Genomic DNA, 57,671 nt, shown 5'->3' with positions numbered 1-57,671 from the left:
TCCAGCCAGACGCGCGCTTGCAGGTGCCAGCCGAGCCGCCGCAGCCCGTACAGGCCGAGGACGACGCCAAAGCCGGCCACCATTAGCGTCAAGAAGCTGTGTGCGGTATTCAGCCAGGTCCAGATCGCCGCGATTGGATGAAAACCGGCGGATGGCATCGGTTTGATGCGGCTAGCCTGAATGTCGCCGGTGCGAATCAACTGATCCAACCGCTGCGTCACCAGCTGCACCCCGGCATCGTAATCACCGCGGCGGTAGTCATTTTTTACCTGCGCATCCGTCACCACGTCGGTCATGGCGTCTGGCACCTGATCTTCCATGCCATAGCCCACTTCCAGCCGGGCCTGGTGTTCGGCCTTGGCGATGAGGTAAACCACCCCGCTATCGGCAGCGGCATCCCCGACGCCGAGCTTGGTCGCCTGCGCGATGGTGAATTGCTCAATCGAGGTGTTGGCGGGCAAATGGTCCACCGTAATCACCATCAGCTGGGGCTTTTTCGGCAGCGTTTTGTAGCGCTGATTCAGCCGGTGAATGGCGGTTTTGGTGCTTGGACTGAGCAAATGCGCGTTGTCCGAGACAAAAATGTTCGCCGGGTCAACTTTGACGGTACTACTGCCGCGCGGAATGGCGGTCCAGATCATCATCAGTGCTAGCACGGCCAGCACGACTAGGGGCAGCCGTTTCAGGGCAGCGCCGAGGCGAGGATAAAGCTGACGCTGCCAAGGGGCTAAGGGCAGCGGTGCGGATTCAGGTTTGGTTGGCGAGGCGGCTTTAGGCATCGTGGTCAGTCCTTCTGTCTATGTATTGTTATGTTTCAATTAGCTTAACATAAGGATACTCAGCAAGAAAGCCAAGGTTAAAGCCGGTTGCACCGGGAGAAGCCAAACAAAGGCCCCCTCGAAGTGTTATTCGAGGGGGCCAATTTTAGCTAAAAATCGTGGTCAGCATGTTATTCTACCAGGCATAAGCCTCTGGTGCGGCGCCAACGGGTGGGAAAATATCATCCAGTTCGGCCAAAACATCAGCCGACAGATGCACATCCAGCGCGTGCACCGCGTTCTCCAGCTGTTCGATGGTGCGCGGGCCGATAATCGGCGCGGTGACCACTGGGTTGTGCAGCAGCCAAGCCAAGGCCACTGTGGACTGGGTTTCGCCGAGGTTTTGGCATAACTGCTCGAAGCGCTTCAGCTGCTCGCGGCGAGCAGCGCTGAGGTGCTTGCTTTGCTCGGCGCGCCGGCCGGTGAGGTCAGTCGGATGCAAAATGTTTTCTGCCAACTGGCCAGATTCCAGCGGGCTCCAGATAATCAGGCCCATACCCAAGTCTTTCACCGTCGGCAAAAGCTCCAGTTCCGGTAGCCGCGTCAGCAAGTTGTACTTATGCTGCTCGGCCACCAGCCCGAGGAAGTGGCGGTCATGGGCGTGGGCGGCGGCAAAGGCGAGATGCCGGGCGCCAAAGTTGCTAGATCCAGCGTAAACGACTTTCCCTTGCGCAATGGCCGCTTCATAAGCGCCAAAAATCTCATCCCAGTTGATGTGATGGTCGATGTGGTGCATCTGCAGCAAGTCGATGTGGTCGGTTTGCAGCCGGCGCAGTGAATCGTTTAGACTACGCTTGATTTTGTACGCCGAAATTCCGGCTGGGTCGTTCGGGCCATAAGTTGGGTCAGCCATGCGGCCATAGACCTTGGTGGCCAGCACCGTGCTTTCCCGGCGGCCGTCTCCCTGGGCAAACCAGCGGCCAACGATTTCTTCGGTCCAACCGGCGTGGCCTGCCGGGTTGGTCTGGCTGCGGCCATATACATTGGCCGTGTCAAAAAAGTTAATGCCCAGCTCACGCGCCCGATCCATGATGCGATCAGCGTCGGCTTCGCTGGTGCGAGGCCCGAAGTTCATCGTGCCTAACACCAGTCGGCTTACCTTCAGGCCAGTGCGGCCTAGGGTTGTGTATTCCATGTGAATTCCTCCTTCGAATGTACGATGACGAGGTACGCCTTCAGTATAAAACTTTCAATAACGGCCGGTCGTGGTTGGTTTCGGCCACCCAATCGTTGTTGCGTAGGTCTACTTGCTTAAGCCTCGTCGCTTTGCTCAAGATCAATCAGCTTCCGAATATTGGTGCAGTGGTCTAGTGCGGCTTGATATTTTGCTTTGGTGTTAGGATCAACCATGTTGGTTTGCGGTGCAAAGTGAATTGACTCTGTGCCCGCTTCAACAGAAGTCTTGTAATACCACTTTTTGTACCGCAGAAAGTCCAACTGGTGTTGCATGTCATCGATATGGCTCATCAGGGTTTGTTCTTCTTCATCGAGATAATCATATCTGGCCCGCAAAGTACCATCACCTTGCATACACATGTGGACAAAGTGACCAATATCTTTGACCGGGACGCCGCTTTTCTTCAAACAATCAATGACCTCAATGAAGTTAAGATCCTGCTGTTTAAACTTGCGGCGGCCAGCCGAATCCCGTTCAACAAAAGGGAGCAGTCCCTGTTTGTCATAGAAGCGAATCGCACTGGTACTAATACCCATGATTGAAGCAATATCACCGATTGAATACATCAAATCACCCTCTTTCTAAATTCATTGTTGACTTAAACTATACTTTCAGTTGTAGCGTAGAACGTGTCAAAAGACATGATACGAATTGGAGCGTGAACACAATGACGAATAAGACTTGGTTTGTAACGGGTACCTCAACCGGTTTTGGCCGTTCACTGGTCACCTATCTGGCCCAGCAAGCGAACGTTAACGTCGTGGCAACTGCAAGGCAGACCGACCAGCTTAGCTATTTAGATCAGTATAGTCATGGCCAAATTTTGAAGGCGGCCCTTGACGTGACTGATCATGATCAAATTATGGCCGCTGTTCAGCTTGCTCAGGCTAAATTTGGCGGGATCGATGTCCTAGTCAATAATGCCGGCATCGGCTACTTTGGGACATTTGAAGAAAGTAATCTTGATTCTGTGCGGTACATGTTTGAGGTCAACGTCTGGGGACTGGTGAATGTGACCCGCGCAATTCTGCCTGGAATGCGGAAACAAAAGCATGGTACCATCGTGAATTTCTCCTCAATCGGTGGTCTGTATTCATTTCCCACCTTAGCCTTTTACCATGGTTCAAAATATGCGGTAGAAGGCATTAGCGAAACCATCGCAAAAGAAGTCGCTGCTGAAAAGATTAAAATCATGTTGATTGAACCAAGCGGATTCCGAACCGACTGGGCTGGCCGGTCATCTGCCAAAGACCTGCCAGCAATCGATGACTATCAACAATTCACTGACTTCATTCAAAGTAATGCCAATGGTGCGCATCATGAAGCAGGCGATCCCGACAAAGCTGCCCAAATTATTTATGATCAAGTCACCAACCACTTCAACGAATTGCCTTTACGGCTACCATTGGGCAAGTTCGCAGCAGATACGGCAATTTCAAAATATCGTGATCAGCTGACTAAATTTGAAGCGTTACATGATTTATCCGCTTCGGCCGATCGACCTGAATAGGAAAACCCAGACTCTGGCTCAGCACGACAAGGTGCGGTCAGGGTCTTATTTTAATCTTGGATGAGCGAACGAATCGGTTTGGCCGGAACCCCGGCCACCAGTGTATTATCAGGAATGTCTTTGGTCACAACGGCACCAGCTGCGACGACCACATTATTGCCAATGGTGACGCCTGGTAAGACCGTCACGGAGCCGCCGAACCAGACATCATTGCCAATCGTGACCGGCTTAGCTTGGGCCAGATACTGCCGGCGGCCACTTGGTGTCATAGGATGATTGACGGTATAGATGCCGCAGTTTGGCCCAATCATCACATGGTTGCCAATCGTGACGGGCGCCATATCGAGAATGGTTAAGTTGTAGTTGCTGAGGAAATCATGGCCAACATGGATATTCTTCCCATAATCACAGTTGAAGGTTGCTTGGACCGAGAGATTCTCGCCAAAGCTACCGAGAATCTCTTGCATTTTCTTCGTCTGCTTTTCTGGTTCGGTTGCGGATATCGCGTTAAATTCCTGGCAAAGTTTAGCGGCCCGCGCCTTGCGGGCAACGACTGCTTGATCATCAAAGTGGTACCAGTCGCCAGCTTGCAGTTTGTCCAATTCAGATAGCATAAAATCAGTCCTTTCAGAATGAATGTACCACTTAAACTTATCTTTAAGTCAAGCACCCTTGACCATTTTCTCGTCGGACAATGCTATCAACAGAAACTGAAGCTTAGTGGCAGAGAAACCGCAAAAAAACGCCTTTCGCCTCCGGTCTGCGTCAAGCTGGCCGAGGCGAAAAGCGTTCTCTTCAGTTTAGCCTTGCTGCCACCGCAGCACCCGCCGCTCAACGGCATTCAGCACGGCGAACAGCGCAAAGGCCACTGCCGCCAGTACCACAATGCCGGCATACATCAGCGGGTAATCCAGCCGGTTCCACTCATCCATGATGAAATACCCCAGCCCGTAGCTGGTGCCATAGACTTCCGTGAAAAACAGCGTGGCGATTGCGGTGCCTAATGCGAGGCGCAGCGCGGTGAGCACCCCGGCGAGGCTGGCCGGCCAAGTAGCGTCACGGAACAACTCCCAGCGGTTGGCGCCAGCCACGCGCAGCTGTTTGTACACCCCTGCCGGCACCTGGCGCACGGCATCGCGCACCGAAATGATGATCTGAAACACCGTGATCATGGTAATCATGATGATTTTGGCCGAATCCCCGAGCCCAGCCAGCAGCATCACCACTGGGAGCAACGCAATTTTCGGCAGCGGATAGGTCAGGTACACCACGGGATCGACCCAGGCCCCAAACCGCGGCGCCCGCACAATCAAAATCCCCAGTGGAATGCCAATGACCGCTGACCACACCAGACTCCAGCCCAGGCGGTACAGCGAGAAATACAAATGCCAGCCGATTTGATGCGCCAGCAGTTGTGGAAAGGCCGCATACACGGTTAGCGGCGTGGGCAGCACCGGCTTCCCCACCAGCACCGCCGCCAGCCACCACAGCAAATTAAGCGCCAGCAGCGCACCCAGGGTTTTGGTTACTCTTGCCATGATGCTGCCACCTCCTGGCGCAGCGCCGCCACTGCCGGATAGTAGCGCGCATCTTCGCGGCGGGTGGCCAGCGGCACCTGGGCCAACGGATTGGCCTGCACCTCGCCTTGGCCGTGATGCAAAATCAACAGCGCATCCCCGAGCGCCAGCGCCTCTTCCAGATCATGGGTAATCAGCAGCGTCGTCACCGGCCGCGCCTGCCACTGGCTGATAAACAGCTGATAAGCGCGCGCCTTGACCACCGGATCAAGCGCGGAAAAAGCCTCATCCAGCATCAACAAATCTGGCGCCTGGGCAAAAGCCCGCGCCAGCGCCACGCGCTGCTGCTGGCCACCGCTTAAGCGGTTGGGATAGCGCTTGGCCAAGTCAGCGATACCCAGTGCTGCCATGACCTGCGCCACGGCTTGGTGTTGCGCGGCATCCAGCCGATGGTGCTGACTGACTTTCAAGGGCAGCGCGACGTTTTGCGCCACCGTGCGCCAAGGCAGGAGCCCATAATCCTGCGGCACCACCGCCAAATGCTGGCGGCGCGGATCGATGAGTGCGTCGTCTAACCGGCAATCGCCGGTACTCGGCAACTGCTGGGTCAGCGCGTCGATCAAGGTGGTTTTGCCGGTGCCACTGGGCCCTAGCACCGCCAAAATGCCGCGGTCAGGCACAGCAAAGCTGAGGTCAGCCAGCACCGGCCGGTCGCCTCGCACCGCTGTGAGGCCCGCGACCGTTAGTTTCATGGCAGCGCCACACTGGCTGGATCAAGCGTGGTGGTGGTCACACCTTCCGCCTTGGCATAGGCGAACGCCGCCTTCAGCACTGAGGTTTTGACGGCATGCGCCTTGGTGTAGTGCACCAGCTTGACCTTAGGCACCAAGGCCGCCGGATAGCCGATATCTTTAGTCAAAATCGATTCGAAATCGCTGGCCTTACCAGCATTGAGGGTCTTGACCGCCTGGTTGTACGCCGCCAGCAAGCGCTTGGTGACGGCCTTTTGCTTGGCCAGCTTCGACGCCACCGCCAAAATCGTGGTTTGGTACGCCACTGGGTCGCTTTGCGCCACGACATGCGCGCCTTTACTTTTGGCAATCGCCATGAACGGATCCGGGACGATCATCGCGTCGATTTTGCGGTCCAAGGTCAGCTGAATGCGCGCTGGCACCTGGGCGACTTCGGTGATTTTAACGTCTTTTTCACTCATGCCCACCTTGGCCAGCTCTTGATCAAGGTAGAAGGTCGGCGTTTGGTGCGGCATGGTGGCAATCGTTTTGCCGCGCAAATCCGCCACGGTTTTGATGTCTGGCTGATTGGACACAATGCCGAAGGAGCCGTTCAGCCCAGTGGCAATCTTCCAACCCAGCTTGCCGTTTTCATATGCCGCTAGCGTCACCACATCAGACACCGCACCGTCGAGCTGGCCAGACGCCACCGCCGCGTCGCGGTCCTTCGGTGACTTGAAGTTTTGCAAGGTGACATTCAGGTGCTGATCCTCAAAGTAGCCTTTTTCCTTCGCCACATACAGCGGAATGGATTCCGGAGCTGACATCGTGCCAAGGTTCAAAGTCACGTCCTTGCTTGCCTTCGTTGTTTTGCTCGACTTGGCGGCAGATTCCTTCAAGCTGGTTTCCTTGGGCGCGCAAGCCACCAAAAGTGTAGCTGCGAGCAGGGCCGAGAGCCCCAGTAATGTCTTTTTCATCTTAAAAACTCCCCCTAAACTTGTTGCCACAACAACCAGCCGGCCAGCACCAACACCTCCGCGCCGGCGGTGAACAGCAGGTTGTTGACGGCAGTTTTGAACGTCAAACGCCGCACCTGTACTTGCAGGAAGCGGGCGATATTGCGATGAATCAAGGGCCACAGCAGCAGCACCAACAGCGTGACTGGCGGCATCACCCGCAGGAACACCGCGGCGATAATCGCGGCATAAGCCGCCACTGGCACCCAGCGGTAAATCGCCAAGGCCCGGTCATGGCCGAGGTACACCGCCATGGTTGCGCGGTGGTTGGTGATGTCTTCTTGGATGTCGCCGATGTTATTGGCGAACATGATATTCCCATCCAAGATGATGATGGGTGCCGCCACCAGCACCAGCTTGGCCAGCACCGGCACGCTGCCATAGAGGCTGAAGCGCTGCCAGCTCAAAGCCAGTGCCAGCGGCCGGTTGGGCACATTGACGAAGTAGGCAATAAAAAAGGTACCAAAGCCTTCCGTCACCCCAGAGACCACCTCACCAATCGGCAGCCGCGAAATCGGCATCGGCCCAAAAGTATAGAAAATCGCGATGCCAATCGCCGCCCCACCAATCAGAAGCAGCACCAAGTTCGTACGCCAGACCAAGATCAACCCAGCCATCACTGCCACCGCTAGCAGCGCCAGCATCAAGGCCATCACCCGCCGCGGATTGAGATGATCCGTACCGATGATGTTGCCTTTTTGCCGATAGTCCTCGTCCTTGGACTTGTAGTAGTCCTGGACGTTGTTGAAGCCGGTGACGAAGCAGGCAATGCTCAGCTGGCCGACAAAATAAATCAGTGTGTTGACCCCATTGAACCCGCGCTGGTCGTACCACGCGTACAACACCCCTAGCGCAAACGGCATCGCCGAGGCGAGCTTGACTGGCAGGCGAATCAGCTCCAGAAAAAGCCGCCCGGTCAGTTTTTGATATGGTGCCTCTGTCATCTTTTCCCGCCCCCAATATCTTTTCATTCTACGTTAACCCGCCAGCCTTGTACATCTTCGCACAAAAGAATGAGAGCGCTACCCCAGGATTCTTACCGTGATTTAATCCCCACCCGGCTTTTAAAACTAATTGTGGGCAACTTACCATGCAGATATGCAAATCTGCTTTGCCTCACGCCAGCGCCGCGCTAGGCTGGTCTAAGAACGGAAAAATGGGGTCAGCCGTTAAAATTTAGGCTTCCGGACCAAGGCTTAAAGGCCCGGTCGCCAAGGAGCGAGTCAAACATGAATAAACGGGGTATCACGCTAACGCTGGTCAGCCTAGCAGTTTTGCTGGGTGGTTGCGGCATCGGCAATGTCGACATGTCTAGCCACCAAGCACCAGCCAAAAAATCGAGCAGCACCGCCAGTCAGCGCGCCAGCGCCAAAAAACAAAGCACAGCCCAGGCGAAAAAAGAGCGCCAGCAACTGCTCGGCGCCAAGGCCAAATACGGCCTGCCGCAAGGCCCAAGCTGGCTCGAAGTCTACGAAAATGGCAAGGCCACCGGCGCCTATCTCTCACCGACCAAGCAAAACGTGGTCACGATGCATGAACGGAGTAGTTTCACCCTGGCCGGTCAGCTGCCTTGGCTGGGCACAATCAAGAGCCACGCTTTCGATGTCGCGCATGAAGCCCAGGATGCCACCATGGATCAATCCGAATCCTTCAAGTACAATCTTTCGCCGGACTTATTCGCCACGACCCAAGGCTTTTACAACCTGGGTAAGGTAGATGCCAAAGTGCTCGCAAAGCACGCTTTCCAAGATCTGAAGCAATTCTACCAAGCGGTGGATGATCGCAACGCCGCCGAGTTGCCCGGTCACTCCGATTACCTGAAGTCGCTGTGGGGCAGCACCGGCACCGTGGCCGACAGCGGTGACCTCAAGACCCGCTACACCGTGGAGGAGCAGTATTTCAATCGCGATTCCATCAACGTCGATCCCGACAGCAACGGCGCCGACGACGCCACCTACGTCGAAATCGCCCTTGACCATGACGACAACCTAGACCGGATTTATCCCACGCGCCTGCATATCCAGACCTACGTCAAAATGAAGGAAACCGAAGCGGCTAAGCGCCTGGAAGGTGGCATGACGAACCAGAATTACGGCAAGTCGACCACTTCCATCATCGAATACAACGTGATTTATCAACTGACCGACCAAGGCCAGTGGGAACTGCGGGAAGTCGAAGAAGGTAGCTCCTCGCAGTACGCCTTGGACAAGTCGCAAGGCGACTGGATTACCGAGAAGGACTAAGGGGGAAACATCATGAAATTCTGTTCTAATTGCGGCGCCAAGCTCGACCCGGGCGCTAGCTACTGCCCAAAGTGTGGGCACAAGGTCGAAGCGGGCGATACCGCTAAGCAAATCGCCAGTGAAACTGCCGCCAAAGCCAAAAGTGCCGCCACGGCAGCTGCCACCACTGCCGCAGCCCGCGCCAAGCAAGGCTTGAAGCAACTGCAAGGCGCCGCCAAAAGCCCAGCGCGCAAGCGGTACCTGCGTTGGGCAGCCGCCGCATTGGCCGTGCTACTCGCCGTCTTTTTTGCCTACCGCCTGCTCTACCTGCCAGGCGTGGTGAGAAATGCGGTCGACGCCAACGTGCTCAACCAAGGCGGCTACACTGCCAAGGCCAATACGCTGACCAAAAAAGTCGTCATCACCACCGACGACCTCAAGCTGGAGCGCCTAATTGACGCCATTAAGGCCAACGACTATGACCAAACCCGCATCGGCGCCGAAATGCAGCTGGCCAGTCTGGCCAAAGCCTTGCCTGGCAATTGGACCGTGGAAATTCAGCAGCATCAGATGAAAGGCTCGCAAACCGTGCTATGGCGCTACCAAGGCGACAAAGAAACTATCCGCTATCAGAATTCAGATGAGTGCAAACGCGCGCACAAAATGGTCATGGCCGCCAAAGCCAAGCAGCAATCCACTGACGACGCCGTTACGCGCGGGGTCACCGGCGGCATTGTCGGCGGGTTGATTGGAGCGTTTCTCGCCCGCTGATTTGGCAGGCGCCGGCAAGCGTTATACAATACAGGCAGCACCGGGAAGGAGTACGCCGGGGTCATCGGGCAGGCCACTGGCGACACACAATGAAAAGCAAAAAGCATCTGTTGTCAACGTTGATTGCATTAGGCGCGGCCCTGGGCCTCGCGGGGTTAGCCGGCTGCGGTACGCCCGCTAAATCGAGCCATAGCACCACCAAGTCCAGCAAAGTGACGAAAGCTAAAAAGAAGAAGACCACGGCCAAGAAAACGACCGCATCCTCCTCTTCACAGAAGCAAGCCTTATGGAACACAACCAAGGAGCAACAACTGAGGGATTTTATTGCGCAATGGGCGCCGACCATGGGCCAAAGCTACACTGAGTACAACGGCAAAACGCCGCTCAAAACCTCAGTGGGCACCACGTATCCTGACGCGCTGAAAGGCATCAAGATTGAGCAAACCACGCCGGGCACCATTGGCTGGGCCCCCACTGGCGAAGGCAAATACGATTACAATGTCGTTGCGATTTACAACTATGACGGCTCAGTGCCGCCACTGCCTAATCACATCACCTATGTGTTTGCCTTTCACGAAGGCAGTCCGATTGCGTTGGTCGATCAAACGCGCGACGGTTGGCCGATTCTGACGCCGACCCGGAACACTGAGGTGAAGAATAGTTTTGCCCAAATCGCCAACGCGAGCGCCAGTGATAACACCGGCACCAGTGACAGTCCCGAGGCAAGCGACAGTACGGGCACCAGCGATAACAACGATAGTGATACCACCGCTAGCGATAGCACCGGTACCAGCGCGGAAACGCAAGCCGCCATCAAAAACCGGCCAATGAGTCCGCAAGCAATTGGGGTCATGATTATGATGCTCCGTGGGGATGACGTGGCTAATGATCCGAATGTCACCTTTGATAACAACACCGCTAGCTATCCTTACCTGGTCAGCAGCGGCACTGCGGTCACGCAGATTCCTTTCCACTACAACCAATTCACAATTACCTATGCCATCCGCAACCCGAATTACGCCGACTCCGACCAGGTCTTCGAGGATCACAATATCAGTACGAGCGACTTGCGCCGGAAGTTTTACCGCACGCCAGCCCAGCAGCAGGCCGTTGAAGCCGTTGTGGCGCGGCTGAAGCACTAGAGGCAGATGATGACGAATAACCACGAAGTCGCCGCACTTGGCCAATTTTTCCATGATATTCGCACTGGGCGCGGGGTGACGCTCAAAGAAGCCGCTGGCGATTGGTCGGCGGCTTCTTTGTCACGCTTTGAACGCGGTCAGCAAGACCTCAGCGCCGATAAGGCCATTACCTTGATGGCCCGCCTCGGCATTGAAAATGAAGATTTCTACTATCTCTATCAGGCCAAACAGCGTTATTTTCCCCTCACGATTCTCAACTACGCTTTGTCGTATCACACGGCTCTCGGCAGTCAGTGGCGCAAGAGCTACCTGACAGCGCATCCCCAGCACAACGCCCTCACGGACTATGCGCGGGTGCTGTTTGACGCAATGGCACATTGGCCAGAGCCAACCTATCACTTCACCGCTGCGCAAAACCAGATTCTTGCCGACCGTCTTGCCGCCATGCGCTATAACCCCGCCATGGTGACGGATGTCTTGAAACTGATTGTCGGCCCTGCCAGCCATGAACTGCTGGGGCTGCTGCGCCAGCGGGTCGAAGCCATTGATGAACAATGGGTCATGCGCGATATGTACCTCATGATTATCTGGCTCGGCGCCTTGATGGATCACGACCTCGCCTTGGCAGACGACCTGCAGCAGCAGCTAGCCCCGACTTTTTCCCAGCCAGAGGCGTCAGTGCTCGTGACCCAGTTCTATTCGAATTGGTACTTCGGTGTCGCTGCGGCGCGTTGGGTGCATCAGCCCACTGCTGCCAACGCCGCGGCAGTGAAGGCCATTATCGACGACCTCTTGGTGATGAACAACCAGGATGACGCCTATTGGTTCCGCAATATGTTCAGGCGCATGCAGCACGCGCAGGTTCAACACCAGCCGCTCATCGATCACCCGCAGGCCATGCTCGTCAGCCATACCCTGCCAGAGCTGATCAAAAATCAGCGCCAATACATGGGCGTTAGCGTCGAGGACGTTGCGGTAGAACTGAGCCCAACGACCCTGCGCCGCTTTGAATCAGGCGAAACGCAGCTCGGGTTTGCGACCCTGACGGCGCTGATGGGCGAGCTCGGGATGTTCCCCTCGCAAGCCTTCACCTTCATTCAAAGCGCGCCAGGCCATCCCAGCGGTGTGCACACCCTGTGGGCCACTTACACGGACCTCCAAGACCAGCCGGCAAAGGCTCAAGAGACCTACCACACTTTCATGACGCAACTCGCCAAACCGGAACAAATTCTGGCCATGCAGCAGTTCATTCTGCAAAGCGCCGCCCCTGGCCTTGCAGAACCGGCGCAAATGCGAGCCACCGCCCAAACCATTTTGCAGGTGCTCTTGAGTGCCAAGGCTTGGTATCGCATGGAACTCTTGGCGGTGCATGCCGTGATGAGCTGGCTGCCAGTCGAGCAGGTGCAAGCGCTCATCAACCACGGCAAGCGCTTGTATGAGAAAAATCCGCCGATGAACGGCTATATCTCTTACTTTTTCGACGCATTAGGCGAAGTGCTGGTGCAGGTCGTGAAAAATGAGGACAAACCAATCCGCCAGAATTTCGTGCAAGGTCAGCGCTGGCTGCTGCAAGTCGCCAAGGAAACGCCTGGCGCCTGGCTCGCCGCCGGGTCGTGGTTGATTGCGGATGCGGTAACCGCGCCAGCAGTAGAGAAAGACGTTGCCGTGCAGCGGTACCTGCGGCGGTCGGCGCGGGTTGGGCATGTGGAAGCCATTGCCGCGCTGAAGCGGGAATGGGCTGGGGTGGTGCCGGAAGGTTACTTTGAGTTGAGCCCAGACCCAAAAGACTAACCAACTTCTTCTTGATATCAATCACCTGCTTCCAAAGTAAGGGTGTGCATAAAAGTAAGCCAAGGCATCACTCGCAGAAAGTTGCTGAGCGATGCCTTTTTTAGCCAATTTATTATGTATGACCAAATCCGACGAGAGGTATGTGTACAGCGGCAGTGTGATAACTTCAACAAACGACTGCGGTGACATGGCCAGAGCGAGCAGACACAAATATGATTTGACAAACAGTTTTCAATTATATATTGCATTTGCAACACATCCGTGTATACTAATCCCAGAAAGCAGGTGACCTTTTTATGGACGCACTCCGCGCCATCGGTGTTGTCGCACGCGCACTAGACAGCATCTCCAACATCGAGTTCCGCGACTTAGATCTGACTCGCGGCCAATACCTCTACCTTGTGCGCATCGTCGAACAGCCTGGCATCATCCAGGAACAGCTGGTCAATCAGCTGAAAGTGGACCGGGCCACAGTGGCGCGCAGCGTCGCCAAGCTGTGCCGGCAGGGACTGGTCGTTAAGCAGCCTGACCCCAATAACGCGAAAGCAAATTTACTTTTCGCCACCGCCGCCGGCAAAAAAGCCTACGCCCCAATTCACCGGGAGAACCAGTATTCACTTAAGCGGGCCCTTGATGGCATGACCGAAGCGGAGGTCGCCACCCTGACCCGTCTGCTCAACCAGATGACGCAGAACATCGATAAAGACTGGCAGCTGGTCAAAAGTGGCGGCAAGCGCCACTACTGAGTTTTAATCATGAAAGGACAGTTAATGAACACTATTCGTCAAATCACTGAGCAAGACATCCCCACCCTCGTTCACATGGCCCGCATCACCTTTGCGGATACCTTCGACGCAAATACCGCCCCAGCTGACATGGCCGAATTTCTGGCCACGGCTTATGCGCCAAGCAAGCTCACGGCAGAATTAAACACCCCAGGCACCACCTTTTGGTTCGCGCTGGTTGATGGCACCCCGGCCGGCTATGCCAAATTCAACGTGGACGCCGCCGTCACCGCGGATGTCAAAGCGACCAACGCCCTCGAGTTGGAACGTATCTACATCCTGCCAACCTACAAGCATCACGGCTTGGGCAGCCTGCTCTATAACCAGGCGTTAAAATTAGCGCAAGCGCAAGGTAAGGACACCATCGCCCTGGGCGTATGGGAACACAATGAACCGGCAAAAGCCTTCTATACAAAGCGCGGGTTCAAAAAAGTCGGCGAGCACGCCTTCGTGGTCGGTGATGATCCGCAGCACGACTGGCTGATGGAAGCCGCCGTTGCACCAGCGCCAAAAGCATAATCATCACCAAACGCCGGACATCATTTTCACCGTACTTTTCGTCATTAGGCGGGCCCTTGTTTCACGTGAAACATAACTGTCTACTATGCGTCAGCGCATCAAAAGAACCGCCTCGCATCAAATGCGAGACGGTTCTTTTGTCGTATTAGACTTCAGATGACACCTTCCACCAGTCCCATAAAAATGGTCAAAATCAGCATATCCGCCGATCCGCCCAGACTTAGGTTCTGCTTCAAAAAGTCTGCATTCATCTGCTCTAGCAGCCGCATCCCCGCTTGGGTGTGCGTGCCGCCAGTGGCCAAAATCGCCTGAGCCTGCTGCTGCGCCACCGGCAAAATAGCGGTGGTGCCAGCGCGATGAATCAGGTTGGTATCGGTGAAATGGCTCAAAATCGCCATCAAGCTATCGAGCAGCCGCTCGTTCAGCGTCCCAGTCGCCTGCCGCAGCATGGGCAAGCCATGGTCGAACACGCTCAGGTACCCAGCTTCGGCTTCCCCGCGCACGCCGGTTAAGCCGTGCTCAAGGTACAGCCGCTCGCCGGCCGTCAGTTCCGCATCGGTTTTCGCCGCGGTGGCGGCAAAGTCGCCAGCGGTCAAGCCCACCAGCATCTGCTGGACCACCTGGCGCACGGTCAGGTCACAGGACTGGTGATAGGCCGTCGCTGCAGTCAGAATTCCTAGCGAGAAAATGGCGCCTTTATGCGTGTTCACCCCGGCGGTTGCGGCGAACATCGCCTGCTCCGCCTTCATTCCTGCTGGCCGCAGCGCCTGAAATAGTGCCGGCAAGTCGCCTTGCCAATCTAGGCCGGTTTGGGCACAAAACAGTAAATACGGCTGCAAGCTCAAGCTGGAGTTAATGAACGTGAACACGGTCATATCAGAATGGGGCCCGCTGCTGACGGGATCCACCAGGCCGGGTTTGGGATTGACGCTGACCTCATAAAGCAAGGCCCGCGTGGCCAGATTGGCCAGTTGTTCTGCCGTAAATGCCGTCATAACGTGTCCTTTCACTTGTTTTGCAACATGAAATGCCGCAGCGTTTGATTGAACGCTTCCGGGACTTCAGCCATCACATCGTGGCCGCAGTTTTGAATCATCACTTCGCGCACCTGGGCATTGCGCCGCATCAGCCACTGGCCGTAGCCATTGTTGAAATACGGCGTTTGCGCGGCCGTGGCGAACAGCACCGGGGCCGTTTCGCTGCTGATCTGCGCGCGCCAGTCCGCTTGAAAATGATCCGTCAGCAGCGCCACGCCTTGCTCACGGTCGAAGGGCTGGCGGCTTTCGGCGCGAATGAACGCATCCATCACCGCCGGCACCATGCCGTGCAAGGTTTCGTGGCCTTGGCGCGGCCGGTGCAACTGCACTGGCGCGGTGCGTGCGGTTAAGCCGCGAAAGCCGAATTGCCACTGATGATCGTTGAGCATTTTCGGCGACTGATCCACCACCAGCACCCCGCTGACTGGCACGTCTGGATGCCGCTGGCGAAACGCCCAAATCACGCTGGCGCCCATCGAATGACCCACCAGCAGCGGCCGCTTCAGCTGCAATTGCGAGACCACCGCGGCCAAATCATCGGCCAATGCCGCTAGCGACGTCGCCACCGCCCCAGTGGATTCGCCCTGCCCGCGGTAATCAAAGCACACAGTTTGCGCGCGGCGACTAAACGCCGCCACTTGGGCGGTCCAGATTTCCTTGTAGCTGCCAAAACCATTGACGAACACGATGGGCCGGCCGCTACCTTCAACAGCCACGGCTAACTGGGCGTCAGGAACCGCAATTTGCATTAGGCTTCACCTTCAAAATGCCACGGATCCGCGGTTAACTGCGGACCGGTGGCGGTTTTCATCATCACCTGGGTAGCACGGTGCTGGGCGTACTCTTCTAGGGAAAAGCCATCCTGGCCATGCACCACTTGGATGTCCGCATGCGCGCCCGCAATGACTTGCAGACGCTGAATCAGCGTTTGTGCTGCCGCCACTGACAAGGCCTTAGCTGGCCTGGTCATGATGACATCGACATCTGAGACTGGCCGCGCCATTTTCAGGCCCGTGACCAGCTCGAATTGCAGGCTGCCGCCCACACCCCAGTCGAAGCCCTGCAGCAAAGGCTGCAGGGCGGCGAGCTTTTGGAATGCCGGCAATTGCGCCCGCGCCGGGTCCAGCTGCGGCAGCAACGCCAAGGCCTGCTGCGGGGTCACGGTCGCCGCCACCTGAGCAGACGCCACGAACGCCGCAAAGCGCTGCGCCTTTTGATAGCCACGAAGGCCGACCGGAATCCGGTCGGCCTGGGGGCCCCGCCGTACGATCACGTATGGCGATTCGGTTAACATGGCCACTGCCCAATCAGGCAGCGGGCTCGCTGCCCTCAAAGCATCAGCTGCTTTGAGCCGCACGAGCGTATGCGGAGTGAAACTTACCATTGCTGATCCATCAAGGCGCGAACTTTGTTGGTGGCTTTGCGGCCGCCGCCTTCGCCGTTCACGGCAATGTCGTTGGTGTAACGGAAGGACAGGTCAGCAGGCGCGTCTGCCAGACTCTTGAACGCGTCGTCCAAGGCGGCCTTCACAGTAGCAACGGCATTGGCATCAGAATCGTAGCCTTTGACGCCTTTGATCAAGTTGTACAAAGAGCCAAGCTTTTGATAGTTTTCAATGTCGTAAGCCATCGCTGGCACATGCTTGGTGGCTTCTTCCAATTCAGCAATCGTCCGCTGGGTAATGCGGGCACTGGAGGCCTTGCTCATCGCCTGAATGGTGATGTCGAGGTCATCCAAGGCGACCAGCCGGTTGGATTGCAAACCTTGAGCGAGGAAGCCACCGGAAACGGCATCCCCAGGAATGAAGGAAACCAGCTTGTGACCGGCCTGGCGCGCCCGCGCATAGGCACTGGCAGCGGAAGCCAGGGACATGTGAATCCCAATCAATTCTTCCTTGTAGCCATACGCCTGACTAGGTACATCGACAACAATCACGATCGGTGTCTTCTCAGCGGCTGGCTTGTCCGCATCAGCGGCAATCAAGTCGTTGATGACACTGGCAACCGTGTAGCCTTCTTGCAGGCCCACTTCACCATGGCGCACCCGCGGGAATCGATTGTCTTCAGCTGGCACAATGGCAACATATTCGCGACCATCGGCTTGGGCATGCAAGACCGTAGGCACATCACTGTGGGCATTCTTGATACCGGTCAACAGTTCAAACCAGTTGCGGCCTCGGGACTTGGTGCCAGGCTGGCTGCCACTGGTGGCTGGGGCTAGGTGATGCGGCTTGGCAACGACTTGCTTGAACAGCTGGTCATAGCCGGCGATATCCAGCGGCTGGCTTGGGTCGAGTTGATCCAGCAAGCTCAGGTAGAAATCGCCGCGCTGATCACGGTGCGAATCCTTGTTTTCATCAATCGCTGCCGTGATGGCCGTGCGGAAGGCGTTGACGTCATCGTCGACGACTTCATCGATGATGCCGGTGGCCTGGCGCTGCTTGGTGCCCAGCGTGTTCCAGATCAAGTTCTTATCGGAAGAATCCCATTCCTTGACGCCGGCTTCCTGCTCGATGACTTCAGGACCGTTCAAGCCGATGCGGGCTTTGTCGGTGCCGATGACATAAGACAGCAAGGCGTTGGTGATGGACATCCCGCCAAAAGAGCCGACACGCCCTGGCACGAGGCCAATAACTGGCACGTACTGTTTCAAGGCAATGACCATGTTGTGGATTTCGGAAATCGACAAGAGGCCGTAGTTGGCTTCCTGCAGGCGCACGCCACCGGTATCCAAGATGATGATCGGATATTCCTTGTGGCCGGCTTTGTTATCGGCTAACACATGCTCCAAGGCGGAGACAATCTTCGCGCCGGAGACTTCTCCAATCCCGCCGCCTTGGAAGGCGCCTTCGATGGCGATGATGACCGTGTCTTTTTGATTCAATTGCCCTTTCATCACCACAATGCCGTCATCGGCTTCAGGCACGATGTTTTGGGGCTCGAGGTGCGGGGAAATCATGTTATCAAAGGGCCCAATCAGTTCACGGGTGCTGCCCTCATCAAGTAAGGCCTCTGCGCGCTGGCGAGCGTGCAATTCAACAAAACTATTGCTCATCTTTCAACGCCTCCATTGCTTGAGTGAGTCGCAGGTTAACGACGCCAGGCGTGGCGCCGAAATCATTGATCTCAAAGTCGGCCAGCAGTGGGTAGCGGTCGAAGAACCGGTTCAGCACGTTTTGCCAAACTTCCTTGAACCCATCACTACCAGTGACAATGTTTAATTCAGATTCTTTTTTATCCGTCGGCTTCATGATCACTTCAAGGTCGCCGGAAGCAACGACGCCAATGTGAACAGGGCGTTCGATTGGCTGGGTTGCCGCATAATTAAAGTGCAATTTTTCCATAATGTTGCGTGCTCCTTTCAGAGGTGACCTTAGCTCCAGCTCCGGAACTTAGCCGGCGGGTTGTACAAGCCTTTCGACCACTTGACCAAATCTTCCATGTTCTGAGCGGCCAGCAAGGACCGGGTGGCCTGGTTGCGGTTAACGCCGAGGTCTTCTGGGAAGGCCACAATGCCGCGGGCCCGCAAGTCTTTGACCACCGCTGGATCAGAACGCAAACCAACTGGGGTGACCCCAGCAATGGCTTCAATTGCCGCTTGGCGTTCGGCCATGGAAGAGGTCTTGTACAGGTAGGCAATCCCTTCTTCAGTCACGATATGGGTCGTGTCTTCGGAGTAAATCATGATCGGCACGTTTTGCAGCTTGGCTTCCTTGCGTACTTCAACGGCGTCGAGGGAGTCCACGAACACTGGGCGCTTGTTGGAGCCAAAGGTTTCAACCATTTGCACGACCAACTTCTGGCCTTTGCCCAGCGGATCGTTATCAGGCCGCAAGCTCTGCCATGCTGGCGTGGAGTGGCGCCGGCCGGTGGGGTTGGAGCCCATGTTTGGCGCGCCGCCGAAACCGGAGAGCCGGCCGTTGGTGACGGTTGAGGAGTTGCCATATTGGTCGATTTGCAGGGTCGAGCCAACGAACATATCCAGCGCATACTGACCCGCCATTTGACCAAAGGCCCGGTTTGAGCGCATCGTGCCGTCCTTGCCGACGAAGAAGACGTCTGGGCGCGCAGCGATGTACTTTTCCATCCCGACTTCACCACCGAAGGAGTGAATCGACTGCACCCAGCCAGATTCAATGGCGGGAATGAGGGTTGGCGTTGGGTTAACTTCCCAGTTTGGCACAATCTTGCCTTTCAGGCCCAGTTGCTCGCCGTATGTTGGCAGCAACAGTTCGATAGCGGCGGTGTTGAATCCGACCCCATGGTTAACAGACTGAACATTGTGCTTCTCATAAATGCCGCGGATGGCCATCATCGCCATCAAAATCTGTAGCTCGGTGATGTTCTGCGGGTCGCGGGTAAACAGCGGTTCAAGCTGATAAGGCTCGTCTGCTGGGATGATGACATCGACCCAGTCAGCTGGGATATCCACGCGCGGTAGTTTGTCGACCACTTCATTGGCCTGCACAATGACAATGCCATCATGGAAGGCCGCAGATTCAACAATCACTGGCGTTTCTTCGGTGTTGTAGCCGGTGTACAGGTTCCCATCGCGGTCAACCTTATCGGCAGCGACCAAGACGACATTCGGAATCAAGTCGATGTACAGGCGGGCATACAGTTCCAGATAAGTGTGAATATCGCCAACCTTCAAGGTGCCATCGGCGATCATTTGTGAAACGCGCGTGCTTTGCGGGCCAGCAAAGGAAAAGTCCATTTTGGAGGCAATCCCGTCTTCAAAAATGTCCAGATGTTCTGGCCGTGAAATACTACTCATAATCATGTGCAAGTCGTGCACCTTGGCTGGATCAACTGAAGCCAATGTCTTCGACAAAAAGGTCGCTTGCTTTTGGTTATCGCCTTCGAGGACCACTTTGTCCCCTGGTGCAATTAACCCTTCCAGAATGGCTTTGGCATCGCTGGTTTTGGCGAACTTGCCATCGATCATACTGCTCATTGCTGAGAGCTTGTTCGCTTTGGCTTCGCGATGCGTTGCCCAATCACGTTCTTCGCTCATTAATAAGTCCCTCTTTCCCATTTGGTTAACAAAAATGCGGCATCCGATACGCTCATCTGATCAAGATTGACTTGATGCAGATCGCCGAACTTCTGCCCCAGCACCTTCCGGAACGGCCGGCCAGGGGAAAAGTTCACGATGCTATCGGGTTCATAATCGTGTGCCACGCCCATCATCGCTTCAAAATACACGGGATGAGCCAAGTTGTTGCTGAGATCCTCGCGCACCGGTGCCACTTGGCGCACGGCACGGCCGGAGTAATTCGTCAGGTAAATGCCGGCTGGTTTTTGCAGGGTCACATCTGCCATGGCGGCGGCCAGCTGAGTGCCGACTTTCGCCATCAACGGTGAATGCGACGGCACCGGCACTTTCAGCCGCCGCGCCAGTACCGCGCCGCTGGCCTTGGCGAGGGTCACGACCTGATCGATCGCAGCCAGCTCGCCGGACAACGCGGTTTGGTCTTCGGCGTTTTGGTTGGACGCATAAACCGGGTGCTCCGGACTGTTGACTTGCGCCACCAAGGCTTCCACCTCAGGCCGGCTCAAACCAACCACCACGCCCATCCCATAACCTTGGGGATAGGCGCCTTGCATCAGCTCCGCGCGGCGTTTGACCACGCGGAACAAATCATCCTGCGCTAAACTGCCGATGGCATACGCCGCGGCGAACACACCGAGGCTATGGCCAGCCACCAAATGCGGCTTCAAACCGGCAGCTTGCATGGCGTTGACTTGCGCCACTTGCAACAATTCGATGCCGACTTGCAGCTGCACCGAGTCTTGGTACGCTTCGTCGGTATCCAGCAACTTCAAACCCAGCAAGTCCTCGACGTGGCTGCGCAAGGCCTGGTCCACGTTTTGGAGCATGCCGGCGTTTTGGCCCCCTTGACCGGGGAAAATCCACAAAGAATTCACGATTGACCTTCTCTCTATCTGATCCGATCGCTCTCACATTGCCACTTTATGCCCTTCAGATAGCGTTGTATAATGATTTTATCTTATATGTATAACTATCAGTTATGAATAGGAGGCAACCCATGAACCTCGCTCAGCTTCAAGGTTTCGTTTACACGGCCCAAACCGGCAGCATCACTCAAGGCGCGCGCCAGGCTTTTATCAGTCAACCGGCGATGACCAAAATGATTCAGGAATTGGAAAAAGAACTCGGGGTGGCGCTGTTCGACCGAGTGGGCCGCGGCATTCAGATCAACGATGCCGGCCGCTTATTTCTCAACTACGTGGAATCCGGCCTCGACCAAATCGAGGAAGGCATTGAAGCCGTCGCCAAACCCTCCACGCATCAGCGCCCAATTCGTCTGCTGGTGGAAGTCGCGTCGGCGCTGATTCCAGACATCATCAAAACGATCCACGCCATTTACCCCAACGCCCCGATTCAGCTGACCCAGCGCATCACCGCCGTCAACGAAACCCGCGAATTCGATTTCACCATTTCCACCCGTCAGCCGCGCCGCGACCGACGTTCAGTGCCGCTGCTGAACGAGGAAATCTTAATTGGCAGTGCCAATGCCGACCTGACCGCTTCCGCTTTTATCACACCGAATGCGTTGGTGGGCCAGCCGATTGTGTCGCTCGGTTACCACACGCCGCTGCGCGATACCTTGGATCAATATTTTGACCAGCGCAACTTGCGCCTGAATTTCCAGTACGAATCCGACGACCCGGCCAGTATCCGCGCGATGTTGGCCTCAGGAATCGGCGTCGGCTTCATCCCCTCGGTTACCTGGGCCGAAACGGGCAAGCAGCTGCATCTGGCCCGAATTACGCCGGATCCGCCTTTTCGCACCATTTATTTGACAGAAGGCCAGCCCAAAGAAGACGTGCGCACCCGCAAAGTGGCGAACGCGTTAGTGGCGCTATTTGTCGCCGCCCGCGCCCAGGCCCTGAAGGTCTAACGGCGCCGCTAGCGAAAAATTAAAGGCTTGCAACTGCGCACGCAACTCGTTACACTGGCTTCGACAACTCCCACCGATCGCCTCTCACAAATCCGAACTAAGGTGGGACAACCAAATGAGTGAGAAGACGCTCGCACCAGCCGCCGATATCGGCGACTACTTAAAGCTAGGCGCCTGCACTGCCGTGATGTCGCAGCCCATTATGAGCTACGCGTTGACGACCAGCCCTAGCATTGGCGCGCAAACTTGGATCGGGATTATGTATAACCTGGTCAAGTACACCGCACCAGCCTTTATTTTTGGCATTCTTTACACCACCACCCGCACGACCATCGACCATCGGGAATTGACTTACGGCCACTATCTCAAAAACATGTGGCACGCCTTGTTCATCCCCACGATTTGGTGGACGTTTATTTACCTGTTGGTTATGCCGCAAATGCAGCAAGTCAACCAGTATCACGACTTAGGCTCGTTTCTCTGGCATTTCGTCAACGGGAACGCCGCGCCGCATTTGTGGTATAACACCATGATGCTGCAGTTCATCATTTTGATGCCGGTCTTCTGGGCGATTGGCCGCTGGTGCGGACAAAACGCCAAGCGCGGCATCATCGCTGCCGGCGCCGCGGTCGTGATTGCGGCGCTGTGGCTGTGGTTCTATGACACCCAGGTCTTTAACGGCCCGCATGCTCAAGATTGGTACCTGTTTGATCGGCTGTTCATCAGCTTCTTCATCTATGGTGTCTTTGGGACGCTGGCTTGGCAGTACCGCGAGCACTTCGATCGCGCCATCATGAAATGGTGGCCGGCCATCGCCGTCGTCTTTTTAGCCACGTTCTGGTGGACCAACCACGAACTGTTCAGCTACGGCTTCCCGATCAACCTTGGCAACGCGCCTTACTACAAGCCGTCGATGACCTTGTATGATCTCGCCGCCATCGGCCTGTTCTCGGCGCTGTGCCTGTATCAGGTCAAAGCCGGCCGGCCATTTACGAAGTTCGTGCATAAATTTGCCAACTTCGCCTACAAAGCCTACCTGTCGAATGTCTTTTGGTCACAATGCCTGTGGCTGCTCTTCGGCAAGACCCTGACCACCGCCAACACCTGGGTCGGGATTTTGGTGTTGTATGTGCTGACCTGGTGCATCTCTTTCGCTTCGGCGTTCGGCATCAATGCCATTTGGTCACGGTTGAAACCGATGATTTTTAAATCAGCCGCCGTCGCTTAGGTGCGCCGCCACGCTAATTGAATACAAGCAATCCCATCATCGTCGCAGACGTTTCATCTGAGCGCGGTGATGGGATTTTTTTGCTCGCCGCCATCTATTATGCAATTGTTATTGAATTCATTACCAAACTGTCATCACCGCTAAAAGCGGCCGAGGGTTTTCACCCACTCTTTCCGGCTTCATCTGGTAAGATATGTGATAGATAACCCAAAGGTGGTGGCTCCCATGGAAAGCAACGCCCGCGTCGCGCATATTTTTGCGGCCTTAATGCAAGGTCAAACCATTGATGCTGAGACCCTGACAGCTGAATACAGCATTAGCCTGCGCACCCTCCAGCGCGACTTAGCCGACATCCGGGCCGCCTTGGCTGACGAGTGCGCCCGGCCGCCAGTGCTCCAGGAAGGACCACCGCGGCACTGGTGCTTAATGACCGATAACCGGCAAGATAGCATCGCCTTGGCGGTCAGCCACATCGTCACCGGCAGTCGCGCTTTTGATCAAGGCGAACTTGCAGCAGCTTTGGCCTACATTGAACAGCCCCTCTCTCCGACCAGTCGCTCTGCCCTGCACGCGGATTTGCGCTTGGCCCGGCATGGTTTTTCGCCGCTCACTGGCGCCAAACCGCTACTGGGCTTGTTGCAGACAGTTAATACCGCCATTGATCAGCGCCTTAAGCTGACGTTCAGCTACCGCAGCAGCCGTTCGAATTTGAAACAAACCAGCGAAATTCACCATGCCCAACCTGTGGCCGTGTTCTTTGAGCGCTTTTACTTTTACGTGGCGATGTTTGCCGACGAGCATCATGGTTACTGGCTCTATCGCCTTGATCGCATCGAGGAGATCTTAGATGAAACCAAGGGTGAAAAACTCGATTACGCGACCCGCTTTTCGCTGCAGGACCACTGGCGGCAAACCTACTTCATCGACTTTGGCGAACCGACTGTCATCCACTTTGAGTACGAAGGTTTTGTGACCACGGCGCTAGACGCTTTTCCCACTTCCAAAGTCGTTGCCACCAACGCGGACGGCAGCGTCGTCATTGAAGCCTACGCCCGCATCGAAGGGGCCCTACTGTGGCTGCTCGGCCAAGGCCCACGGGTCAAGGTGCTCGATCCGCCACTGTTGGTCAAACGGATCAAAACTATGCTGACGGCGATGCAGGCTAAATATCAATAAAATAATTTGGTGAGCGGCCGGATTGTTATTTTTATGTCATATTATGACGCGGTCAATTAGTACACTGGGGAAGAAATTTCTTTATTTGGAGGAGAGATTATGAAGAAAACCCCATTGTTCACTTTGACTGCAGCCGCTACCATTGCCGGCTTGGCGCTAGCGAACCCGCAAAGCACCCATGCCGCGACCAAACCGGCCACCAGCACGGTGCAAAACACCGATAACGATGAAGCAGCGGCGCAAACTGCCGTTGATCAAGCCCAACAAGCGGCCGACACCACGGCCGCGGCCAAAGCTGAGGCCGAAGCTGATCTGAGCGCCGCGCAAACCACGGCAGATCAAACCGCTGCGGACAAGGCGGCCGCAGAAGCCACCAAGGCGGAAGCAACGCCAGAAGCCATTGCTCAGGCCCAGGCAGATGCCGACGCCGCAGCGGCCACCACTGCTGACGCCCAAGCAGCCAGCGACGCCGCGGACCAAACCGTCTCTGAAGCACAAGCTGACGTTGATACGAAAGCAGCAGCAGACGAAGCGGCGCAATCCGCTAAAACTGCAGCCGATGATGCCGTGACTGCCGCACAAGCCGCCCTGACCGGAGAAGACGACCCGACGGTAACGGCCAGCCAACAAGCCGTTGACGAGGCGCAGGTCGCCGCCGACCAAGCCGGCACGGCGGTGGATAACGCCACGGCCGCGCAAACTCAGGCCCAACAGGCGGTGGATGACGCGACTGACGCTGATTCCGAAGTTGGGGGCGTGGTGCTAACGCCCGATTTTCTGCAGGCTTTTCAGGAAGCAGAGGCCTTCGATGGTGATTATTCCACCTTCGATTGGACTAACAACGCCCTCGCCAAGGCCCGTGACGCCACACAGCTCATTGACTATCAACCGACGGCGGCTGATGAGGCGGAAATTGTTCCTGATTTCACTCACTTAACGAATGCTGAAGCCCGCGAACTCTCCGAGTTTGCTGCTTCAATCATTAATGATATCCGCACTCGATTCGGCATCGCACCAATCCACGTTTCCGATGGCTCAGTCCAGGCCGCGCTGCTTCACGTCGGCGGCAACCTATACCGCGGCAACTATGGTGATTCCTCATTCTATGACTGGGACTCAGAAATTTCGGTTGATGCGGCTCAGACGTTAGGTCTCCCCACCGGCACTCAATACGATACAAACCAAGGCGAAGGACCAGCAGAGGTCTTTGGTGCTGGTGACATCTGGGACGGGGTAATGAGTTTCAGTTTCGATCTCAATGATAATGGTGACAATCCAGCACCGATGGCCAACCTCAAACGCGGGGTGCTCGCCGCCATTGCCAGCCTCTTGAGCACAACTGACTATTCAACGACTGAAAGCGATATTTATGTCGCTGGTCCATCACTCACCGGCGAGTGGCGAGGACAGCCAGAATGGTTAACCGACCTTTTGTTATCCCAGGGCTATTACCAGGACTTCGACTATCTGGGCGTGATGATTAACGAGGCCGGAGAACTCAGATTAACCTACACCAACGTCACCGGCGTCGACCACAGCTATCCTTTCTTTAACAACACCACGACCCCGGCGCCGATTGCCCACACCCGGGACACCACAGCCTTAGCCAAGGCGCAACAGGCGCTGGCTGATGCGACAACCGCATTGACAACGGCGCAAGCGACGAAGACCGCTGCCGACACAGCCCTGCAAGCGGCCCAGGCCAAGCTTGCTGCTGATCAACAAACCGCCGCAGCCAATGCCGCGGCTAATCAAGCGACCTTAACCGCTAACCTCGAAGCGGCAGAGGCGCAAGCCACCGCTGCCGCAGCAACCGCAACCGCCACGCACAACGCCCTCACCGCCGCGCAGACCGCACTCACAGCGGCACAAACCGCCGCTGATGAAGCTCACGACGCCCTCACTGCTGCGCAAGCAGCTGAAACCGCAGCCGCTGACCATCGAGATGCTTTGCAACAAGCTGATGCTAACCTAGCCCTGGCCCAGGCAGCCGATGAAGCGGCGCAGGCCGCATTAGCCGACGCCCAAGCGGCCTACGAGGCCACGCTCGCTCCAGCTGCCGCCGCTGCCAGCGCCTTGAAAGCCGCGCAAGCCCACCTGGCAACGGTGCAACACTGGCTAGCGCTACACCAGAAGCACACTGGCGCCAAGCCAGCCGCGACCCTGAAACAGGCCAACTTAGCTAAAGTTAAACCAGTTGCCGCCTCGGCTTTGCCAAGTACCGGCGATGCCCACCAAAGTGTATTAGCCTTGCTGGGCTTGAGCCTTCTGAGCTTGTTGGGTGGTACAGCACTGCAGCGCAAACGCCGCGCTTAATTTCCGCCTCATACTTGTGCAAATAAAGACCGCGCTTCAGCGAAAAATGCTGAAGCGCGGTCTTTTGCTTATTTCGCCGGCGCGGCTTTGCACAGCGAGCCGCACTGACACTGCTCTGGCGTGACCATTTTGCATTGACAGCGGCCATGCGAGCCGGCGCAGCGGCACCCGTCGTGGCAGGTCATGCCTTGATGGCACATTGGATTATCTGAACTAGGGTCCATGTTCTCGCCTCCGTTAAGGTAACGATACTGGTCGGCCATTCGAAATGCAACCGCCCGCGAGTGAATTTGGCTTATTCATCTGGCGCAGTACCCACCCCTGGCCGGGCTTGCCCGCCGGTCGGCACGTGCACCCCTTGCTGGTTCGGATTGGTCAGGATGTACTGCTGAATGTAGCTTTCAATCTGGCGATTTTGCGGCAAATCGGAGTGACTGGCATCATCCCCAGACACAGTGATCTGCGTGTAGTGTTTCACCTGGTTTTGGAAGATGTACTTGCCGCTTTCCACACTGGAGAGTGGCACGGTGCCGTCGCCGCTATACGTCGCCGTCCCCGCCAGCGAGTACACGGTCAGGTTCGTCGGCAGATTCTTTTTGGCCTTAATCAGGTCCACCAGCATTTGCGTGCGGTTGTTGGCGTTACTTTCTTCCAAATTATACGGCGTGCCAATGGTCATCAGATCGCTAATGGTCATTGATGCGCTGGCGTAATACTTTTCCAGAAAGAGGGTCCAAATTAGGCCGCCGTTACTGTGACCGATGCCCTTGAACCGATTGAAATGGTAAGTGGTCATCAGTTTTTTCATGGCGATATTGAACCAGCTGGCCTGCTTTTTGATGTTGTTGTAGCCATCCTTGTTGTTCTCGAAAGCCACCACGATGTACGGTTCGTTATCGCGGGCGGCGATGCTCCCAGTGGAAGTCATGCTGCCATCGGTTTTCACCGTCACCTTCAGTAAACTGTGGCCGCTGGTGCGTTGATTAAGCGTGGTGATCAAGCCGTTAAACCGATTCTGCGTGGCTGAACTACCAGGCACCAGAATCACCGGTGCCATGCGGGAATCGTGAATGACCTGGGTCTGCTTCACTTGGCCGCGCATCCAAATTGTCGCTGGGATGAACAAACCAAGCACAACGGCGATACCGAGGAGGCTAAGCAAAATCGTGCGTACAGTTTTAGACATCTGGCGCCACCTCCTCCAGCATTTTGACAAATGGCCAGTAAATGGCCACAGAGGCAGCCAGGCAAACGAAGGCCACGATCAGCGCCGGCCAGTTGCCATTGGTGGCCAGCCAAGCCAACATCGGCCCTGGCGTCGTGGCTGGGACATGGTAAACGGCAGCGGTCATGAGTTGCAGGTGCAGCGCGACCCAAGCCAGCGCCGTTGCGGCCAGTGGGGCCAAGGTGAACGGAATCAGCAATAACGGATTGAGCAGCAGCGGGTAGCCCACCAGTAGCGGCAAATTGAGGTTAACCAATCCAGGGACCAGGCTCCATTTTGCTAGCTGCCGCTTGGTCCGACGCCGATCCATCAGCAAAATCGCAATGATGAGCCCCAGCGTGCCACCGACCCCGCCAAACAAGGCGAACGGTCGATACAGCGTGCCTACGGTGGTCAGGTATGGGACGGTTTTGTTCGCCAACACAGCAGTGAGATTCGCCGTGGCGGTTGGTCCGGTCAACAGCGGCGACAGCGGATCAATGAGTGGCGTCAGGCCAAACCAAGCCAGCACACTGTTCGCTAGCACGGCGAGCAAGACGCCCGCGCCGCCATGGGGAACGCTGGTAAAACTCGGGCTGATTTCACCCACCGCTAGCGCATTGAGGCCTAGGCGGATGACAACCGCTGCAATGATGATGAGGCTGGCCGTAAACCGCGCCCAAGGCAGATTGAGCAGCCAACCAATGAGCAGGCCGAATAACAGGCCGAGTAGCAAACCACCTAGCCCTAAGCCTGGCCCCAACATCGCCAGCCGCGTGGTGTTGAGGATCAAAAAGCCAATTCCTGCCACCAACATGGCTAACGTCGGGTTGCGGCGTGCCACCGCGCGGGCGGCGAAAATCGCCGTCAAGAGACCAAGCAGCCCGAGCGTGTACGCCGTGAGCATCGACAGGCCTTGACGTATCAGGGCGTACCCTGGTAGCCAACTTTTCAGCGCGAAGACTTCGGTGAAGAACCCGTTCCGCGAAAAGGCCGCGACCAACAGGGCCTGCGCGTAAGTCCCCAAAAGCACAAGCGGCAGTAACGGCTGGAAAGTCGCGGTTAGGATTGCATAAAACCGACTGTGAAAATAGCGATGCAACAACTTTTTCATGACGAGTCCTCCGTTGTCATTATACCAAGAAACGCGCTGCTGTCTGCGAGTTTCACAGTGGCGTTGTTATTTATTTCCCGGGCAATGCATCACGCAAAAAAGCGGCCGTCTCCCCCAGACGGTCGCTTCTGCCATATTTACCGGTTGTTCATTACAGTCAGTTAATTTTGCTTGCGCCGGGAGAACCCAAGGCCCCCGAGTAAGCTGAGTAGTGCAACGCCAAGGGCTGCCAGCGGGGTGGTCGACTCGCCGGTCTTCGGTAGCGTCTTCTTGCCAGCGGCTTTGGTAATCGCCGCTACTTTTTGTTGCTGGGTTGCTTTTTTATCCTGTTTCAACTTAGCACCTTGGTCGCCAGTTGGAGCAGGTTTGGTGCCTTGATCATGCTGGCCGGTTTGCGTACCCTTGCCTGCCGGCTTAAGGGCAGCCAATGCGGCTTGCAAAGCGGTGGTCGCGGCATCGACTTGCGCCGCGGTGGCATTTGGATTAGCCGCTACCGCTTGGGCAGCCGCCAAGGCATCAGCCACGCCGACATAGCTTTGGGCGGTGTAGTGCGCCGCATCCTTAGCCGCTTTTTCGGCCTGGGCAATCGCTGCTTGCAAGGCGGTTTTATCCACCACCACTGGCTTAGCCTTGAGACCAGCCAGCGCGGCAGTCAGCTGAATCGCCGCATCATCAATGGTGTCCTGCGTGGCGGCGTCATCGCCCACCACTGCAGCCGCGTTACTGATGGCAGCGGCCAGCGCCTGCTGAGAGTCCACCGTATAGCCGCTGACGTCAACTCCTTGGGCCAGCTTCAGTGACTCGGCCAAAACGGCTTTGTCGAGATGCGTGGCCGGGGTGAGACCTTTGACGGCATCAATCAGGCTTTGTTGCGCCGTGTCGATCGCCGCTTGGTCAGCTGCGCTGTCGTCAACGACGGTTTGCCCTTGCGTCAGGGCATCGGCAACGGCTTGCCAACTATCGGCCGTGTAGTGCTCCGGATTCAGCGCCTTGGCGGTAGCGATGCTTTGCCGCAAGCCAGCCTTCGCGGGATCCAGATAGGTTAACTCAACGGCGTCCGGTGCTTCTAGGAAGGCTTCCTTGCTGATTTGGTTCACCAGCATTGGATCCGTCAGCGCCAGTTTCAGCGCATCCCCGGACAGTGGCTTCTTCGCGGTTAAGGTGAAGGTCGCCAGGTCCAAGTCGCCGCTTAAGCGGTCGGCTTCACCCTTGTTCGAGAAGATCAGATAGAGATCTTCGCTGCCGTCTGAATGCAGCCGACTCTTGGAGAAGTTGATCATGTTCTTCGTCGCGTCGGTAGCCTGCACGTTGCCAAAGGTCAGTTCCTTGCTGGTGTACGGAATGTGCACAGACAGCGCGTTAACGCCGCTCAGGTCATGCCCTTGCAAGGTCACGGTGATGGTGTCACCTGGCTGGTAACTGGTTTTGTCCGTCTTGAGGGTCAAAGTGCCAGTTGGTACAGCCTCATCCCAAGTCGTGACGGCGGTGCCAAGGTGCGTTTCGACATAATTAATGTCATAGGCATCAATAGTGCCGTTTTGGTTCATGTCACCATTTTCCACATAACCATCAAAGTCGGAATCCTTGCCCTGGGTCAAGCCAGCGTAGTTCCGCAGGGAGGTTTCGTCGTCATCGGTCCAGGTGCCGTCGTTGGTTAAGTCCCCAGGCCAGTGCGGCTTGGTGCCTTCCTTCTTGAACAGCAGGAATTCTTGACCGGAAACGAATTGGCCGACCGACATGCCCTTCGGCACGGTGGATTGAACAAAGTAAGCCTTCAAGCCACTGAGGTCAACAGTCTTTTCTTGGCTGTTGGCGGCCCAGTCGCGAGCCTGAATCGGCGTGCTCCAGTGCACGCCGTCGATGGAAACTGAGATATCCAGCCCCTTGATGGTCCCGTTACCGCCATCCACGCGCGGTACGTAGGTGAAGTGGTCCAATTCGTACACATTGTGCAGTTCAACCAGCATGGTCAATGGCGTGGCATCTTGCTTGGCATCCGGGCCGGTGAACCAATTGGTATGCGCCGTCGAGTTCAAGTCAAGATCGAAAAGCAGTTCTGGGCCCATGTCTTCCTGCCAGATATTGGTGCCAGTGATATTGGACTCCGTGTTCCGAACCGAAATGCCCTTGATGGCGTCTTGGAGTGGATCATCGTCAGTGCTCATGGTCTGCACATCGGTCCACGCCCCAGCGCCATCAGCGGTAATCGCCTGAATCTGCACAGTGTGATCGCTCTTAACGAGCAAACCATCGAGGATAAAGCTGGTGCCTTGCACGTTAGCATGGAGCACCCCGTCAAGCTTCAGGTTATAGCCGGTGGCGTTTGGCGTTGCATCCCAAGTCATGCCGATTTGCCGAGCATCGGTGGTGTCGGCTTGCTGGGTCAGGTTGGTGACTGCTGGCACGGCATTATTTTGGGCCGGCAGCGCATTGACTGGCGCGGCGGTAGTATCAACGCCGTCAACCGTCAGCACAATGCCATTTTGGGTGACATCGGTGGCGCCTAACTTTACGCGCAGGAAGGCTTGCTCAATGCCGGTGCCAATGCCCTTCAGGTAGTCATTGATCAGGTAAGCCTGGTCATAGAAGTACACATTCGTGCCAGCGTTGAAGGCTTCTAAGCTATCCACTGCGGTGAGGGTGACGGTTTTGCCACCAACCGTGGCGGTGACGCTGGTTGGTGCGGTTTTGCTGCGAATATCAAATTCGGTGGTGCGATCGGTGACCATATTGGCGTAGCTGCCGGTCATCGGATCCACGGTGACAGTGAGCTTGGTGCCTTGCAGGTCAGAGGTGATGGTGGTCTTGCTGGACTGACCATTCAGGTACTCCTTAGAAATCCCATCATCTTCGTAGTTCGTCGTGGTGGTCTTGCCGTTAGCGTAAATTTGGAACTGCCGCTGGCTGAGATCCATTTTGTCTGGCGTGTTATGCGCAGGCGTGGTAGCGATGATGGCACCGGCTTTGACGAAAATTGGCAGCTTCCAAATCGGGGCGTCAAAGTTATTGATGACCTGACCGCCCTGGTATTCTTTGCCGGTGTAGTAGTCAATCCAGGTTTGGTTGGCATCTGGCAAGTAAATGCCATTGCGCACGTCATTGCCTTGCGCGTCGGCGTTAGTGTCCTGGTACACGGGCGCGACCAGGAAGTCGTCGCCCCACATGTACTCGTATTTCACCAGATCCGTGTAGGTTTCTGGCAGATTTGGATAGTCGAGGAAGAGCGCGCGCACCATTGGCTTGCCATCGAAGGTCGATTGCGCCGCCGCCGTGTAGATGTAAGGCATCAGCATCGACTTTTGCTTCAGATAAGCACGGTTGATGTTGGTGGTCGCCTCATCAAAGACAAATGGATTCTTCGGGTTGCTGCCCCAGCCATCCATGTTGAGTTCGATTGGGGTGAAGGTCTTCCACTGGAAGTCGCGAATGTTGATGATTGGATTCTTACCGCCGAAAATCCCATCCAAGTCAGAGCCGACATTCGGCTGGCCGGATAAGCCTTCGCCGATGTACGTTGGAATGTGGAAGCGAATGTATTCCCATTCGCCGCCAGTTTGGTCGCCATCCCAGATGCCGGCATAGTGTTGGGTGCCAGCCCAGCCGTTCAAAGTGATGATGAAGGGCCGAATACTGTCGCCGTTCACTTGTTCCATCATATCGGTAGCGGTTTGAATGCCATCAAGCCCGAAGGAGTAGCCAGGACCCACCCAAGCCACGTCGGTCTTCAGCGCCACGACCCCGGCAGCGACTTCAGCGGCGAAATCGCGGTCCTTGTTGGTCGGGTTATCGGGATCAACCGGCTTCAGGTTTTGCTGGGTCCACAGGCCAACTTGAATACCACGCTCGTTGGCGTACTGGATGAATTCCTTCAAGTTTTCGATGTTGCCAGCCAGGGTATCGGTTTGGCCGTAGCCGGCACCATAGCCGTCGTTCGGCAGGAACCAGCCCAATGGCATGTCATGCGCGATGTATTCATCAATCACTTCGCGCGCGGAGAATTGGTAGTTATCCTTTTCCCCATTCAAGGATTCCAGCGTGCCGGTTTGGCCAGCCGGCACCTTGTCCGGTTCGTATTCCTTGTAAGTCTTGCCATCTGGGAACTTGATGCCGCCGTACGTGCCTTCTGGAACTTCGACCCAGATGTCACGGTTATAAGCGTTCAAATGCGCTTCATAAAAGGCGTAATGTGGCATCAAAGCCGGCAGCCCAGTGAGTTCTTGGTAATCGTGAATCAAGGCGTACGCCGTGTCATCGAAGAAGTAAACCGCATCGAAGCGATCTTCCTCATGATTAGCGGTGATTTCGCCATTATTCGCAGTGTCAAAATTGTAGGTCCCTGGCTTGAAGGTGTTGCGCACCACGCCATAACCCGCAGTGGACCAGTAGAACGGATTCGGTGACGCTACCCCGCCATCAACCCAGTCGTTGGTCTTGAGAATCTTGATTTCCTTACCCTTCATGGTGAATTCACCATTTTGGGTGCCACCGCCAAAGTACTGACTGCCAGCGGCGTCCTTCAGATATTGTGTCGACCCCCCGGCCGTCACTTCCAAAGGCTTGCTTTCCGCCAGCACAATCTTGTTGTTGTGCAGCACGGACATCAACCCGGTAGCCTTGGCGAATTGAATTTGAATCGCGTCGGTGCCGATGGTCCAGCCGGCGTCAGTGGTGGTCAAGGTCGAGGCATTGAACGCCGCCTTGTCGTAGTCATCTAAGGCCTGCGGGAAAATCTTGGCGTTCAGTCCTTCCTTGGACTGCGCCGGATCACCGTACTCACCGCTTGGATCAACATAATAGCGGAACATTTTATCGGTGAGCACGCTGACATGCGCCTTTTGCCCGTTTTGATAGGTGACTTCGTAGACGTTGGTTTGCTTCTCGACATTGGTGATTGGATTAGCCACCGTGTCATCGCTGACCGCATCGTCTGCGCTTTGATCATCTACCGCTGATTGATCAGCGGCTTGCTTGGCCGCTTGATCTGCGGTTTGGTCTGCCGTTTGATCAGTGGCGGCATCAGCGGCCGGCTTTGCCTCTTGTTCTACCCCAGGGGCCGGATCCGCCTTGACGTCCGAAGCCGCAGCCGACTCCCCAGCCGGTGCTGCTTCTGGTGTTGCTTGCTCTGCGGCTGGTGCTTCAACCTGCTTACCCGTAGCGGTTGTGGCATCGGTGCTGGCATCAGCGGTTTGATCAGTTTGCGGCTGGTCCGCTTGCGCCTGCAGGCCTTGAACCGCAGCTTCCTCCTTGGCTGCTGGCTCCTGTGTTGCCGCGTGAACATGATACCCACTTAGTCCGGAGACCGTTAAGAACGAAAGGACTGCCGTACTGTAAAGCAGACCTTTGAACTTGAAAGTGGTGGACTTCCCATGTGCCATACTCAGTTTCCTCCTTTTTGGTGCCCAGCTCGAAATTCGCCCATGAGCCGGTTAGCTCAGACATTGATACCCCCACTCCCCAGTAGTGGTACCAACCACCGTGAGTGTATCCGGTTTCAAGGCGCGCCGCAAGCGGATCCCGTTGCTTCTAGCGTGGTTCACTCAAGGCAAAAATTTGTCCCCCTCACTTGCGCCAGGCAACAAATATTTTATTTCTTGGAACGATTTTTTTGCTTTTTGAATATTTGACCGAATTTCCTTGCAATAACCAGTCTTTTAGGGCGGCAAATGCCTGATTGGTAGGTACGATTAACCCGGAAATCTTTTTTAAATCGGGCCACGATACTCATTATTTTCACCTTTTTAACCACGCCATCAGCGTTACTGTACACTTTGAAAAATGAGGACTTTCACCTTCGTTGTCATGGTCTAATGGTTTTCGCCAATTTTCACGAATTGGGTTTTTAAGCCCGAATCCAAGCCTATTAAACAGGCGTTTGTTGCTTCCAACTGCTAACCACTTTTGTACATACCAATAGTGAACGATGCCTGGTCTGCAAACACGCTACCCCTTTGCAGGCACCAAAAAGCACCATTCACCTGCGATTCACAGGGAACGGTGCCGGTTTAACTCACTGTGGTCCTAAACCAATCACGCGCGGTGCTTACGCCAGCTCAGCGCCACTGCAACTAACAACGCAACCCCAAGCACACTTAACGCGGCAAAGGTCACTTCGCCGGTGCTTGGCAGGCTTTGGTGCTTACCGGTTTGCGGCTTGCTGCTTTGATTTGGCTTCCCGGTTGGCTTTGGCGCCGGCGTTGGCTTTGGTGCTGGCGCCGGTTCTGGTGCTGGATTTGGTTCTGGCTCCGGTGCTGGTTCTGGTTCCGGATCTGGCGTTACGGCGACCAGGGCCTTCATCGCAGCGTTCACCTTAGCCGTGGCGGCATCCACTTCTGTTTGGGTGGCTTCGTTGGTCAAGGCTTTGGCCTCAGTGATGGCTGCCTGCAACGCTGCCCAACTGGCTTTGGTGTAAGCTTTTTCGTCATACTTACCCGCTGCCGCCAGCGCTGCTTCCAGCGCAGAAGTATCAGCGACTTTGGCCAAACCTTTGATGGCCTCATTCAGCGCCTTGATGGCGGCATCCACTGCAGCCTGAGTGGCTTCCGGATCAGCTGCAACGGCTTGGGCAGAGACCCGCACTTTCTTCAAGGCTTGCCAGGTGCTTGGCGTGTAGTCGGCTTCCTTGAGCTTGTCGGCCGCTTCCAGGGCATTGGTCAGGGCTTCTTTATCTGCTACTTTGAACAAATCCTTGATGGCGGTGGTCAGGTTCTGAACCGCAGCATCGACATCGGACTGCGCGGCATACTGGTCATCCACCAGCGCTTCCGCTTGATCGAGGGCCGTTTGCACTTTGGCAAAACTGCTTGGCGTGTAATCAGCAGCGACCAGCGCTTTGGCCTGCGCGACCACTTTTTGCAACTCAGTTTTGTCGACTGGGACTGCGAGCTGCACGGTCACAGTTTGACTCGCGCCAGCCAGGCCCGTGGTGTCAAAATGCAACTGGTTGCCTGCTGCCGTGAAGGCGCCGGCAGCCTTGGTCGTGATTGACACCGGATGGTTGAAGGTGAAGTTCACCGTGGCGCCGGTTTGCCGCGGTTCAGCGGCGGTTAATTGGTAACGGTTATGGCCCAGGGATTTGATGACAACGGCGGCGGTGTTATCAATTGATACGAGATCCGCTAGCTGGTCGGCCTTGGTCCAAACATTCGCTAGGATTTCATCCTTGGTTTGAATGGCCTGCAGCTGGTTGCTGTTGGCCAGCACTTTGTAACTTGGCGTTTTCGCCAACGCAGCGATTTTGGCATCGGTAGCGCCAGGAACGGTCACATATTCGTAGCTGCCATTGTCGACGTTTTGGCCGTGCATCGCGGCCAGGGTCAGATAGGTTTTAGAATAAACCGTATCAGATGGGAAGTACCCGTTGATCTCTTTATACGAGCCTTCACGGGTGGCTTGGCTGATGGCGACCTGGTCGTTGTGCGGCGCAATGATGTAGCCGACATTGTTTTTCGGGTCGGCCGCGTTGAGGTTGGCCCACTGGCTAACTGTCTTTTGGCTGGCAAAAGGCTGGCCATCGACGGTGATTTTTGTGGTGGCAGGATCGAATTGCCGCTGGTCCACGATGGTTTCGATGTCGGCTTTCGTGCTGCCGGTGATATTGGCACCGAGGTTAACGATTTGTCCGTCGAGCAGGAACCAAGACTTCATCGCCTTGAGGTTTTGGCCTTCGTTCACTTTGTTCAGTGCCATGCCGATGCTGGCAGTGTGGTGATCCGTGGCGCCACCCACCCAAGCTTGGGGGCTACGCGAAGAGGACTTTTCACCGACTGCCAATTCTGCGGTATCCACTGTGGTCCCAGGCAAGCGATACGGATCGACGGTTGGCCAGTAGCCTTCGCCAAATTGATCCAGGTCGTTGTTGTAGAGATAAACCATGCCATCGGCGCTGTGCCAGGCTTTACCGTTTTCGGTGTTGCCATATTCGAAGTTAGCGATGCGCTTGGAGTACATGGCAATCCCAACAGAATAGTCAGCCGTTTTTTGCAAAACGCGGTCCATCGAGCCATAGACGTTCAGTGACTCCACATCGGCTGGCTGCGCGGTGGCGTTGGCCAGAGCCGTTTTGAGGCCGGTGATGGCAGCATAGTCGCGGGGGTTGTTGAAGTAGTTGTAGCGATTGCCCACTTGCGCCACCCAAGTCGCCACGGCCTGATAGATTTTAGCCTTTAGCGGGGCCGGCGTCGCATCGGCGATTAAGGTCAGATTCGCCAGAGTTTCCTTCCCGGTTTCCAGCTCGGTGGTTTCGGGGTTGGTACCAGGCGCCCGGGAAATACTCCGCCCGGAAACCATTGAAGGCATCCGCCCGTTGACCATCAGCTGCAGATAACCTTTATCCAGCAGGTTGAAGACATTGGTGAATTGATTCTCGGCAATGGTCCAAGGCGTGCCAACCAAAATCGAGGAGACCCGTGCGATGCCTTTGATCATTTCGTTACCGTAGGAGCCATTGTACGGGAAGAAGGTGTGCTGCACGAAGGAACCATCGGCGTAAATGCCATCTTTCGCGGTCACCAACCCCATGGCTTTAGGTAGGTTTTGCTGGACCAGCGCCACGCGGCTGTCATCTTCCAGCAGCAAACCGCTAGCCAATACGGAAATCGAAATGTCTGTCAAGTTCGCGCCGGTGGCAGTGTAGCTTGGCCACTGAATATTAGGGTCCTTGCAGTAGCCCAGTAGCGGCTGGACGAATTTCACAAGGGTGGCATGATCTTTGGCGTTCAAGTCGTTGTACAGCAGCATCAAGGTGTCATCGAGCTGCTGCGCAGAGCCGATTTGCCAATCCCACCAGTTCTTGGCCCAATAAGTACCGTTATATTGCTTCTCGGTGATCATGAAGTTGATGGCGGCAATAATGGCATCGTAAACTGCCTGATCATGGTATTGCTTGCTGAGTGGGTTGTAATAACCCAGTGTCAGGAGCTTGATGTTGGTAAAGGTGGTGGTGTAGTCCGCCGAAATGGTATCCGCTGGCTTCAAGGCCCACAGGCGGTCGCGGTCGGCGCTGCGATCCATTGTCTCCCACAAGGTTTGGCTCTGGTTCGCTAAGCTGGTGAGATAGGCCTTCACATTCGCATCACTTAGATCCGGGTTTTCGGCAATCAAGCGGTCGCGCCAGCGCTGCCGCATTTGCACGTACTCGGCGCGCGCCGCGGCAACCGTGACCTCGGCTTTAGCACTGACATTGGTGTTGGCCACCGTAGCGGTGATGGTGGCTTTACCAGCTTTAAGTCCCGTCACCTGCCCCTTCGCATCAACCGTTGCCACGCTAGGGTCGCTGCTGGTCCAGGTGATGGCATCGGCTTTCGGCGTCATATCGCTTGGGGTCGCGGTGTATTTGAACTGCGTGGTGTTGCCAACGCTCACCGTTCTACTGGCCGCATCCAAGTTGAGGCCAGTCAGCGTTTGCGCCTTGGCGAAAGCCTTGATTTCATTCAAGCTAGTCCCATACGTTCGCCCGTTGGTGTGAAGCCACTGTTTTTCCTGATGGAATTTGATGTATCGGACCTGCTGTTGGGTCAAGGTAATTTTACGATCGGCCTTGACGCCAGTGCTAGCCGGCAGGTCCTTGTTGACGGTATAAACGGATTTGAACTGCTGATCATCCTTCGCCACCAACACTTCATAAGCCGGGGCTTCCGCAAAAAAGTCCAGATCGATTTCACTGACTGGCTTGGCTGCCCCTAGGTCGACGGTCAACCACTGATCATCAGTCTTACCCGCCGACCAGCGGGTGCTTTCATCCCCATCGACGGCTTTTTCCCCGCTGAACTGGGGATAAACCCAGCTACCATCATCTTTTTTATCGCCTTCGATGCCAGAAAAAGTCACTGGCCGGTTCAGGGCGAGGTTCAAGTTGTCATCCGCCTGCACATGCATCGCGCCGGTGGTCACCAGTGCCAACGCTAAGACGCTGGCACTAATCAAATGTCGCTTCTTCATTTTGCTCCTCCTCAGGTTCACCTTTTAGTCAATGCTGAGTGGCTTGCCGTCGCCCACCGACCGCCGTTCAGCTGCTTTACTTAAAATTTTGACCAGCGTGAGCGTACCAAGGTGCGGCTGGAAGCGCAATCATTCGTATCGCGCATTTGCCAGTGGTATACACCACCGGCAGGCGGCGTTCTGGGCTGGAAAATAAAAATGCCCGGATTGGGCTTAAATTTTCCATACCAATAGATGCTCGTTAAATCACAATCGCGTTTTTCCAAGCGGTAATCACTATTTATTAGCGATATTGCAATTTTAAATCGAGATATTTTTGTACATACCAATTTATAATAAACATTAAGCGTCCAGTTTGGCGAACAGCTGATTGCGGATTATAAACACGAAAATCCGTTGACCGGATACTTCTTTTGTCTGCCGCACATGGTTACAATCTCCAACACAAAACGCACCACCTCACGCGCGATGCGAGTGGAGTGGTGCGTTTTGATGACTCATGCCTAATTACGATACAGATTATGCGCGATGTTTCCGCCAAGTTAGCGCCACGCCTGCTAGCAGGCTCAGTCCGAGCACGCTCAACGCTGCAAAAGTGACTTCACCGGTGCTTGGTAAGCTGCGCTTTTTGGCTTCCGCCTTGGCCGCTGCGGGCTGGCTAGCCTTCGCCGGCGTTTGCGGTTTCTGTGCTGGATTCGGCTGTTTGCCTGATGGTTGGCCTGTTTGGCCAGTCGGTTGGGTACTTGGCTTTGTAATTGGCTTTGTAATTGGCTTTGTAATTGGCTTTGTAATTGGCTTTGTAATTGGCTTTGTAATTGGCTTTGTAATTGGCTTTGTAATTGGCTTTGTAATTGGCTTCGGATCAGTTTCATGATCGGTAGTCGCCGTTACCTTAACCAAGCCTTTGATAGCAGCATTAATTTTGGCGGTGGCGGCATCAACTTCCGTTTGGGTGGCTTCGCCAGTCAAGGCTTGCCCGGCCTTGATGGCCGCTTGCAGTGCCTGCCAGGTCGCGTCCGTGTAATTCTTAGCCGCGTACTTACCAGCCACAGTCATAGCCGCTTGCAGGGCAATGGAGTCGGCCACTTTATTCAACGCTTTTACGCTTGCTGTCACTTGGGCAGTGGCATCATTGACGGCATCCTGCGTCGCATCAAGATCGCTCGCGACTTGTTTGGCCGCAGCTAATACTTTTTGCATCGCCTGCCAGCTGCTTGGCGTATAGTTGCTGGCTTTCAGTTTATCGGCAGCCGCAATCGCATTAGTCAACGATTCCTTTTCTGCCACCTCGACCAGATCAGCAACGGCCGCGGTTAAGGCTTTGTCAGCAGCATCGATGTCAGCTTGAGAAGCGTCTTCGTTGCCAACAACTGTTTGGGCGGCGGCCAAGGCAGCTTGAACTTTGGCAAAACTGCTTGGCGTGTAGGCGTCAGCGGCCAAGGTTTGCGCTTTGGCAATCGTCTTGGTCAGGGCCGTTTTATCCGTTGGCACTGCCAGCTGGACGGTGACCGTCTGACTCGCCCCGGCTAAGCCAGCGGTTGCGAAATGCAACTGATTATCCTCAGCAGTGAAGGTTGTCGCGTCCTTGTCAACTAGGCTAACTGGATAGTTAAAAGTGAAGTTGACAGTGGCGCCAGTTTGCCGCGGTTCAGAGGCGGTGATTTGATAACGGTTGTTGCCGAGGTCCTTGATGAGCACGGCAGCGGTGTTATCGATTGAGACCAAGTCGCCCAGCTGATTAGCGCGGGTCCAAACATTTGCCAAGATTTCATCCTTGGTTTGAATGGCCTGCAGCTGATCGGTGTTTGACAGGACCTCATAACTCGGATTTTTCGCCAACGCCGCCACTTGGGCATCTGTGGCGCCAGGCACCGTGACATATTCATAAGTGCCATTGGTCACGGTTTTGCCGTGCATTGCGGCCAAGGTGAGGTAAGTCTTGGTGTAAATGGTATCGTTCGGGAAGGTCTTGTTAATATCCGAGTATGACCCTTTGCGTGTCGCCTGACTGATATCAACCGGATCATTATTTGGCGCAATGATGTAGCCGACGTTGTCCTTCGGATCGGCGGCATTGAGATTTGCCCACTGACTGACGGTTTTCTGATTGGCAAAAGGCTGACCATCCACTGTGACTTTGGCGGTTGCCGGATCAATTTGTCGCTGGTCGACAATCGTTTCGATGTCGGCCGTGGTGCTGCCATTGATATTCGCCCCCAGGTTGACAATCTGACCATCAAGCAGGAACCAGGACTTCATCGCCTTGAGATTTTGCCCTTGGTTGACTTTGTTCAAGGCCATCCCCACCGTGGCAATCTTGTTATCGCTAGCGCCACCTACCCAAGCTTGCGGGCTAAGGGTCGAGGCCCCAGCGCCGTCAGCCAGCGGCGCTGTGTCTACCGTGGTACCTGGTAGCCGGTATGGGTCCACAGTCGGCCAGTAGCCAGTGCCAAACTGGTCGTAGTCGTTGTTGTAGAGATAAAGCATCCCATCGGCAGTATGCCAGCCTCGCACGTTTTCATCGTTGATTGCTTCATAATTTGCAATCCGCTTGGAGTACATGGCAATCCCAACTGAGTAATCGGCGGTCTTTTGCAGCACGCGATCCATGGAGCCATAGATATTCAATGAATCGACATCATTGGCCTGAGCAGTGGTGCTGTCTAAGACCGTCTTCAGCCCGGTCAAGGCGGCGTAATCCCGCGGGTTGCTGTAGAAGTTGTAGCGGCTACCAACTTGGGCGACCCAGGTGGCAATGGCTTGGTAAATCTTGCCTTTGAGCGGCGCCGGCGTGGCATCAGCAATTAAACTCAAGTTAGCAATGGTTTCTTTCCCAGTTTCAAGCTCTGTGGTTTCTGAATTCGTGCCGGGCGTTCGGGAAATACTGCGGCCTGAAAGCATCGATGGCATCCGGCCATTGACCATCCCCTGCAAAAAGCCTTTATCGAGCAGAGTATAGATACTGGAGAACTGATCTTCGCCAATGGCCCAAGGGGTGCCCACCAGCACCGACGAAACCCGGGCAATGCCTTTAATCATTTCATTCCCGTAGCTCCCGGTGTAAGGGATATTGGTGTGTTGCACAAACGAGCCATCAGCATAAATGCCATCACTCACGGTCACTAAGCCCATCGCTTTCGGCAGATTTTCTTGCACTAAGGCGACGCGGCTATCATCCTCGAGTAACAGGCCAGTGGCTAACACCGTAATCGACACATCGGTCAAATTCGCCCCAGTCGCTACCGCATTCGGCCACCGAATATTAGGATCCTTGTCGTAACCCAGCAGCGGCTGGACGAATTTAACCAGCGTAGCATGGTCTTTTTGATTCAAATCGTTGTACAGCAGCATCAACGTATCGTCCAACTGCTGAGCGGCGCCAATTTGCCAGTCCCACCAGTTAACTGCCCAGTACGTGCCGTTGTACTTTTGGTCGGTAATCATGAAATTGATAGCGCTGATAATGGCATCATAAACGCCTTGATCGTGGTACTGCTTGCTTAATGGATTGTAGTAACCCAGCGTCAGCGTTTTAATTTTGGTGAATGCCGTCGTAATATCCGCCGAGTCGCTTTCGCCGGCCACTGCCGGCCAGAGCCGGGTACGGGTGGCGCTACGATCCATCGTATCCCAGACGGTCTGGCTTTGCGCCGCCAGATCCGTCAAATAGGTCTTGACGTTAGGATCGCTGAGGTCCGGATTAGTCGCAATTAACCGGTCGCGCCAGCGCTGACGCATTTGCACGTACTCTTCGCGCTGCGCTGCCACAGTGACTTCGGCGGTGGCAGTGACGTTACTGTCGGCCACTGCCGCGGTGATGGTGGCCTTGCCTGCCTTCACTCCGGTCACTTGCCCTTTGGCATCAACGGTCGCAACACTTGGATCCGAGCTGGTCCAAGTGACCGCCGAGGCAGCAGGCGTGAATTCGGTCGGCTTGCCGGTGTACGTGAAGCTGGTGGTGTTGCCCACGCTCACTGTTTTGCTGGCAGCATCTAGGCTCAAACTCGTCAGCCGCTGTTCATCGGCAAAGACCTTGAGTTCATTGATGCTTGAGCCGTAGTATTGCTGATTTTGGCTGTTAAGAAACTGCTTTTGCTGATGATACTTGATATAACGGACCTGCTGCTGCGTCAGCGTGATTTTACGGTTAACGACAGTGCCTTGCGTACCGTTTTTGACCGTGTACACCGGCTGGTAATTCTGATCGTCTTTGGCCACCAGCACCTCATATTCAGGTGATTCCGCATGGAAATCCAGATCGATTTCGCTGACGGTTTTGGTGGCGCCTAAATCGACGGTCAACCACTGGTCGTCTTGCTTGGCCGCCGACCAGCGGGTGCTTTCATCGCCGTCGACTGCCTTGTCGCCGGTAAATTGTGGATATACCCAAGACCCATCGGCCTTTTTATCGCCTTCCACGCCGGAAAATTGCACCGGCTGGTTCAAGGCCAAGTTGAGGTTATCATCGGCCTGGACATGGGCCGCCCCAGTCGCCAACAGCGCCAGCGTCAACACCCCGGCACTGATCAAATGTCGCTTCTTCATCTTTGCTCCTCCTAGCGTGCGGTTGAATCAACGCCGCGCGATTCACCAGTCCCCACCGGTGAATCGGGTCATTCAGGCGCGTAAATTTTTAACCAGCGTGAGCTTAACAAGAGATGTCTGAAAGCGCAATCAATTAAACCTGTTGGGCCTTGGTGGTATACCCCGCAAAATTACCGAAAAGAGGGAATTTAGGTACAAATTTGGTAAAGTTGGGCTTAAATTTAATCTATACCAGTTTGGGCGAGTAGCACTCTGCAGCGCCATATCATTTACTTTTTGCGATATATCTTGGTATTTTTTATATTTACTTGTGCATACCAATTTTATAAACCGCCAGTTTTCTTTAGCTCGCCGTCGCCGGAATCAAAAAATCGCCGACAAACGGCGATTTTTCCGATTACGCTTGAGTCTGCGGGGCCACCTCAACGTTGGCGCCCATTGAGACCAGGCCATTGAACGTTTCCTCGCAGTCATTCAAGTCAAACCCCTGCTTGGCGGTATTCGGTGTCGGTACTTTAACGGTAGTGAGCGGTGCCACTTCTCGCAGATATTCCAGCGCCGCCGGGGTGTCGGTTTTTAGGCCATCATCCCACCAGAGCGTGACTGGATTCTTGCTGATCATCAGCGTTACTTTGAATTCCATCTGTCTCGCTTCCTTCCTGTGGCTGAAGCGTTCCTTCTCCACCTAGCATACCGCACCCACCACCGGCGAAGCCAAAATGATGCTCAGCTAAAACGCCAGCGTCCGCAAAGTGGAGATACTTTTCCAGTAATCATCATAAGCCTGCTGCGTCGCGTGCTTAAAATCTTCCCAGTCCTGCTGCTGAAGCGTCGTCAATGTTAAGTGCTCCATGCTAATGGCGTCAGCAATGGCACGCCGGAGTGGCAGCACCGCCGTGTAGAGCTTCACCCCTTGGCATTTAGCATCCGCAATAGTCGTAATCAGTGCCTTACTCCGCGTAGCGAGCGATTGCGCCTGCGGTGATTCGGTGGCAAAGCTATGGGATAAACCAATCAATGCAGCTATAATTAATAATTTTTCTTGTTCGCCGGTCATTTAACCCCTCCTCAATTCTAACTTTGCCTCCGCCTTATTATCATTTTGCCACTGATTTGCAATAATCACTACCCCCTTCAGCCCATTTAGCTCATCCAAATCCTCAGGCCGAGAAAAAATGTCGGTTGCCATGCTGAACGTAGAACGCCGATATTTAGGCGCTCATTGATGATTTGTTGATCGTCAAATTCGAATGCGAGGCGCCTGAGTAAAAACAAGATGGTTGCACATTATTGTTCGAGCAAGGTAGAATACTCCCAAAATAATTTGGTAAACGTATTCAATCACATGAAACGTGGACCAACGAAAGGGGTGATTCGGGGCATTCTACTATAGGCACGCCAAAATGGGTAAAAAAGGAGCAAGGGAAAATGAGAATGAACTGGGTTAAAAAAATCGGGGTCGGCCTGTTAGGTATCGGCTTATTAGCCTTGGGCCTGAACCTGATTTCACCAAATATCGCACAGCCAAAAGCAGCTGCCGACGATGCGCTTTTCACTTCAGCTGGTCCGGCAACCAGTGGCACAACTTATTATGTGGACAGCCAAAACGGCAACGATGACGCCAACGGCACCAGCGCTGCCACCGCCTGGCAATCACTGACTCGCGTTAATCGAGTCAATTTTAAGCCTGGCGATCATATTCTGCTGAATGCGGCCAGCACCTGGAATAATCAGTACCTGTGGCCTAAAGGTGATGGGTCAGCCAGTGCCCCCATTGTCATCGACTTGTACCAAGTCGACGCCGCCGGCAAAGTGAGCTACACTGCCGCACGCCGGCCGGTCATCAATGGCAACGGGACCGAAAGCGTAGGCTCCTACAAACGCGCCGTTTCCGGCGCGGTTCAACTACGCAACCAAGAGAATTGGGACATTTCCAATCTCGAAGTCACCAACAGTGAAGACCTCAAGGACCAAAACGCCTACAAAAAACCTGGCACCACCCAACGTGCCGGGATCTTAGTCTATGGCGACACGCAAGATCATACCTTTAACAATATTCGGATTCGCAATAATTACGTTCACGATGTGCAAAGTGAATACTACCTGAACTATTCCGGTGACCGCACCAGCATGCGCTCAAAGAGCGTCGGTGGGATCATCGTTTATGGTGCCTGGTTCGACCAAGATGGCAAGGAAGTCATTCCTGCTGACGAGCATCGAAGCACCACCGGCTTTAACAATGTCTTGATTGAGCATAACGCGGTAGTTCGCACCGGCCTGGAAGGCATTCGCACCAAAGCCGATGCCGATACTTCGCGCGGTAACAGTTTCTTCAAGACTTTTACCAACGTTAAAATCAAAAACAATTATCTACAAGACATCGCCGGCGACGGCATCGTGTTGTCTGAAGTCGCAAAAGGTGGCTTGGTCGAAGGTAACGTAGTGGTTCGGCCATGTAACGCCGATTACGGCACCCAGAACTATGCCGGTTTATGGGCCATGTCAACGGATAATGCCGTTTTCCAGTACAACGAAGTCTACGGCATTCGCTTTGGCTACAACGATGCGGAAGCATTTGACATCGACATGGCCTGCGACGGGGTGATTTATCAATATAACTACTCTCACGACAATGCCGGCGGCTTCATGCTGACGATGGGTGATCAGCAAAACTCCATCATCCGTTACAATGTTTCCGCCAATGACGGCTTCGGCAACAAAGGCACGAATGCCGACAATCCCACCGGCACTGGTGCTCCCTACACTTATAGCCAGCAAAGTCTGATGCACTACTGGCAAAAAGTCGATAATGCCACGATGCCACGTTACTATAACAATAGTTTTTATATCGGCGACGGCATTTCCACCGCTGTATTCGGCGAAGGTAATAGCACCGATAACTCTGGTGTCACGGCCCATTTTGAAAATAACATTCTTAACAAGCAAGGCGCTGGCACCGTGGTGTTCTTGGCTAACTACCCGATTGACGGGAGCCCGGCCAAGGAAAACACGCTCGGTGGTGATTTGACCAAGAATTTCCAACGCAACGTCATTTTCCCGGCCAGCATTGCGACCACCCGGAGCGGCGCGACCCCAACCGTGTTAGCCGCTGGCGGCAACAAATTGGTTGACCCGCAGATGCCAGTCAGCACCAGCGCGGCGTTGCAAGCAGACCTCAAGGCGCAATCTGACACCGAGTTTGACCCAACCGCTGACGATATTACCGCCTTCACCAGCGTGGACAAACTTAAACAGCGTACAGAGATGTTCAAAGTCCCGGCGACCAGCCCAGCTGTTCAGCTAGGTTTGGCTCAAGATGTGACGCAGGACTTCTTCGGCACCAGCTTAACTGATAAGGTGCTTGATGCCGGCTTTGCCCAAGTTTCTGACGTCACCAAAACCACGCACTTCCGCGATGTCGACTTGAAGATTGCCGCGCAAACCGGTTTCTACCCGCAGCTGCCAGCCAGCTTGAACCTGACCTTTGATGATCTGGTGAACGGCGACGTGGTCAGCTCTGGTGAGAAAACCAGCGCCATTCAGTGGGACGTGATTCCGCTTGCGGATGTGCTCAAACCAGGCACCGTGACCGTCAAAGGCCGCGCCACCGACCTCGCTGGTGCCGCCGTGAACATTCAAGCCACTGTCACCTTCACCGGCGAGCTAGGCACCGGCACCAGCCAAATCTCACTGGTGGCCGATCAAGCGGCCTTTGTGCAAAAGAGTGACGGTAACGTCGCGTACTCCGCCGGTGCAGTTGGCTCTGGCACCGTACCTGCCGCAGACGCGTATAAATTCGTGTTCGGCGTAAACTACACCGGCAGTGCCTTAGTCAAAATGAAAAACGCCAGCACTGATCCGTACAACCGGCGAATTTACGTGTCGGTACCAACCGATCAACTGGCCAGTGGTTTTTCCTCGGCCGCGTTGCAGCTGAGCATCATGCGCTATGATGCCTGGAACTCAGCGACAGGCGCGACGGCGCAAGACAAAATGGCCAACACGCAGTTCCACCTGAATGTGTATGCGACTGCTGCCGATTGGAGTAGCAAAACCATCGCTTGGAATAACGCTCCTGGCAATGACACCACGGCGACACCGATTGTCAGCATCGATGTCACCAACAAGGACATCATCGCCAACAAGAACCAACTGAAAATCGATGTCTCGAGTTACCTCAAGCAGCTCGCGGCGCAAGGGACTTTACCAGACAAGGTGAGCTTCATGCTGGCGATTGCCCCATCAACGCTGCCCAACTACAACCCTGACAACAGCGGCTTTGATGCCTTCAGCGTGGGCGGTGCTGCACAGGCTTATGCTGACTACCAAGCTGGAAAACTGACGGTACCGGCTGGTCTCACCATGTCACCAACAGCCTTGGCCCCACAATTGATTGTGGCCAGCAACCTGTACGAAGCCGGCTACGAGCCAATTGAGGTCACCACTGATGCCGGCGTTGCGCCGACTCTGCCAGAACAAGTCACCGTTAACTACTCCGACGGTACCACCAAAAAAGCGCCGGTAACGTGGAATGACATTGATCCAGCTTTGTATGCGGGCGGCGGCAAATTTGCCGTTGTCGGTCAGGCCGCAGGTGTTGCCCTGCCAATCGTCGCCAACGTGACGGTCGGCGAAGCGCGCACCATCACTAGCTTTAAAGCCTTGCCAGTCGCGGACCGCTTCGTCGGTCACGCGCGCAATGACCTCGACCTGCCAACCACCGCTGTCGCCACCCTTAACGATGGCAGTGAAGTCACCTACAAGATTCTGAGCTGGGATGACGATCCGAGCAACTACACTGAAGCTTCCCCTGCTGGCACGTACCGGTTCCCAGCCAGCGTCGAGACGATTCCTGGAATTATCAATCCTAACGGTGAAAAGCCCACGCAAGAAGTGCACACCCACGCGGTGCCAACTGCAATGGGGTTTGCTGAACCAACGGTAGACGTGCAAGTTGGGAAGACGATCCAACCACTTCTGCTTTTCACTGACAAGGATGGTCAACCCATTACTGACGCCTGGAGCACGGCTACCAGCTACAAGCTGACCTCAACCTCACCGCTGAGTGTTTCCGCTGACGGCGTGGTCTCCGTACCAGACACCGTGACGCCTGGCAATTACAAGTTAACTGCCACCAGCACCCAGGTTCCTAGCCTCACCGCCACCGTCACCATTGTCGCCACCGAAGCGCCAGTCGCACCATCAACTGATTCTCTGGAACGCTTAATCGCCCAAACGCAGGAATTCCCTGCCGCTGATTTCACCACAGAAAGTTGGCAGGCTTTGACCGCCGCGTTGAAGCAAGCGCAGGCGGTGGCTGCCGATGACGCAGCGACGCAGGCAGAAATTGATGAAGCGATTGCCAATCTGAAAGGCGCCATCAATAATCTGGAGGTTGCCTCTCCAGATACTACCACTGATGGCGGCGGCACGCCTGGCAAAGAACCGGGTAAGAAGCCCGGCAAAGATCCTGGCAAGAAACCGGGCCAAAAGCCTGGTAAAGGGTCCGACCGTAATCCTGGCAAGAAACCAAGCCAAAACCCTGGTACTGACACCGGCACAAAGCCAAAGAGCGGCAAGCAAACTGTGTCGGCTGGGACAACGCAGAAAAGCAAAAAAGCCCTACCCCAAACCGGCGAAGCACTGACCGGGGCGACCTTAGTCTTCTTCGGCCTCGTACTCCTTGGCGGGTTGCTGTTCGGTCTTCACCGGAAACAACAAGCGTAACTGAATTCAACTAACTTCTCGATGCACCTGACCGCGATGGTTGGGTGCATTTTTGCGTCTACCATTCCCCCTTGTTTCACGTGAAACAGCATTATGGCTAGGTCCAACCACGACCGCATTTTCGCCATCAAAAAAGTGCCACCTGATCGGCTTGATCAAGTGGCACCTCTTTCATTGCTACGGAAACTGAGGAAGGTAGTTCAACAGTGCGGGGAGTTTAGTCTTCTTTGCGCTTACGGAACCCAGCGAGCATCCCTAGCGCGCCTAACACAGACAGCCCGACCAGGGTCGTACTGGTGTCAGCGGTATCGCCTGTCTTCGGCAAGTTCTTCTTGGCCGCTTTCATGGCCTTTTCTGCCTTCGATGGTGACTGGTGGTTGGCCTTAGCAATTTGGCCTTTGTGCTTGCCACGATTGCCCTTGTTGTCCTTGTTACCTTTGTTGTCCTTGTTACCTTTGTTGCCCTTGTTGTCTTTGTTACCCTCATTGCCCTTGCCAGGCTTGCCATTATCGGTAGGCTTGGTGACCTGTTTTTCTGGCAGGGTAAAGGTCGTCGTCAATGGTGCGGAAACCTCACCATCTTCATCAACGGCCCAAAGTACTAGCGTGTACTCACCCGGCTGATAACCTGTCAAGTCAGTTTGATCGGTCAGAACCTGCGCATCATCACCTGGTGTCGTAGGCAAGGTTTCCCCACCCGCGACAACTTGGAAGTAGTAGGTCGGGTTGGTCATGCCAGTAATGGTTGGCCAGTCAGCCACGGTGAACCCAGATGGCGTCAGTGCGCTAGCGGTCAATGCCTCGTTCCAAGCCGGCTTGGCGGCCAGCGCTGCCACCGCAGCCTTAACCGCATCAGCAGCTTGATTCAGGTCATCCACGGTGCTAGCGTCATCGGCCAGAGCCGCTTGGCCAGCCGCCACTGCCTTTTGCAAAGTGGTCCAGGTCGCTGGCTTGTAGTCAGCCTCATTCTTAGTCGCTGCTGTCGCCAAGGCGTCAGTCAATGCCGACTGCGCATCGATCTTCGGCTGCGGGTCCACCACAGTGACGGTACCGGTGGCAGTCGTCGTCAGGCCAGCGGAGTTCATGGCGGTGACGGAAACCGTATAAGTGCCTGGTGTCTGGGGATCGATTTGCGAGTCATCAACAGTCAGCCGCTGAATCTCGCTGCCATCAATCGTGTCTGCATAGGTCAAACTTGGCAGCCAATCAAAGGCGCTCAGGTCTTGCCCTTTCTGCATTTCGGTTGGTGCCACCGTCAGCGTTGGCGTGGTGCGGTCAACCAGTAGCGTGATATCAACTGCTGAGGCAAAAGTGTCTGGCGTATCGCCGATGGTGTGCACCGGAATCAGCACCAGTTTGTCGACATTAACCGTGTCAAAGTTCAGCGTCTTGGTGGTATTGTCACCGGCCCAGTTGCCGGAAGCCAGTAGCTTGCCGGTCGTATCGTCTGGCCCAGCGTAACCCCAGAGTTCGTACTGGGTGATGATCCCGTTTTTACCAGTGGCCCGCGGCTGGTAAACCAAGCCGTTGATTGGATAGGTGCCATCCAGCTGCATGGTGACCGTCCGCTGTTCCACGGTGGTGACATCATTCCAGTTGGTGTGCCAATCGGTGCTTGGATCGCCATCGAAGGCATTTTCAATTTCCTCACCAGGCTGGAACGAGCCCGTGCTTGGGGTAATGTGTTGATCTGGCAGCTGCTTGGTGGCGGCAATGCTAATCATGCCATTCGCCGCGTCTTGGAGGGCTTTCGAGGCGCCGGTGACGTCATCGATCGAAGCATCAGGGTTATCTAAGACCGCCTGCGCACTGGCCACTGCGGCATTGAAACTATCCACACTGGCTGGCGTGTAAAGGCTCATATCTTCCTTCTTCGCAGCATTAATCAGACGGGCCAAATCGCCGCGGATTTGTTCCAGATAGGCGGATTCAATGTTTTCGTCGCTGGTCAGTTCGGTCACTTTGAAGTTATCCAAAATGAAGTCGTACTGCCCACCGGCGAGGCTCTTAATGCCAAAGCCCATATTGCCATCGTCTGCGGCCACGGCCACCAAACTAACGTGCTGCGTGTGGTTCACAGTCAGATCAGTGGCAGATTGGTCGCCATTGGTGGCCGGTAGCGCATTGAAGTACTGGCGATACATTTCGCCATCGATGGTAACTGGCTGGAAGGCACCGTTGCCATCAGTTTGGTAATCAAATTCAATCTTGTAGTACTTGCCGGCCTCGAATTGAACGGATTGCGGCATTGTCGTATACAGCAGCCCGCTGCCTTGCTTATGGGACTTCAAGGACCAGTCGCCGCCCAGCACGTCGTCAATCTTGTTGCCATTCCAGCCGTACTGCGTGTAAACATCATGCCGTTCGGACAGGTGATCGCGCGGATCAGCCACGCCATCGGCACTGCTGTTAACGAACGGATACAGCCCAATGGCCTTGGTGTCTTCAAAGTCTTGATCAATGATGACCTTGTTGCCGTCAGCATCCGTGGTGCCATTTGCCAAATTCGTTTCCCGGGAAATAACCCGCAGATCATCGAATTGCGCCAACGTGTCCCCAGCATCAGCGGCCAAGGTCACCGTCACGGTGGCGTCGGCTGGGACGGTGAAGTCTACCCGGGCTTTCTGCATGTAGGATGGCGCGTCAGCTGATGTGTGATTCGTATCGGCTTGAATGTAATTCTGGACGATGGAATTGCTGAAGGTCAGCGTTTGCGGCTGGCCATTCACCGTCACGGTGATGGTCACCGGCCGGTTGTGGGTTTCGGTGTTCACATACAGGCTGTAATCACCGGCTGCCAGTGGCGCAAGCTGTTGGGTGACACTCATCGCCTGCTTGCCGGCTTGCAGCAAGTAGTCGCCGTTATCATTGCGAACCACCTGGGGATCACCGGTGACTTGCCAGTTATCTGCCAGCGTGTTGGCCGCGTTGAAGCCAGGGTCTTTGAGCACGGTGCCTTCACCGAAGTTCAGATCCTCGGTACCTTCTTCAGTCAGCGTCAAAACGTAAGGCGTGGCGGCATCCAAATCCAACGTCACCGCACCATTGACCACGTCGACTGCCCCCAGCGCCACCCGGCCTTGGTCGGTCAGCTTGTACAGGTACAGCTGCTTAGCATCCTTGAAGCGGTCCGTGAGCTGCCAGGTGGTAGTGCCAGTTGTGTCGCTCCAGTAGTAGAGCTTGTCAAAATTGAGCCCGGTGGTGTCAGTCGTGCCGGCCTTGATGCCATTGCCTACGGTATCCGTGGAGTCCCAAGGCAGGAGCATGGAAACGGAATGGCCGGTTTCGGCGCCGCCATAAGTCAACTGGTCGCGCAGCACTTCGACGCCGTTCATGGTAATCAACTTGGTGCCGGTGGAATTATCGACTTTCACCCCGTTATCGAAACTAATCGAGCCGACGTAATCCTTTTTGGTGTTGTCCCAAGTGGCATTCCAGTTGGTGATGTTGAAGTGCTGCAGGAACTTGGTTGGCAAATCCGTGCGGTAGGTCACATCCACAAAGCTGTCAAAATCAACTTTAGCGACCCAGCCTTCGAAGGCTTCGAATTCGGCCCCACCTAGCAGCGAGTTATCGCCGATGGTCCAAGTGTCTTTTTGGTTGTTGCGCATAAAGCGTTCGATGTTACTGTTCACGCCTTTAGTGGCACTGCCGCCGTACGCTTTTTCAGCGGACCAGTGATTCCACAAGGTGTCATATTCCAGGGCATTCGGGAATTCGTTGTGCAGTTCCCAGCCGAGGCTAGCGATTTCGGCGCCTAATTCACGGGATTCCCAGCCGGCTTCACCTTGGTTGCCCCAAACATCGACGTAGATGAAATCGAGGTCAGGACTGAGGGCCTTCAAGGCCTTGAGCCGAGCCAGACGGTCACCGCTTAAGGCATCATAGCGCTGGTTGATCATGTAGGAAGGATCCAGCCAGTCCCAGCCCTTCTTGGTCGGATCAACGAGCTGATCGTCGAAAGCCTTGGCTTCTGGATAAGATTCAGTGTCGTTGATGTGGACCCCAAAGCTGGCATTGTAATCATGGCCGGCTTCAATTAAGGCGTTGAAATCCTCTGCGCCGCCTTGGCGTTCCCCAACCGCATCGTAGTCTGGGTGGGCCGAGTCATGGCCTTCGCTTTGGTATCCTTTGAGCAGTACCGTTTGGCCTAAGCCGTCAGTAATGGCGTAGACGCGCTTGGTTTCATCAAGGGTGGTTGAAAACGGATTGGTGGCTTCCGACGCGAAGTTCATCGGAATGCGCTGCGCTACCACGCGCCGCGTATCTTGCCAGCCCAGCGGATCATTAATGATGTCGCGCGTTACAATGGCCGCGTCCTGCCAGTCGACAATGCCGTCGCCGTTTTCGTCTTCAGCAAAGGCCGCAGACCATTGCGGCAACGCGGTGAGGCTGTCTGTCAGCAGCGAAGTGTTGTCTTCCGCTGCCCGCAGTGTGAAGTAATTGCTGCTCAAGCTGGCCAGTTTTTCCCCCGCCACGGTTTGCGTAGTTAAAATGAGCCGGTTGTCTTCGGACTTATCGGCGCCATCTTGGGCCGCATTGGACCAGACGCCGGCCGCCACCGTGTCATTGTTGACAAAGGCGTACCGATAGTTTTCGGTGCCTTCTGCCTGACTGGCTAAGGCTTTGAACGTATCCCCAGTCGCCCCATTGGTTGAAGCGCTGGTGGCCGTATCCATTCTTGCCCCAGCAAAGCTGGCATCCTTGTCAGTCACCGCCACGCTCGCCAGTTGGTCATTCGGGAAAGCGAGCTTGTGAATGATAGTACCGTTCAGTTCTTGAATGTTGCTGACGGCGAAGTTCACCGTTTTGCCGCTCACCGTTGCCGTCACGGTGAAGCTCAGCTTGTCCGTCACGGTCATGGTGTAGCTGGCCTGCGTGGCACTGAGCTGAGTGAAGGTGACGGTTGGCGTGTAAGCCACCCCATCCAGCGTAATCTGCGTCAAAGCAGTTTGCGTTGCCTTCATGGTCTTGCCGTCTTTGAAGGTGTAGCCATAAACTGCAGGGAACGTCGTCGATAAGTAGGCGCTCATGTCAGCAGTCGTCAGCGTCTGATAAGCCAGGCCGCTTGGCACGACTGCCGGAGCAGCCTCAGGTGTTGCGGTAGCAGCTGGCGCCGCAGTGGCAGTCTTGGTTGCTGGCGCTGGCGTCGCGGCCGGCTCAGCTGTCGCTGCTGGTGTGCTGGCCGCGGTGTTCGCGGTCGCGCTGGCTACAGGCGCAGCGGCAGTGGCAGCAGTCTGCGCCTCCCCTGTCGCCGCATCAGTGGCGTCAACTTGCGCGGTTTGTGGCGTACCCGCTGCCACATCTGCATGCACTGTTGTCGTGGAAATGGCTGCGATCCCCATCGCGCCAGAAACTATACCCATTACGAGCCAGCGTTTACCGGCCTTAAACATTTTGTAGTGCTTTTTCTCCATGTTGCTTCCTCCTCCGTAAATGAAAGCGCTTGTGGTACGCTCATGAGTGTACACGCCGTTTATTAGTTTTTCAAACCCTTTTCAGTTTTGTACTCAATTATTTAAAAGATAAAAAAATATTTTTGTAAGCGTGATTTCGACATCAAAAAAACGCCAAATCGCTCGGGATTTGGCGTATACCAATTCGGCTACAAGCTAAGATTTTTGACCGCGATGGCGGCTGCCGTTGATCTTCTGTTTGGCTTGCATCAACTTCACCTGTCGCAAGCAAAAACGTCAGTCGCCACCCAACCTAGGGCGCAACCGACGCTAGTATTCACTCTATTCAGCAGCTTGGGACTGCCGCACAAATCCGACGCCACCCAGCAGCATTAAAACCACGAAGGCGACCAGCAGGCCCCAGAGCCACCCGGTAATACGGCCGTTCAAAAACAGCAACGCAAATGCGCTGTACCAAGGTTGACGGACCAGCCACTGCGACCAACCACCGGCAGCCGCCACTTGTTGATGCACCCTAGTGGCAGCCGCTTTCGTCGTCGTTACGCGCCGCGCCACCACCACACGGCGATATTGGGTGCCAATCGGACCTTCGCAGCGAATTAGGGTCACCCGATCCTCTTTGGTCTCGGCCAGTACCTGAATTTCCGTTTCCTTCACCACCCGATTGTCGATCACGCGATAAGTAAAGACGTGGCGGCTATCTGTCAGGTAAACCGCCGCCCCAATTTTCACCCGGTTCAACGCCGTCAGCAGGACCTCCCCGCCGCCGTGAAAATTGTGCGCCGCAAAGACGTTGTTGCCTACCCCCAGCGGCCGATCTGGGAAGTAGCGTGCCACGCCCGCCGCCAAAGTTAGATTCGTCATTTGGGCAAACACCGGCAGCTTGATGTCGACACTGGGTATGAGTAGCGCCGCATAGCCGCTTTGCCGCTGCAACTGCGCGGCCTGAGTCTGGGCCTGCACGTAGGTCTTGGCGCTGACTTCACTGATTTTGGCTTGACCACTGATCGCCTGCGCTTGCGCGTTGGCTTGCATTGCCTGCACATCCAGCGCAGGCGGCGTTGCCAGATTACGCCACACCAAGGCCCCAGCAGTTAAAATCGCCACCAACATCAGCGCCGCCGGCAGGAACCACAGCCATCGTTTACGCATGGGCAGCCTCCTGTTTGCGCTGCTGTTTGCGCGCATAGTACCAGTAGGCCAGCACCAGCGCGAGCAACAGGAGCAAGAAGCAATACTTCCAGATATTCATCAGCGACCAGCGATCGCGCGCTTTGACTGGCGTGTGCTTCGCCGTGGCCAAAGGAATTTTGTGCGCAAACACCAGCAGGCGATGGTCATTGATGCCTTGCGGTGTGCAGGTCATCAAGATGATTTTGTTTTGGGCATCTTTGATGTTGAAGGCTTTGTAGGCATCAGGCTGCTTGGGGTCAATCACTTGCTGGCGGTCGACGGCATAAGCATACTCATGCGCAAACGCATCCACGTAGACGACATCCCCTTTTTTCAGATAGCGAATGTTGTCAAAAAAGATGCGGTTGGCCAACCCGGTGTGCGCGGTCAGCGATGCGGTGACATTTTTGCCTGGCGCCGGCAGTGAGGTATAGGTCAGCGAACCCACGCCTTTGGCCAACACGGCATCAGAGGTCCCGTAAAACACCGGCGTTGATTTCAGGTGAATGCTAGGAATCCGCACGTAGCCAAACGCCGCCTCAGCGTCGCTTTCAATCTGCTGGTAAGTGACACCGGGAAACGGCCGCACCTGGCCTTTTTGATGCGCCAAGATGTTCGCATTGTACTGCTTGATCAGGGCATCGCGGCGTTTATCAGCGGGATAAGCGCGCTTGCGATAATCCTGCGCGATTTCGAGGCGTTGATTCGACGCGATCCAGTCGTAAACGAACGGCGTGAAAAACAGAATCACCGACAGCGCAATCCCCACCAGGAGCAAAATGCTGACCAGCCGCGACGGGCGTTTAGGTTTCGTTGTTGCTGCCATGACGGGCCTCCTTTTGCTTGGCGTATTGGCGGCGCTTGTGCACCAGCCACGTGTAATAAATCAGGAACAACACCACCAGCAGCGACATCACATAGAGCCACACATGGTACAAGCTGAAGGTATCGCGCTTCACCACTGGCGTTTTTTGCGCTTCATGTAGCGAAATCCGCCGGCCGTACACCAACAAGCGATGCGAGTTGATGAACAGCGGCGTGCAGGTCAACAGCACCGACACATCGCGGCCAGGCTGGATTTTTACGGCGTTCAGCGCATTTTTAGCCTGCGGATTCACCACTTTGGTCGTGGTGACGCGGTAGGCTTTGCGGGAGCCATCGAAGGTGGTGAGGTAATACACGTCACCTTTTTTCAGGTAGCGAATATTATCAAAAATCACCCGGTTGGCTAACCCGGAGTGCCCAGTGACCACCGCCAGCGTGTTCGCTCCACCATAGGGCAAGCTGGTGCCAGGCATGGTGCCAGCGCCTTGCGCTAACACTTCCTCGCTGTCGCCGTAGCGAATGATGGTGTTTTTGATGCCGACACTAGGCACACTGACGTAACCAATCACGGCTGGCGCCTTCACCTGAGCGTAGGTGCGAATCGGTGAGGGTAGCGGCTGCTTCGTCTGCCGGGCGTAGAGATTGGCATTGTAGCCTTGCACCCGGCGTACCAGCGCCGACGTTGGCGTTTTGGCCACGGCGCGGTCAAACTGCCCCGCCTGCAGCGTGGCTTGGTGCTGAATGTAGCCCGTGTAGACTGAAGGGCCGAGCAGCAGCACTAACCCAACGATAAAGATCAGCCCAAACACGAGGTTGAACCAAAAGCGTGACCAGGTTTTTGGCGCGAATAATCGCCAGTGTTTAGCCATCTGCGGCCCTCCTTTCGACAACGAAATGACCCTTACCGGAGTAAAGGTCATTGTGAAGTGCAATAGAAAAGTTAGACAATTTAGATTTTGAATTAAGCAATCATGGTTTGTTCCCGGTACTCAACTGGGGTCAAGCCATTTTTGTTTCTCGAAATTCTGACATTGTTAAACCAATCCA

38 protein-coding genes and 1 pseudogene (1 of these 39 running past the window's edge) are annotated in these 57,671 nt (G+C 55.2%); 12 read left to right on the top strand and 27 right to left on the bottom strand.

Going from position 1 to position 57,671, the window contains the following annotated elements:
* From AAA927_RS08780 to AAA927_RS08770, 3 genes are all read right to left on the bottom strand, one after another.
* Positions 1–779: the beginning of a TPM domain-containing protein gene (locus AAA927_RS08780; RefSeq protein ID WP_338217524.1), read on the bottom strand. Its footprint begins 1,096 nt before the window's first position; only the first 779 of its 1,875 coding nucleotides appear in the window; the start codon lies at positions 777–779; its stop codon lies beyond the left edge, outside the window.
* A gap of 175 nt (positions 780–954) precedes the next feature.
* On the bottom strand, positions 955–1,953 hold the full coding sequence (locus AAA927_RS08775; protein ID WP_338217523.1) for an aldo/keto reductase: 999 nt from the start codon (positions 1,951–1,953) through the stop codon (positions 955–957).
* Between the two features lie 116 nt (positions 1,954–2,069).
* A complete protein-coding gene (locus AAA927_RS08770) occupies positions 2,070–2,561 on the bottom strand; it encodes a MerR family transcriptional regulator (protein ID WP_338217522.1) in 492 nt (163 codons plus the stop codon).
* Between the two features lie 101 nt (positions 2,562–2,662).
* On the opposite strand from AAA927_RS08770, the gene AAA927_RS08765 reads away from it, so the two are divergent.
* Positions 2,663–3,505: an oxidoreductase gene (locus AAA927_RS08765; RefSeq protein WP_338217534.1), complete on the top strand. Its 843-nt coding sequence runs from the start codon at positions 2,663–2,665 to the stop codon at positions 3,503–3,505.
* Between the two features lie 50 nt (positions 3,506–3,555).
* On the opposite strand, the gene AAA927_RS08760 is transcribed toward AAA927_RS08765, so the two are convergent.
* The 5 genes from AAA927_RS08760 to AAA927_RS08740 all read right to left on the bottom strand — a co-directional run bounded on the left by AAA927_RS08760 (position 3,556) and on the right by AAA927_RS08740 (position 7,713).
* Entirely contained in the window at positions 3,556–4,119 is a 564-nt protein-coding gene (locus AAA927_RS08760) for a sugar O-acetyltransferase (RefSeq protein ID WP_338217521.1), read from the bottom strand.
* Between the two features lie 186 nt (positions 4,120–4,305).
* Positions 4,306–5,043, bottom strand: a complete 738-nt coding sequence (locus AAA927_RS08755; RefSeq protein WP_338217520.1) for an ABC transporter permease — start codon at positions 5,041–5,043, stop codon at positions 4,306–4,308.
* Positions 5,031–5,774 (bottom strand): ABC transporter ATP-binding protein, encoded by a 744-nt coding sequence (locus AAA927_RS08750; RefSeq protein WP_338217519.1) that lies wholly within the window; start codon positions 5,772–5,774, stop codon positions 5,031–5,033. The genes AAA927_RS08755 and AAA927_RS08750 overlap by 13 nt, the downstream gene beginning before the upstream one ends.
* Positions 5,771–6,730, bottom strand: a complete 960-nt coding sequence (locus AAA927_RS08745; protein WP_338217518.1) for an ABC transporter substrate-binding protein — start codon at positions 6,728–6,730, stop codon at positions 5,771–5,773. The genes AAA927_RS08750 and AAA927_RS08745 overlap by 4 nt, the downstream gene beginning before the upstream one ends.
* A 14-nt stretch (positions 6,731–6,744) precedes the next feature.
* A complete protein-coding gene (locus tag AAA927_RS08740; RefSeq protein WP_338217517.1) occupies positions 6,745–7,713 on the bottom strand; it encodes a UbiA family prenyltransferase in 969 nt (322 codons plus the stop codon).
* 285 nt (positions 7,714–7,998) lie between these two features.
* Between AAA927_RS08740 and AAA927_RS08735 the strand changes: the two genes are divergently transcribed.
* The 6 genes from AAA927_RS08735 to AAA927_RS08710 all read left to right on the top strand — a co-directional run bounded on the left by AAA927_RS08735 (position 7,999) and on the right by AAA927_RS08710 (position 13,999).
* Positions 7,999–9,012, top strand: a complete 1,014-nt coding sequence (locus AAA927_RS08735; protein ID WP_338217516.1) for a hypothetical protein — start codon at positions 7,999–8,001, stop codon at positions 9,010–9,012.
* A 12-nt stretch (positions 9,013–9,024) separates the two neighbouring features.
* Positions 9,025–9,762 carry a zinc ribbon domain-containing protein gene (locus AAA927_RS08730; RefSeq protein ID WP_338217515.1) on the top strand — a complete coding sequence of 246 codons (738 nt, stop codon included), beginning with the start codon at positions 9,025–9,027 and terminating at the stop codon, positions 9,760–9,762.
* A gap of 89 nt (positions 9,763–9,851) precedes the next feature.
* Positions 9,852–10,904: an Lreu_0056 family protein gene (locus tag AAA927_RS08725; protein WP_338217514.1), complete on the top strand. Its 1,053-nt coding sequence runs from the start codon at positions 9,852–9,854 to the stop codon at positions 10,902–10,904.
* A gap of 9 nt (positions 10,905–10,913) precedes the next feature.
* A complete protein-coding gene (locus tag AAA927_RS08720; protein ID WP_338217513.1) occupies positions 10,914–12,695 on the top strand; it encodes a helix-turn-helix transcriptional regulator in 1,782 nt (593 codons plus the stop codon).
* Between the two features lie 296 nt (positions 12,696–12,991).
* Positions 12,992–13,441: a MarR family winged helix-turn-helix transcriptional regulator gene (locus AAA927_RS08715; RefSeq protein ID WP_338217512.1), complete on the top strand. Its 450-nt coding sequence runs from the start codon at positions 12,992–12,994 to the stop codon at positions 13,439–13,441.
* 9 nt (positions 13,442–13,450) lie between these two features.
* Positions 13,451–13,999: a GNAT family N-acetyltransferase gene (locus AAA927_RS08710; RefSeq protein ID WP_338217511.1), complete on the top strand. Its 549-nt coding sequence runs from the start codon at positions 13,451–13,453 to the stop codon at positions 13,997–13,999.
* Between the two features lie 152 nt (positions 14,000–14,151).
* Here the strand turns inward: AAA927_RS08710 and citG are convergent, their stop codons facing one another.
* From citG to AAA927_RS08675, 7 genes are read right to left on the bottom strand one after another with little or no spacing between them, the layout of a single operon-like run.
* Positions 14,152–14,994: a triphosphoribosyl-dephospho-CoA synthase CitG gene (gene citG / locus AAA927_RS08705; RefSeq protein WP_338217510.1), complete on the bottom strand. Its 843-nt coding sequence runs from the start codon at positions 14,992–14,994 to the stop codon at positions 14,152–14,154.
* A gap of 11 nt (positions 14,995–15,005) precedes the next feature.
* Entirely contained in the window at positions 15,006–15,785 is a 780-nt protein-coding gene (locus AAA927_RS08700; protein WP_338217509.1) for an alpha/beta fold hydrolase, read from the bottom strand.
* The gene (locus tag AAA927_RS08695; RefSeq protein ID WP_338217508.1) at positions 15,785–16,420 is read right to left on the bottom strand and encodes a malonate decarboxylase holo-ACP synthase; all 636 of its coding nucleotides are present in this window, start codon (positions 16,418–16,420) and stop codon (positions 15,785–15,787) included. The genes AAA927_RS08700 and AAA927_RS08695 overlap by 1 nt, the downstream gene beginning before the upstream one ends.
* On the bottom strand, positions 16,414–18,090 hold the full coding sequence (mdcD, locus tag AAA927_RS08690) for a biotin-independent malonate decarboxylase subunit beta (protein ID WP_338217507.1): 1,677 nt from the start codon (positions 18,088–18,090) through the stop codon (positions 16,414–16,416). The genes AAA927_RS08695 and mdcD overlap by 7 nt, the downstream gene beginning before the upstream one ends.
* Complete coding sequence (locus tag AAA927_RS08685) at positions 18,080–18,379, bottom strand: malonate decarboxylase subunit delta (protein WP_338217506.1); 300 nt, start codon at positions 18,377–18,379, stop codon at positions 18,080–18,082. Before AAA927_RS08685 ends, mdcD begins: the two co-directional genes overlap by 11 nt.
* A 29-nt stretch (positions 18,380–18,408) precedes the next feature.
* Entirely contained in the window at positions 18,409–20,052 is a 1,644-nt protein-coding gene (gene mdcA / locus AAA927_RS08680; protein ID WP_204118186.1) for a malonate decarboxylase subunit alpha, read from the bottom strand.
* Positions 20,052–20,966, bottom strand: a complete 915-nt coding sequence (locus AAA927_RS08675) for an ACP S-malonyltransferase (protein ID WP_338217503.1) — start codon at positions 20,964–20,966, stop codon at positions 20,052–20,054. The genes mdcA and AAA927_RS08675 overlap by 1 nt, the downstream gene beginning before the upstream one ends.
* Before the next feature lie 122 nt (positions 20,967–21,088).
* Between AAA927_RS08675 and AAA927_RS08670 the strand changes: the two genes are divergently transcribed.
* From AAA927_RS08670 to AAA927_RS08655, 4 genes are all read left to right on the top strand, one after another.
* A complete protein-coding gene (locus AAA927_RS08670; protein ID WP_338217501.1) occupies positions 21,089–21,964 on the top strand; it encodes a LysR family transcriptional regulator in 876 nt (291 codons plus the stop codon).
* A gap of 115 nt (positions 21,965–22,079) precedes the next feature.
* Positions 22,080–23,192: an acyltransferase family protein gene (locus AAA927_RS08665; RefSeq protein ID WP_338217500.1), complete on the top strand. Its 1,113-nt coding sequence runs from the start codon at positions 22,080–22,082 to the stop codon at positions 23,190–23,192.
* A gap of 225 nt (positions 23,193–23,417) precedes the next feature.
* Positions 23,418–24,368 (top strand): helix-turn-helix transcriptional regulator, encoded by a 951-nt coding sequence (locus AAA927_RS08660; protein ID WP_338217499.1) that lies wholly within the window; start codon positions 23,418–23,420, stop codon positions 24,366–24,368.
* Between the two features lie 99 nt (positions 24,369–24,467).
* A complete protein-coding gene (locus AAA927_RS08655; RefSeq protein WP_338217497.1) occupies positions 24,468–26,684 on the top strand; it encodes an SEC10/PgrA surface exclusion domain-containing protein in 2,217 nt (738 codons plus the stop codon).
* Between the two features lie 295 nt (positions 26,685–26,979).
* Here the strand turns inward: AAA927_RS08655 and AAA927_RS08650 are convergent, their stop codons facing one another.
* The 7 genes and pseudogenes from AAA927_RS08650 to AAA927_RS08620 form a co-directional block, all read right to left on the bottom strand.
* Entirely contained in the window at positions 26,980–27,900 is a 921-nt protein-coding gene (locus AAA927_RS08650; protein WP_435891519.1) for an alpha/beta hydrolase, read from the bottom strand.
* Positions 27,863–29,002, bottom strand: a complete 1,140-nt coding sequence (locus tag AAA927_RS08645) for a PTS transporter subunit EIIC (RefSeq protein ID WP_338217495.1) — start codon at positions 29,000–29,002, stop codon at positions 27,863–27,865. Before AAA927_RS08645 ends, AAA927_RS08650 begins: the two co-directional genes overlap by 38 nt.
* Before the next feature lie 161 nt (positions 29,003–29,163).
* Positions 29,164–34,377: a TIM-barrel domain-containing protein gene (locus AAA927_RS08640; RefSeq protein WP_338217494.1), complete on the bottom strand. Its 5,214-nt coding sequence runs from the start codon at positions 34,375–34,377 to the stop codon at positions 29,164–29,166.
* A 919-nt stretch (positions 34,378–35,296) separates the two neighbouring features.
* A pseudogene (locus AAA927_RS08635) lies at positions 35,297–38,938 on the bottom strand (polysaccharide lyase family 8 super-sandwich domain-containing protein); the annotation flags it as partial.
* Positions 38,939–39,457: 519 nt separating this feature from the next.
* Positions 39,458–43,483, bottom strand: coding sequence for a polysaccharide lyase family 8 super-sandwich domain-containing protein (locus tag AAA927_RS08630; RefSeq protein ID WP_338217493.1), 4,026 nt, complete (start codon positions 43,481–43,483; stop codon positions 39,458–39,460).
* Positions 43,484–43,880: 397 nt separating this feature from the next.
* Complete coding sequence (locus AAA927_RS08625) at positions 43,881–44,126, bottom strand: hypothetical protein (RefSeq protein ID WP_338217492.1); 246 nt, start codon at positions 44,124–44,126, stop codon at positions 43,881–43,883.
* 87 nt (positions 44,127–44,213) lie between these two features.
* On the bottom strand, positions 44,214–44,540 hold the full coding sequence (locus AAA927_RS08620; protein WP_338217491.1) for a hypothetical protein: 327 nt from the start codon (positions 44,538–44,540) through the stop codon (positions 44,214–44,216).
* A gap of 371 nt (positions 44,541–44,911) precedes the next feature.
* On the opposite strand from AAA927_RS08620, the gene AAA927_RS08615 reads away from it, so the two are divergent.
* Positions 44,912–49,210 carry an Ig-like domain-containing protein gene (locus tag AAA927_RS08615; RefSeq protein WP_338217490.1) on the top strand — a complete coding sequence of 1,433 codons (4,299 nt, stop codon included), beginning with the start codon at positions 44,912–44,914 and terminating at the stop codon, positions 49,208–49,210.
* A gap of 217 nt (positions 49,211–49,427) precedes the next feature.
* Here the strand turns inward: AAA927_RS08615 and AAA927_RS08610 are convergent, their stop codons facing one another.
* From AAA927_RS08610 to AAA927_RS12875, 5 genes are all read right to left on the bottom strand, one after another.
* Positions 49,428–54,626 carry an endo-alpha-N-acetylgalactosaminidase family protein gene (locus AAA927_RS08610; RefSeq protein WP_338217489.1) on the bottom strand — a complete coding sequence of 1,733 codons (5,199 nt, stop codon included), beginning with the start codon at positions 54,624–54,626 and terminating at the stop codon, positions 49,428–49,430.
* 321 nt (positions 54,627–54,947) lie between these two features.
* Positions 54,948–55,778 carry a class A sortase gene (locus AAA927_RS08605; protein WP_338217486.1) on the bottom strand — a complete coding sequence of 277 codons (831 nt, stop codon included), beginning with the start codon at positions 55,776–55,778 and terminating at the stop codon, positions 54,948–54,950.
* Entirely contained in the window at positions 55,771–56,625 is an 855-nt protein-coding gene (locus AAA927_RS08600; protein ID WP_338217484.1) for a class C sortase, read from the bottom strand. The genes AAA927_RS08605 and AAA927_RS08600 overlap by 8 nt, the downstream gene beginning before the upstream one ends.
* Positions 56,603–57,493, bottom strand: a complete 891-nt coding sequence (locus AAA927_RS08595) for a sortase (protein WP_338217482.1) — start codon at positions 57,491–57,493, stop codon at positions 56,603–56,605. Before AAA927_RS08595 ends, AAA927_RS08600 begins: the two co-directional genes overlap by 23 nt.
* Positions 57,494–57,585: 92 nt before the next feature.
* On the bottom strand, positions 57,586–57,671 hold an 86-nt coding region (locus AAA927_RS12875), incomplete at its 5' end, for an IS3 family transposase (RefSeq protein ID WP_366150658.1).

It is taken from the genome of Lacticaseibacillus salsurivasis, assembly GCF_036246225.1.
GTDB lineage: Bacteria > Bacillota > Bacilli > Lactobacillales > Lactobacillaceae > Lacticaseibacillus > Lacticaseibacillus salsurivasis.
The sequence above is the reverse complement of the archived record's forward strand: the minus strand, read 5'-3'. Positions and strand labels throughout refer to the sequence as shown.

What these genes read in the sequence shown, in the direction of transcription:
- AAA927_RS08775 (WP_338217523.1), bottom strand. Translation starts at nt 1,953, where the DNA reads ATGGAATACACAACCCTAGGCCGCACTGGCCTGAAGGTAAGCCGACTG.
- AAA927_RS08770 (WP_338217522.1), bottom strand. Translation starts at nt 2,561, where the DNA reads ATGTATTCAATCGGTGATATTGCTTCAATCATGGGTATTAGTACCAGT.
- AAA927_RS08765 (WP_338217534.1), top strand. Translation starts at nt 2,663, where the DNA reads ATGACGAATAAGACTTGGTTTGTAACGGGTACCTCAACCGGTTTTGGC.
- AAA927_RS08760 (WP_338217521.1), bottom strand. Translation starts at nt 4,119, where the DNA reads ATGCTATCTGAATTGGACAAACTGCAAGCTGGCGACTGGTACCACTTT.
- AAA927_RS08755 (WP_338217520.1), bottom strand. Translation starts at nt 5,043, where the DNA reads ATGGCAAGAGTAACCAAAACCCTGGGTGCGCTGCTGGCGCTTAATTTG.
- AAA927_RS08750 (WP_338217519.1), bottom strand. Translation starts at nt 5,774, where the DNA reads ATGAAACTAACGGTCGCGGGCCTCACAGCGGTGCGAGGCGACCGGCCG.
- AAA927_RS08745 (WP_338217518.1), bottom strand. Translation starts at nt 6,730, where the DNA reads ATGAAAAAGACATTACTGGGGCTCTCGGCCCTGCTCGCAGCTACACTT.
- AAA927_RS08740 (WP_338217517.1), bottom strand. Translation starts at nt 7,713, where the DNA reads ATGACAGAGGCACCATATCAAAAACTGACCGGGCGGCTTTTTCTGGAG.
- AAA927_RS08735 (WP_338217516.1), top strand. Translation starts at nt 7,999, where the DNA reads ATGAATAAACGGGGTATCACGCTAACGCTGGTCAGCCTAGCAGTTTTG.
- AAA927_RS08730 (WP_338217515.1), top strand. Translation starts at nt 9,025, where the DNA reads ATGAAATTCTGTTCTAATTGCGGCGCCAAGCTCGACCCGGGCGCTAGC.
- AAA927_RS08725 (WP_338217514.1), top strand. Translation starts at nt 9,852, where the DNA reads ATGAAAAGCAAAAAGCATCTGTTGTCAACGTTGATTGCATTAGGCGCG.
- AAA927_RS08720 (WP_338217513.1), top strand. Translation starts at nt 10,914, where the DNA reads ATGACGAATAACCACGAAGTCGCCGCACTTGGCCAATTTTTCCATGAT.
- AAA927_RS08715 (WP_338217512.1), top strand. Translation starts at nt 12,992, where the DNA reads ATGGACGCACTCCGCGCCATCGGTGTTGTCGCACGCGCACTAGACAGC.
- AAA927_RS08710 (WP_338217511.1), top strand. Translation starts at nt 13,451, where the DNA reads ATGAAAGGACAGTTAATGAACACTATTCGTCAAATCACTGAGCAAGAC.
- citG (WP_338217510.1), bottom strand. Translation starts at nt 14,994, where the DNA reads ATGACGGCATTTACGGCAGAACAACTGGCCAATCTGGCCACGCGGGCC.
- AAA927_RS08700 (WP_338217509.1), bottom strand. Translation starts at nt 15,785, where the DNA reads ATGCAAATTGCGGTTCCTGACGCCCAGTTAGCCGTGGCTGTTGAAGGT.
- AAA927_RS08695 (WP_338217508.1), bottom strand. Translation starts at nt 16,420, where the DNA reads ATGGTAAGTTTCACTCCGCATACGCTCGTGCGGCTCAAAGCAGCTGAT.
- mdcD (WP_338217507.1), bottom strand. Translation starts at nt 18,090, where the DNA reads ATGAGCAATAGTTTTGTTGAATTGCACGCTCGCCAGCGCGCAGAGGCC.
- AAA927_RS08685 (WP_338217506.1), bottom strand. Translation starts at nt 18,379, where the DNA reads ATGGAAAAATTGCACTTTAATTATGCGGCAACCCAGCCAATCGAACGC.
- mdcA (WP_204118186.1), bottom strand. Translation starts at nt 20,052, where the DNA reads ATGAGCGAAGAACGTGATTGGGCAACGCATCGCGAAGCCAAAGCGAAC.
- AAA927_RS08670 (WP_338217501.1), top strand. Translation starts at nt 21,089, where the DNA reads ATGAACCTCGCTCAGCTTCAAGGTTTCGTTTACACGGCCCAAACCGGC.
- AAA927_RS08665 (WP_338217500.1), top strand. Translation starts at nt 22,080, where the DNA reads ATGAGTGAGAAGACGCTCGCACCAGCCGCCGATATCGGCGACTACTTA.
- AAA927_RS08660 (WP_338217499.1), top strand. Translation starts at nt 23,418, where the DNA reads ATGGAAAGCAACGCCCGCGTCGCGCATATTTTTGCGGCCTTAATGCAA.
- AAA927_RS08655 (WP_338217497.1), top strand. Translation starts at nt 24,468, where the DNA reads ATGAAGAAAACCCCATTGTTCACTTTGACTGCAGCCGCTACCATTGCC.
- AAA927_RS08645 (WP_338217495.1), bottom strand. Translation starts at nt 29,002, where the DNA reads ATGAAAAAGTTGTTGCATCGCTATTTTCACAGTCGGTTTTATGCAATC.
- AAA927_RS08640 (WP_338217494.1), bottom strand. Translation starts at nt 34,377, where the DNA reads ATGGCACATGGGAAGTCCACCACTTTCAAGTTCAAAGGTCTGCTTTAC.
- AAA927_RS08630 (WP_338217493.1), bottom strand. Translation starts at nt 43,483, where the DNA reads ATGAAGAAGCGACATTTGATCAGTGCCGGGGTGTTGACGCTGGCGCTG.
- AAA927_RS08625 (WP_338217492.1), bottom strand. Translation starts at nt 44,126, where the DNA reads ATGGAATTCAAAGTAACGCTGATGATCAGCAAGAATCCAGTCACGCTC.
- AAA927_RS08620 (WP_338217491.1), bottom strand. Translation starts at nt 44,540, where the DNA reads ATGACCGGCGAACAAGAAAAATTATTAATTATAGCTGCATTGATTGGT.
- AAA927_RS08615 (WP_338217490.1), top strand. Translation starts at nt 44,912, where the DNA reads ATGAGAATGAACTGGGTTAAAAAAATCGGGGTCGGCCTGTTAGGTATC.
- AAA927_RS08610 (WP_338217489.1), bottom strand. Translation starts at nt 54,626, where the DNA reads ATGGAGAAAAAGCACTACAAAATGTTTAAGGCCGGTAAACGCTGGCTC.
- AAA927_RS08605 (WP_338217486.1), bottom strand. Translation starts at nt 55,778, where the DNA reads ATGCGTAAACGATGGCTGTGGTTCCTGCCGGCGGCGCTGATGTTGGTG.
- AAA927_RS08600 (WP_338217484.1), bottom strand. Translation starts at nt 56,625, where the DNA reads ATGGCAGCAACAACGAAACCTAAACGCCCGTCGCGGCTGGTCAGCATT.
- AAA927_RS08595 (WP_338217482.1), bottom strand. Translation starts at nt 57,493, where the DNA reads ATGGCTAAACACTGGCGATTATTCGCGCCAAAAACCTGGTCACGCTTT.